Below are 57,671 nucleotides of genomic sequence, written 5' to 3'. Positions count from 1 at the left end.
CGTTACGGCAGTACCGGGCGATTTCACTGTTTTCTTCCCCGAAGACGGGCATGCTCCTTGTATCGGTGAAGGGAAAATAAGAAAAGTTGTCGTAAAAATAAGATTATAAACAAATTATGAGTTATATATTACGAATAATTTGTAACTTATAACTCATAACTCATAATTAAAAGACCATGCTTAAACTGATAAAAAACGATCCGTGGTTAGAGCCTTATGCGGAAGCAATAGAAGGACGATACGACTATGTGTTGAAAAGAGAAGCGGCTATAACCAATAATGGGAAAATAACCCTTTCCGATTTTGCATCGGGACATCTTTATTTCGGTTTGCATAAAACTGCCCGTATGTGGATATTCAGGGAATGGGCCCCGAATGCTACGGCCATATATATGGTAGGTGATTTCAACAACTGGCAGAAACAGGATGATTATAAACTCAACCGTAAAGATGGCGGTGAATGGGAACTGAAACTGCCTTTGAGTAAAATAAAGCATGGCGACCTGTTCAAACTCATCATGTGTTGGGATGGCGGCGAAGCCGAAAGAATCCCGGCTTGGGCTACACGGGTTGTACAGGACGATCACACCAAAATATTCAGCGCACAGGTCTGGTTCCCCGAAATCCCGTATGAGTTCAGTAAAAAAACATTTAAACCAAAAACCGATCCGCTGCTGATCTACGAATGCCACATAGGCATGGCGGCCGAATCGGAAAAGGTCGGCACATACGAAGAGTTCAGGCTGAATATCCTCCCCCGCATAAAAGAGGACGGTTATAATACCATCCAGATAATGGCTATCCAGGAGCATCCATACTACGGTTCGTTCGGGTACCATGTCTCCAGCTTTTTCGCGGCATCCTCGCGCTTCGGTACTCCGGACGAATTGAAACATCTGATAGATGATGCGCACGGGATGGGCATCGCCGTCATTATGGACATCGTACATTCCCATGCCGTAAAAAATGAAGTGGAAGGTCTCGGGCGTTTCGACGGATCATACTCCCAATACTTCCACGAAGGGAACAGGAGGGAGCATCCGGCCTGGGATTCGCTGAATTTCAATTACAATAAAGATGAAGTCATGCACTTCCTGCTTTCGAACTGTAAATACTGGCTGGAGGAATACAAGTTCGACGGATTCCGATTCGACGGAGTAACCTCGATGCTATATTACAGCCACGGGCTAGGCGATAATTTCACCGGTTATCAGGATTACTTCAATGGTAATGAGGACGGGGATGCTATCTGCTATCTCACTCTGGCCAACAAACTGATACATGAAGTAAATCCCAAAGCGATTACTATAGCCGAAGAAGTTAGCGGAATGCCCGGACTAGCAGCCAAAATCAAAGACGGCGGCTACGGATTCGACTACCGTATGGCGATGAACATACCCGACTACTGGATTAAAATAATCAAAGAAAGGAAAGACGAAGACTGGCATCCGACAAGCATCTTCTGGGAATTGACCAACAGGCGGGAAGACGAAAAGACAATCTCATACGCCGAAAGCCACGACCAGGCCCTGGTAGGAGACAAAACGATAATTTTCAGGCTAATAGACTCGGACATGTACTGGTATATGTCTAAGCATTATGGCAGCTCGCACATGACTGACAGAGGCATTGCCCTGCACAAGATAATCCGGCTTGTTACGGCATCGACTATCAACGGCGGGTATCTCAATTTCATGGGAAACGAATTTGGGCATCCCGAGTGGATAGATTTCCCCCGTGAAGGGAACGGCTGGTCTTATAAGTATGCACGCAGGCAATGGTGGCTGGCAGATAATCACGACCTCAAATATCATTTTCTTGGCGACTTCGACAAGGCAATGCTTACCCTGATCAGCAGTATTAAAGGATTCCAGAAAACACCTGTTATAAGATTGTGGGACAAGGACGAAGACCAGATATTAGCCTTTATGCGCGAAGATTACATATTTGTATTCAACTTCAATCCGGGCCAATCGTTTGTCGATTACGGATTTCTTGCACCTGAAGGAAAATACAAGGTAGTACTGGATACGGATTCGCCCGCTTTCGGAGGTAATGGGCTGACTGATGACTCCATCGAACATTTCACTGTTTCCGACGAATTGTATCACAAGGATGGTAAAGGCTGGCTGAAACTATATATTCCGGCACGGACGGCATTTGTGTTAAAGAAAATAAATTAACGGATAAATAACAGACGGACCGGATAACGAAGATTACCGGTCCGTTTTTACTTGATACAGAGCAATTTTAACCTTTTATAAACATTCAGGGCCGTTCGCTGTTCAATAGAGGAAACGAAACGCAGCGAAATAGACAAAGTTTGATTACTTTTGTATAAGAATTTTAATATAACGTGTAATAAGATGAATTTATATCCATTAAAGTTTAAACCCATCCTTAAATCCATTATCTGGGGTGGAGATGAAATATGTAAGTTTAAAGGTGTAACGCCCGGCCAGGACGGCATCGGCGAAAGTTGGGAAATATCCAGTGTAAAAGGCAATGTTTCTGTAGTTGCCAACGGAGAACTGGAGAATAAAGACCTGGGCGAAATAATAGATACTTACAAAGCTCAGTTGGTAGGGAAAAAGAATTTCGAGACTTTCGGCAACACATTCCCTTTGCTTATCAAATTTATTGATGCCCGCGACAATCTTTCCATACAAGTGCATCCCGACGATGAACTGGCAAAGAAAAGGCACGATTCGTTCGGCAAAACGGAAATGTGGTATGTTATAAACGCGACACCGTCGGCATTCCTGTATTCAGGTTTCGAAAAGCAAATGACTCCGGAATCATACGTTAAGAGCATTGAGGATAATACATTCGTAGACTCATTAGCAAAACACGATGTAAAAGCCGGAGATGTGTTCTTTCTCCCCGCAGGACGCGTACATGCTATCGGTGCCGGAACATTTATCGCCGAAATACAGCAAACATCGAACATCACATACCGTATCTACGACTATAACCGTAAAGACGCGAACGGTAACGGACGCGAACTTCATACCGAACTGGCGAAGGATGCGATAGATTTTAAACTGTACGATAATTATAAAAATTCATATACAAGAGCGGAGAATCAGCCTGTAAGGCTGGAATCGTGCCGATACTTTACCACGAATCTGCTGGAGGTGACCAAAGATATTACCAGAGATTACAGTGATACCGACTCGTTTGTTGCTTATATTTGCATGGGGGGAGTTTGCAGTATCAGGGACGATAAAGGAAACGACCTGCCTGTAAAGCAAGGCGAAACGATCCTCATTCCGGCCGATACCAAAAACATCGCAATCAGTCCGGAAGGGAATGTATTGCTTCTCGAAACATATGTCTAAAGGCAATTGAAAATATAAAACAATAGGAATACCACATATTTTCAGGCAAAACGGGAATCTGTGGTATTTGTATTTAAGGAAATTATGAAGGGAGTATTATTAGTAAACACAGGTAGTCCTAAAACATGTACACGACCGGATGTGAAGTTCTTTATAAGGGCTATGCTTTCCGATCCGTACGTAATGACCGTACCCGACTGGTTCCGCCCTATCCTGGTCAACGGACTTATAATACCTTTGAGGCAATTCAGTTCTACAGCCCATTACAGGATGATCTGGGATCATACAAAGGAAGATTCGCCTCTGCTCGATCATGCTAAATCCCTGGCAAAAAAACTTGAAACCCTAACGGATATGCCTGTCGAGGTAGCGATGAGATACGGACAACCTGATGTGCAATTGGCTCTGGAAAGACTGATGGCTAAAAACAACAGATTACATGAGGTCATCGTATTGCCATTATTCCCGCAGTATGCAGAATCTTCTTACAAAACGGTAGTTGATGAAGTTGGTAAAATCTTTTTCAAACGGCCATACCCTTTCCGGTTGAAAGTGATAGAACCTTATTTCCGGCATCCGGCATATATATCATCTCTGGCAAAAAGTATCAGGCCATACATAACCGAAGATTTCGACAAATTGATATTCACTTTCCACAGCCTGCCCCTTTCCCATGTAGAAGAAGGCTGGAAAAAAGGGAAAGAATTCGATTACGTTTATCAGACAAAGGAAACTGTCCGTCTTGTATTGAAAGAGCTGGATATGGAAATGAAAAGGACCAGACAGGTATATCATTCGGCAATGGGAAAAAAATGGCTCGGACCCAGCCTGGACGAAGTCATAGAAGAACAGGCCGAAGAACAGGCGAAGAAACTGCTGGTAATAGCACCGGGATTTGCTGCCGACAATCTGGAAACACTATACGATATCAACATAAAAGCAAAGGAACTCTTTATTGATAAAGGAGGGGCACAATTAACTTTTATCCCCTGCCTCAACAGTGAAGACTACTGGGTAGAAAGCGTCGCCAAAATAATTTCTTAGAATGAGTAACCCGGAAGGCTAATGAAACGTATATTATTTTTCAATGACAGTCTTGTGATGGGCGGTACGGAGATACTGCTGGTCGACCTCCTCAATCATCTGGCGGCTAAAGCGCAAATCACCCTTCTTTTGCCGGAACCGTCCGATAAGGATGTACTGTTACGTAAAGTATCACCGGCTGTTTCTATAAAATATTTATACCCGGACAACCTTCCTCATTTTCAAAAAAAGATATGGGAGAATATAATGATCTTCTTCCCCCGCATGTTTGCCAGGCAAAAGGGCATTTCCGAAAGTGAGTATGATGAAATTGTTTGTTTCAAGGAAACATTTTTCGCCCGTATTTTTGCAAAAATGAATATTCCCAAGATTCTCTGGATACATAATATTATTTATAAAAGAAAATATGAAACCCGTTCTTTCAGGGAAAAAATCTCAGTATGGCTGAATAAGAGACAATTAAAACTCGTAGAAAGGTCCTACGACAGTTTCGACAAAGTAATATGTGTATCCGATGCCGCGAAAAATGCTTATCTGTCCGTCTTGTATGATGGGAAAACCCCGAAGCAGGATGTCAGCGTATTATACAATGCCATAAACCTGGCCAAAGTAAAAGAAAAGGCGAAAGAACCAATTATTGATTTACCTCAAAGCGAGACTAACTTCATACTTATCACAAGAGCTTCACCCGAAAAACGGACAGACAGGCTTTTCAATGCCGTTATACGCCTCAAAGATGAAGGCTATAACTTCCATGTCTATATAATAGGAGACGGGATGGACAACCGGACAATGAGAGAAGAACTGATACAAAAGGAAATAAGCGGGATGATCACGCTAAAGGGGAGAATAGACAACCCTTTTCCATATATATTGCAGAACAAATGGTCCTTATGCGTATCGGAACGGGAAAGTTTCTCCCTCGCCCTGCTGGAATCGATGGCTTTAAATACCCCGGTAATAACCACAGACTGCGGAGGCCCGCGTGACATTGTAGGCAGAGGCAAATACGGCATACTTGTCAACAATAGCGCCGAAGGGGTTTACCGGGGGATGAAATCCGTATTGGATGATCCGGAACTCTCCGTTAAATACAGTGCGCACCTGGACGAAGCGGTGTCGAGGTTCGATTATCAGGGATGGCTGAAAAGCGTAGAAAAATTACTGGCCATTTAAAATATGATAACCTCTGAATTCCAATATAATTTTGTAAACTTGCAGCAGATTATTCGCTCTTATTTATTAACAATCAGGCAGACTTTTCAACAAGATATACATTGTTACACAAATTTAACATCCACTTCCTGTTTTTTATTATTTAATTTGTCATCAAAAAATATTAATAGCTTTTTATGGGAAAAATAATCGCATTAGCCAACCAAAAAGGCGGCGTAGGAAAAACAACAACTACAATCAATCTGGCGGCGTCACTGGCTGCACTCGAAAAAAAAGTATTGGTAGTCGATGCCGATCCGCAAGCCAATGCCTCCTCGGGTTTGGGCATTGATATCAAAAAAGTGAACAAGACCATCTACGAATGCCTGATTGGCACTGCCACTCCGGAAGAAGCAATCGTACCCACAGAGATAGAACGGCTTTATGTATTACCATCCCATATCAATCTGGTAGGGGCAGAACTGGAAATGCTGAATGTGGAAAACAGGGAAAAACAGCTGCGGGAAGTCCTCGTACCGCTTAAGCCCCATTACGATTATATACTGATAGATTGCTCTCCGTCGCTTGGATTGATTACAGTAAATGCTCTTACAGCCGCAGACTCAATAATTATACCTGTACAATGTGAATATTTTGCGCTGGAAGGAATAAGCAAATTACTCAATACTATAAAGATAATCAAAAATAAGCTGAATCCGGCCCTCGAAATAGAAGGCTTTCTTCTCACTATGTATGATGCACGCCTGCGTCTGGCCAACCAGATATATGAAGAAGTGAAAAGCCATTTCCAGGAACTGGTTTTCACCACTGTAATACAGCGGAATGTGAAGCTTAGCGAATCGCAAAGCTTTGCTCAACCGGTGCTTGTTTATGATGCAGCATCGAAAGGTTCTGTAAATCATATGCAGCTGGCACAAGAACTTATTGAGAAAAATTCTTAACTTTGCTTTCCTGATTAAATATTTAATAAATTGTTATGGCTAAGAAAATGGTGCTAGGAAGAGGGTTGGACGCCCTTATTACCATTGATGATGTAAAAACCGAGGGCTCCTCTTCGATCAACGAAATAGAGTTATCCAAAATACAGGTAAACCCTGATCAGCCCCGGCGTGTATTCGATGAAGAAGCATTGCAGGAACTGGCCGCATCTATTCGTCAGATAGGAGTTATCCAACCCATAACATTGCGTAAGATAGACGACGATCTATATCAGATCATCGCAGGAGAACGGCGTTACAGGGCCTCTTCAATTGCCGGATTAAGTTCAATTCCTGCCTATATCCGTACGGCCGAAGATGAAGCTGTGATGGAGATGGCACTGATAGAAAACATCCAGCGTGAAGACCTGAACTCCATAGAAATTGCACTGGCATACCAGAACCTTATCGAAGCATACAATCTTACCCAGGAACGTCTAAGCGAACGCATCGGCAAAAAAAGAACTACCATAGCCAACTATCTCCGCCTGCTGAAGTTACCTGCAGAAATACAGATGGGAATCAGGGATAAAAAAGTAGATATGGCACATGCGCGTACTCTTGTTACACTGGAAGATGCAGCTGCCCAACTCGAAGTTTACGAACTTATTCTGGAAGAAGGATTATCGGTAAGAAAGGTAGAAGAGTATGTAAGAGCAATAGCCAAAGGTGAAAAACTGGAAGACCTGCTCAAAGAAGAAAAAGTAGTAGAAACAGTAAAAAAATCAGGAGTAAAAAAAGCTACTCCCGAAGAATTTGAGATACTAAAAACTCACTTATCGAAATTCTTCTCCACCAAGGTACAGCTTACCTGTAACGAGAAGGGTAAAGGCAAAATAAGTATTCCGTTTAAAACAGAAGAAGAGTTGGAGAGAATAATTTCGATATTTGACCAATTGAAAAAATAAAACGAGGTATTTTCCGTAATATTATATATGAGGAGAGGTTTATTTATTTGTTTATGGTGCATGCTGGGTGGAATACTTCTTCCGTTGAATGCACAAGAACCTCAAGTTCAGGATTCCGTGCTTCGTTCAGATGGCAAACGTTTACCTGCCGATACTATAAAACCATTAATAAGCGAAAAAGCTGTGGTTTCAGTGGATTCGGTAATTACAATAAGTAAACATGAATTTAAACCCGATTCGAAAAAAGCAGTCATATATTCTGCTATTTTCCCGGGATTAGGACAATTTTACAATCGTAAGTACTGGAAACTGCCGATTGTATATGGAGGAGTACTCGGACTCACATATGCCATTACATGGAACGGGCGGGTATATAATGATTACAATCAGGCTTTCCGGGATTTGGTAACAGGTTCCGGTACCAGTTATACGAATTATTTAAGACCAGGACAAACTGTCGACGACTATGGCCGCGACAGGCTCCAATCAGCTCTGAAGAGCAAAAAGGATTTCTATAGAAGAAACAGGGACTTGGCCATTATTGCGGCCGTGGGGGTGTATGCGCTATGCATGATCGATGCTTATGTAGACGCGCAATTGTATGATTTTGATATGTCACCGGATCTCTCCATGAGAGTTACACCGGTATTCTGGCCACCGACATCTTATTCTAAAGCCTCGGTAGGGCTTCAATGTAGTATAAATTTTTAAACCGTGCAGAAACCTTACTCTATGTGAAACCTCTGCAAATACCATAAAGGAATACTTATGCTGAAAAAACTATTAATCACAGGGCTCTTCCTATCCGGCACACTTATCGTGTTAGGACAGTCCGGTCGTAGAGAATTGTCGGCACGTGACACATTAACTGACAGGTCGATAGTATATCCGGCAGACATGGAGCGCAATTACGACGAATTGCTGAAAAGCTGGAGTAATAATGTAAAATATGGTGATGATTGCCGTTCGAATGACGACAGTGCCGTATCTTTCAATGATTCTGTTTATATACAGAGATTATATTCTTTGCCGACCAAGATGGAACTGGTATTTAACCCCGTTGTGCGCGACTACATAGAAATGTATGCAGGCCGCCGGCGCAATCAGGTCAGCTATATGCTGGGGCAGGGCAAATACTACTTCCCTCTGTTCGAAGAAGCATTGGATAAAGAAGGCTTACCACTGGAACTCAAATACCTTCCGGTAATAGAATCGGCTCTGAACCCGATAGCACGCTCCAGAGTCGGTGCAACAGGTCTATGGCAATTCATGGCTCCTACCGGCAAGATGTATGATCTTGAAATAAACAGCCTCGTGGACGAACGCCGCGACCCGCTTAAATCGACAGACGCAGCTGCCAGATACCTGAAAGACTTATACGGAATCTATGGAGACTGGAATCTGGTAATCGCCGCTTACAACTGCGGGCCGGGTAATGTAAACAAAGCTATCCGCCGTAGTGGCGGGCAAACCGATTACTGGGCCATTTATCCCTATCTGCCACGGGAAACAAGAGGATACGTTCCGGCCTTTATAGCCGCCACATATATAATGAATTATTACAACGATCATAATATCTGTCCTGCCGAATGCAAAAATCCGGCTTCAATAGACTCTTTAATGATTGACAAAAATATTCATTTCCAACAAATTGCAGACAATCTGAACGTCTCGCTTGATGACCTGCGCCAGTTCAATCCTCAATTCAAGAGTGATATAATACCGGGTGATTATAAACACTATTCACTGAATCTCCCTATCGACAAGCTCTCTTTATTTCTGGATAAAAAAGACGACATCTATGCATATAAAGCAGACCAGTACCTGACTCACCGTAAAGTGGCGGGTGTTGATGCAGTGGGAGGCAACAGATCTGCCGGCGATGCTATCACATACAGGGTGAAAAGAGGAGATACATTATCCCGCCTGGCCAGCCGGTACGGCGTGACATCCAGCCAGATAAAACAATGGAATAATCTTGCTTCAAATAAATTAACAGTAGGAAGACGTCTGAAGATCTACAAGACAGAAGAACAACCGGCAGAAGAGATACTGGCATCTGACAATACATCGGCCGACACCACAGTCGTATCTGTTTCAGGGCTGACCAGAACCGTCTCCGTCCCTAAAGAAACCATCTCCTACTACAAAATCCGTAAAGGAGACACATGGGCAGGTATCGCAAAAAAGAACGGAGTCTCAGTCTCCGAACTAAAAGAATGGAACCGTTCGAATAAATTAATTGCAGGAAAACAACTAAAAATACAGAAGATAGAATATGTACAGATTCAGGAAGCGGTTAAACTCCCTGAACCCGAACTACCAACAGTAATTATAGATTCGACTTATACCGCCGACCTGATCGACGGATACCTGAAGAAAATTGTACGGGACGAATCCACATTGCCACGTGTTCGAATATCTACGACAGACTCTGAAGATCCGGACCGGAAAAATGCCGATGATTCAAAAATAATATATCACAAAGTAAAAATCGGGGAAACCATTACTCAGATAGCTGCCCGCTATAATGTTACAAAAAAGGACATTATAACGTGGAACAAGTTGTCATCCAATATGGCAAAAGTTGGTCAACGCCTGCTGATACTTCTTCCCGAACAGAACGACAGTGGCCAAACCAGTGATGGTACTCAAGCCAACAAAGGAAATAAATCGCTTACAGCCACAAATATGTAAGCAATTATAGAATAATTTAATCGTTAAATCAATTTTTATTATGATGCGAATAGCTCCTAATTAAAATTGATTTTACTATTTTTGTTCCTTACTCAAAACTTATGGCAAAAGAGGATACGCATACTCAGGATGATATTTTAATCGAGCAGGAATTTAATGCTCTTATCGACGATTACCTAAAAACGAATCACAGGCGCAAAGTCGAAATTATAACAAAAGCCTTTCTTTTTGCAAAGGAAGCGCATAAAGGCGCGCGCCGCCGTTCCGGGGAACCATATATATTACATCCTATTTCGGTTGCCCGTATCGTCTGCGGCGAAATCGGACTTGGATCGACCTCTATCTGTGCCGCGTTGCTGCACGACGTAGTGGAGGATACCGAATACACGGTCGAAGACATGAAAGTGCTGTTTGGAGATAAGATAGCACAGATAGTGGACGGACTCACAAAAATATCGAGCGGAATGTTCGGGGAGAATGTCTCGGCACAAGCCGAAAACTTCCGCAAGCTATTGCTCACCATGTCGGACGATATACGTGTGATACTGGTCAAAATAGCCGACCGACTGCATAATATGCGTACATTGGGCTCTATGGCTCCCGCCAAACAGTATAAGATAGCCGGGGAAACAATGTATATATATGCCCCACTGGCCCACCGTTTAGGCCTGTTCGCGATAAAGACAGAACTGGAAGAACTTAGCTTTAAATGGGAAAATCCCGAAGTATATAAAGATATACAGTACAAGTTACAGGCAACCTATAAAATCAGGTCCGATGTCTATCAGCATTTTGCCAAGCCTGTAGTTGAAAAGCTCAACGAACTCGGCTTCAAATACGAAATAAGGGCGCGGGAAAAATCGGTCTATTCCATCTGGAATAAAATGCAGGCAAAAGGTGTTCCCTTCGAAGAGATATATGACATTTTCGCCGTCCGTATCATCTTTGAAAACGAGCCGGGCATAGATGAGAAAAAGCGATGTTGGGATATATATTCAGTCATAACGGATATTTACAAACTTCGTCCCGACAGAATCAGGGATTGGGTGAGCCGCCCAAAAGCAAACGGTTATCAGGCACTACACCTCACCGTCATGGGACCCGACGGGCAATGGATCGAAATACAGATACGCAGCCGGCGCATGGATGACATAGCAGAAAAAGGATTCGCCGCGCACTGGAAATACAAAGAAGGAAAAATAGAAGAAGATACGGAACTGGACAAATGGCTGAAAACAATTAAAGAAATATTGGAAAGCCCCAGCCCCAACGCAATGGACTTCCTCGACACTATAAAATTAAACCTATACTCACAGGAAATCTTCGTTTTCACACCCAAGGGCGAGATAAGGACTCTGGCACAGGGAGCAACGGCCCTGGATTTTGCCTACGACCTGCATTCCGACATCGGAGACCATTGTATAGGAGCCAAAGTCAATCACAAACTGGTTCCTCTCAGCGAGAAACTGAATAGCGGGGATCAGGTGGAAATCCTGACTTCCAAATCCCAAATACCCAAATACGAGTGGCTCGGACTGGTAACAACAGCCAAAGCCCGCACCAAAATAGAATATGCCCTCAGGAAACATAAAAGAGAAGTAGCCAAACAGGGAGAAGAACTATTACTGAAAACCCTGGAAGGAACAACCGTTGAACTGACACCTGCGATCATAGACCAGATGCTGGACTATTATCAGAAACAGACCAAAGAAGATTTATATTACGCTATCGGCAACAATGATATATCCCTCCCTCAAAAAATAGAGAAATTATTGACCCTGAAGAAACAAAACTCCGACAATGTTTTGCTCAAATACATGAAGCAGGCTTTCCACGCTGTAAAGAAAACGGATAAGGACAAAGCCGAAAAACCGCAGGAATACGAACAAATAGATACTAAAAAAACATATATCCTCGAAGAAGACTCTTTTAACAAGAATTTCAGGATGCCTACCTGCTGCAACCCGATACCTGGTGATAAAGTATTCGGTTATCTGAATGACGATAATGAGGTAGATGTCCACAGCATACATTGCCCGATAGGACTAAAACTGAAGGCGAGCCACGGGGATAAGATCGTAAATCTGGAATGGGGAAGTTACACCCAGTTCCCTTTTCTTACCTCCATCATTGTTACAGGCATAGACCGGATGGGGATGCTGAACGATATCACAAAGGTAATTACAGCCGGTTCGTTGAATATCAAAGGAATGAACATAGAGTCGAATGACGGGGTATTCGAAGGAAGGATTATTGTTTATGTACATGACGTGAACGATCTGCAAACGTTATGCTCGCGCATAGCTAAAATAAAAGGCGTAAAAGCAGTAAACAGAAAACAAAGTGGAGCCTGAAAATCACATTGAGTATAAGAAAAGTAAACATATTGAGTTATTTATTATCAAAATTTGGTATAAAAAATTATTTTCACTACTTTTGTATTCGAAATAGAGGGAGAGGAGGCCGTGGCTTCCTCTTTGTTGTTCATAAAACAAATGATAGATAAAGATTTTATAAAAGATATAGCGGACAAGTTCTTACAGGAGACGCCAATGTTTCTTGTGGACGTGATTGTCAGGCCAGGCAATATCATTGTCGTAGAAATAGACAGCGACGATAGTATCGGGATCGACGATTGTATTGCGCTCAGCCGTGGTATAGAATCCCGTTTGGATAGAGATGCCGAAGATTTCGAACTGGAGGTAGGCTCTGCCGGCGTTACATCCCCCTTCAAAATACCCCGTCAGTATAAAAAAAATGAGGGTAACGAAGTCGAAGTACTTACAAAAGCAGGACAAAAGCTTTCCGGGATACTTAAAACTTCCGATAACAACGGATTTGTAATCACTGTTACAAAAATGGTAAAGCCGGAAGGTGCAAAAAAGAAAACGGCATTGGAAGAAGATCTTTCATTTGCCTATGACGAAGTGAAATATACAAAATACTTAATACGATTTAAATAACTGTTATGGCTAAAAAGGAAGTTATTAGTATGATCGATACTTTTTCAGAATTCAAAGAACTGAAAAATATTGACAGGATGACAATGATAAGCGTTCTCGAAGATTCGTTCCGCAATGTGATAGCGAAACTCTTCGGATCGAATGACAATTATGATGTAATTATCAATCCTGATAAAGGAGACCTTGAAATATGGCGCAACCGTACCATTGTGGAAGATGATGAACTTGAGGATGAGAATACCCAGATCTCACTTACGGCCGCAAGAAAAATAGATGAAGATTTTGAGGTAGGCGAAGACGTAACCGACGAAGTTTTCTTCGAAGACTTTGGCCGCCGTGCTATCCTGAACCTACGCCAGACCCTGACTTCAAAAATACTGGAACTCCAGAAGGAAGGACTTTATAACCGTTACAAAGAAAAAATCGGGGAAATCGTATCCGGAGAAGTATATCAGATATGGAAAAAGGAAATATTGCTTCTCGATGACGAAAAAGAAGAACTTCTTTTGCCTAAAACAGAACAAATCCCCAGCGATTTCTTCCGCAAGGGCGAGCATGTGCGCGCGGTGGTGGAAAGAGTAGAAAATAAGAATAACAATCCTAAAATTATACTGTCACGTACCTCTCCCGTATTACTCGAAAGACTGCTGGAGATTGAAGTTCCGGAAATAAACGACGGATTGATAACAATAAAGAACATAGCCCGCATACCGGGAGAAAGAGCGAAGGTAGCCGTAGAATCATATGACGACCGCATCGACCCTGTAGGCGCCTGTGTGGGTATGAAAGGATCGCGTATACATGGTATCGTTCGGGAGTTGCGTAACGAGAACATCGATATTATCAACTATACGCCTAACATGAGCCTGTTCATTCAGCGCGCCCTTAGTCCGGCAAAAATAACTTCGGTTAAACTGAATGAAGAAGAGAAACGCGCGGAAGTACTGCTTCGCCCCGAAGAAGTTTCCCTGGCTATCGGAAAAGGAGGTTTCAACATCAAGTTGGCGAGTATGCTCACAGGTTACACCATCGATGTATATCGCGACATTGACGACTTTGATGAAGAAGATATCTATCTGGATGAGTTCCGCGATGAAATCGACGGATGGGTTATCGACCAATTGAAGAAAATCGGTTGTGTTACAGCCAAGAATGTACTGGCCGCTGACAGAGATAAGCTTATACAAGAAGCAGACCTTGAAGAGGATACAGTGGATGAAATATTAAATATTCTGCGTGCGGAATTTGACGATGAAAGTAAGTCCTGATTTGGTTATTCGCTGATTTCTTAATACTTTTGTATTCGGAGCATCTTGGCAGAACTTACCATTCGTGCATATAACAAGAATATTTACGGGTTCACTGTCCATTTTTTTGATTTAAAAAGAGAATATGTCTATAAGATTAATAAAAATATCCAAAGATTTGAATGTAGGGATCAACAGTCTGGTTGAATTCCTACATAAAAAAGGATTTGATGTAGAATCGAATCCTAATGCAAAAGTTGACGGTGAACAACATGAATTACTTGTGAAAGAATTCGGCAATAATGCTGATTTTGAAGCTCTTCTCAGAAACCGCAAGGAAAGAGAAAAAGAAAGAGAAGAAGTTCAAGCCCCTAAAGAAGCAGAGGATGTTGCTCCTAAAAAACAAGAACCTGAAGAAATCAGAACTGAAGTACCCGAATCTTTTAAACCACATGTACAAGTAGTGGATAAAATAGATCTGGAAGCACTGAATAAACCTAAAAAGGCAGAGGTAAAAGAAGTGGTGGAAGAAGAACCGGAGATAACCGCTGTTGAGCCTGTTATTGAAACAAAGGTAGAAACGCCTCTCCCCGAACCCACACCTGAGCCCGAACCGGAACCTGTCGTTAAAAAAGAAGAAGTAAAAGAAGAACCTGTGTTGATAGTAGAAGAAAAAGAACAAGAGCCGAAAATTCCCACTCCGGTTGTAGCACCGGTAGTCGAAGAAGAAAAAGAAGAGGACGATATTTTCAGACTCAACAAAACCACAATCAAGTCGAACATTGTGGTCAAAGGTTCCATAGACCTTAGTTCGATCAATGACAAGACGCGTCCTGCCAAGAAAACGAAAGCAGAAAAGAAAAAAGAGCGTCTTGAAAAAGAACAGCAGGATCAGAGAAAGGTAAAAGAAAATACCGTTCGTCTCCTGAAAAAAGAAACCGACGAAGAAGCAAAAAAACGGAAAGCAAGCAGCGATGAAGCAGAAGACGCCGCTAAGAAAAAACGCAACCGTATAAAACGAGGTAAAGTAGATATTGAAAAAGGTGTTCCCCCTCAAGGCGGAGGAGGCGGAGGCGGAGGAGGCCAGCATCATGCCGGCAGTGGCGGTGACCGCACCAAACATAATCTGCGCAAACCTATTATTAAGCAGGCTGTGAACGAAGAAGACGTTCAGAAGCAAATAAAGGAAACATTAGCCCGTCTGACCGGAAAAGGAGGTAAGAACAAAGGTGCTAAATACAGAAAAGAAAAACGTGATGCCTTCTCCCAAAAATACCAGGAAGAACTGGAAATGCAGGAGCAGGAAAGCAAAACACTCAAAATCACAGAATTTGTAACAGCCAACGATCTGGCAAACATGATGAATGTTCCGGTAGTAAAAGTTATTTCTACCTGTATGAGCATCGGCATCATGGTGTCCATCAATCAGCGTCTGGATGCGGAAACGATCAATATCGTCGCTGAAGAGTTCGGATTCAAAACAGAATATGTAAGCGCGGAAGTAGTTGAAGCCATCAACGAAGAAGAAGACAATGCAGACGACCTGGAACCCCGTGCACCAATCGTTACGGTAATGGGACACGTAGACCACGGTAAGACTTCACTGCTCGACAATATACGCCAAACCAACGTTATCGCCGGCGAAGCAGGGGGAATCACCCAGCATATCGGGGCATACAACGTCAAACTGAAGTCGGGACGCCGTATCACATTCCTGGATACTCCCGGACACGAGGCCTTTACGGCGATGCGTGCACGTGGTGCGAAAGTAACGGATATCGCGATCATCATTGTGGCTGCCGACGACAATGTCATGCCACAGACGGTAGAGGCGATCAACCATGCTTCTGCGGCAGGCGTACCTATCGTTTTTGCGATAAACAAAATAGATAAGCCGGGTGCAAACCCCGAAAAGATAAAAGAAACCCTTGCCGGAATGAATTACCTGGTAGAAGACTGGGGAGGAAAATACCAGTCTCAGGATATTTCAGCTAAACAAGGTTTAGGGGTAGATGAATTATTGGAAAAAGTTCTTCTCGAAGCAGAATTACTTGACCTGAAAGCAAATCCTAACAGAAGAGCGACAGGTTCGGTTATAGAATCCTCCCTCGATAAAGGCAGAGGATACCTGTCCACCGTACTTGTTGAGAACGGTACCCTCAAGAAAGGAGACATCGTTCTTGCAGGAACATACTTCGGCCGTGTAAAAGCAATGTTCAATGAACGTAATGCCAGCATAGACGCGGCAGCTCCGGCAGCTCCGGCACTCGTCTTAGGACTAAACGGCGCTCCGCAGGCAGGAGATATATTCCATGTGCTGGAAACAGAGCAGGAAGCTCGTGAAATTGCGACAAAACGTGAGCAGTTGCAGCGCGAACAAGGTCTCCGCACACAGAAGATACTTACACTCGACGACATAGGACGCCGTATCGCTATCGGAAACTTCCAGCAGCTGAACGTAATCGTCAAAGGTGATGTGGACGGTTCGGTAGAAGCCCTTTCCGATTCCCTTATCAGGCTGTCGACTGAAGAAATACAGGTAAATGTGATCCATAAAGCTGTAGGTCAGATATCCGAATCGGATATTGTACTGGCCGCAGCCTCCGATGCCATTATTATCGGATTCCAGGTGCGTCCGTCACAGGCAGCCCGCAGGGCAGCAGAAAAAGACGGCGTTGAAATCCGCTTGTATTCTATTATATACGATGCCATCGAAGAGGTTAAATCCGCTATGGAAGGTATGCTTTCTCCTGAAATAAAAGAAGTATTGACCGGATATGTGGAAGTACGCGAAGTGTTCAAGATTACAAAAGTCGGCACAGTTGCAGGATGTATGGTTAAAGAAGGTAAACTTAAGAGAGCCAACAAAATACGACTTATACGCGATGGTATTGTGATTTACTCCGGAGAGCTGGGTTCACTGAAACGTTTCAAAGACGATGTGAAAGAAGTTGCCGCCGGATATGAGTGCGGACTGAATATCCATAATTATAATGATATAAAAATAGGTGACGTAATTGAACCTTTTGAAGAAATAGAGGTAAAGAAAACATTGTAATTAAAAAATATTACATATCTTTGTACTCATTATGAAATAACCTAAGAAAAACCAATTGATAGTTGTTGACAAGCAATCTTGCCTTGAAAGTCGGTGGTACTAACCATGCCACCGAAACACACAACTATCAACAGGTTTAAAGGTTAATCCGTTTCTTCGTCAGATTATATAAGTTGTGTTACTACAAAACAGCAATTATCGTGATGAAAAAAATCATTTTAATATCAATCATTGCCCTTTCGCTCCTCTTTGTGGAGAATACTGTTGCCCAGACTGTGCAGCAAATAGCCTTTGTTAATTCAAATGAACTTCTCGAAGCAATACCTGACAAGGTAACTGCGACAAATACAATCAATGATTTGAATAAAAAGTACAAAGACGAACTGCAAGTGATGCAGAATGATTATAATAAAAAATATTCCGATTTTATTTCATATCAGAACTCGATGGCAGACAATGTACGTCTTCGCCGTATGCAGGAGTTGTATGAGCTCGAACGCCAGATAAACAACTTTATGAAAGTGGCGCAGGATGACATCCTGAATCAGGAACAGATACTGATAGCACCTCTGCGCAAGAAAGTGAAAGATGCCATCTATCAGGTAGGAATAGAACAAGGCTTCGTCTGCATTTATGACCTGGCTAATCCGGCCATAGCATTTGTTACTCCGGATGCTACGAATGCAACGGATCTTGTAAAGCAAAAGCTGGGTGTAAGGTAGAAACAACAGGACACAAAATAACGATAGTAAAATGCTTCTGTACACAGGAGCATTTTTTTTGCACCTGGTGGTTGTATGACTGATAATATAGGATTTCAAAGTATCGGGAGCACAGAATTAATATTTTCGAAGAAGTTTATCTATAGAATAAGAGCCGGTAGCCTTTAGCTGTTAGCTGATAGCTCTTTGAAATATTGATTAAAGCAGTTACGAGTTACGAGTAGACAAGATACGAGATACAAGTTGTTAACTGATGACTGTTTACTGTTCACTGTTCACTGATATATCTGTTACCTTTGTTACCTTTTGCGCCTTAGCGTCTCTGCATGAAATACTGTTTACTGATGACTGTTTACTGTTTACTGATATATCTGTTACTTTTGTTACCTTTTAACAGTTACGAGTTTGACTCGCCTTCGCTTCGGCGAATGTTATTTCTGCGCCCTTTGGGCAGTTACAACTTACAGGTTGGCTAGCGCCCTATTTTGTTTCACGCAAAGACGCAAAGGCGCAATTTTTTTTACATCTTACGGGTTAATGACTGTTTACTGCTAACTGTTTACTGTTAACTGATATGTGTTACCTTTTTTTTACTATCGGGGACAGTCTCTTCCTGATAACAGGATGATAATAAGTGGCGGGAAAAAGGATTCCTGATTATTCATTATTCATTCTTAATTATTTTCTATCTTTGAATCATTAAATCACTATATATATGCTTAAAGCTGGACCTATCGGCGTATTTGATTCAGGCTACGGAGGATTGACCATCCTTTCCGAAATACAATCGCTGATGCCTGAATACGACTATTGTTATCTCGGAGATAATTCCCGTGCACCATACGGTTCACGTTCTTTCGATGTTGTATATGAGTTCACGAAACAAGCCGTATTAAGTCTGTTCGACATGGGTTGCAACCTCGTAATACTGGCATGCAACACAGCATCAGCAAAGGCTCTGCGTACAATCCAGCAAAAAGACCTGCCATATATAAATCCGGATAAAAGAGTATTGGGCGTTATCCGACCTACAGCCGAAATTATAGGACCTATAACCAAAAGCAGGCATGTCGGTATTTTAGGTACGACAGGAACTATACAATCCGAATCGTATCCTATCGAAATCAATAAGCTTTTCCCGGATATTAAAGTATCAGGCGAAGCGTGCCCCATGTGGGTACCTTTGGTCGAAAACAGAGAATATGAAAATGAAGGGGCGGATTACTTCATCAAAAAGAATCTCTCCAATATCCTTTCCAAAGACCCGCAAATAGATACACTTATACTTGGGTGCACTCACTATCCCTTGCTTTTGGATAAAATAAAGTCGTTCCTGCCGGATGGTATAATAGCCATACCCCAAGGCGAATACATTGCCCGTAGTCTGCAAGATTATCTGCATCGCCATCCCGAAATGGACAAAGTATGCACAAAGGGCGGTGTAACAAAGTATTTCACGACAGAATCGCCGCAAAAATTTTCAGAGGCCGCGACAATATTCTTGAATAAAGATATTGAGGTGAACCGGATCACCCTCGAATAGAAAAACTTTCTACCTTTAAGCATGCGTAAGATAATCCATATCGACATGGATGCCTTCTATGCTTCAATCGAACAACGCGATAATAAAGAGTATAGAGGAAAACCTTTGGCTGTAGGATATTCAGGGCCGAGGGGAGTTGTTGCTGCGGCAAGTTACGAAGCAAGGAGGTACGGAGTGCGTTCGGCGATGGCCTCCAAAACCGCATTAAGGAAGTGCCCTCAGTTGATATTCGTGCCCGCCCGTTTCGACGTCTATAAATCTGTATCCCGGCAGATAATGGGAATATTTCACGAATATACCGATCTGGTCGAACCCCTGTCTCTCGATGAGGCCTTTCTGGATGTAACCGAAAATCATAAGAATATTCCATCTGCGACACAGATAGCACAGGAGATCAAACAAAAGATATTGAAAGCCACCCGTCTAACCGCTTCAGCCGGAGTATCGTTCAATAAGTTCCTTGCAAAGATAGCTTCAGACCAAAATAAGCCGGACGGATTATTTGTTGTCAAACCAAAAAATGCAGAGCAGTTTGTTGAAACATTAGCTATCGAACAATTTTTCGGAGTAGGTAAAGTCACAGCTAAGCGGATGCACCAATTAGGTATAAAAAACGGATGGGATCTGAAGCAATGTTCCGAAAATGAATTAGTAGGCGCCTTCGGCAAAGCCGGACATATTTATTACCAGAATGCACGGGCTGTGGACGACCGCCCGGTAGAATCGCAACGGATAAGAAAATCTATAAGCTCTGAAACTACCTTTGAGCACGACATTGACAATGTGGAAGAACTGGCTGTAATCCTGGATGAAGTTGCCCGTGATGCGTTTCACGACATTGAAAAAAAGAAATTCAAAGCACGGACAGTAACCTTAAAGATAAAGTACGCCAACTTTAAGACTATCACGAGGAGCAAGACCTTTCCCGCATCCGTTGCAGATTATGAATCCTTTTACCAAGCCGGCTTCGAACTCCTGCAAAATGTGGATTTGTCACCTAAAGTAAGATTGATAGGTCTTGGACTGAAGAACAATGAAGACGAGATGGGATGGGGTGAGGCCATCCAGCTACGCATCAATTTCGAAGATCAAAGTTAAACTACATCGCCAAAACAAAATATTCTCTCGAAAATCCTTTCACATATTGGGATAAGTCCTTATTTTTGCGGTAATGAAACTAAAAAAGAAAGGGGCACATAGCAACAGGACAAAACATCTTCTTTTTTCACTCAACGAAGAAGAATATGCTCTCATCTCCTCTTATATAAAAAAGTATAAGATTGCCAACCGTTCCCGCTGGTGCAGGGAGACTCTTATTGCTCACGTCCTGAAAAGTCTGGATCAGGATTACCCTACGCTTTTCGGTGAAAATGAGATGCGCCGATGACTTCTATCCTCAACGACGAACACTATATGAAGCAAGCCTTGAATGAGGCTCAAATTGCTTTCGAAAAGAACGAAGTGCCCATCGGTGCTGTTATTGTATGCCAAAACAGAATTATTGCACGTGCCCACAACCTGACAGAAACTCTCAATGACGTCACCGCACATGCCGAAATGCAGGCGATCACTGCCGCAGCAAATTTCCTTGGAGGCAAATACCTGACAAATTGTACGTTGTATGTCACATTAGAACCTTGCCCGATGTGTGCCGGAGGGCTCCTATGGTCGCAAATACCTAAAATAGTCTACGGGGCTAAAGATGAAAAGAAAGGATACACACTTTTTTCACCGAATATACTACATTCCAAAACAACCATAATATCAGGAATACTGGAAAAAGAATGCGCTTCGCTGCTAAAAGAATTCTTCAGGCAGAAAAGATAACCTGTCTTCTTCTCATAATAAAAAGAAATTCTTAACATTTATTTTGACATGCCGATGCAACATGGCATACTAATTGCGCATCTAATATATGTGAGCAAAATTATTAAATTAATCAACCAAATTTATTAAGTAAAAAAATGAGAAAGTATATGAAACTATTTTCAGCACTGATTCTATCTACTGTCTTAGCCTTAGGATTCCCTTCATGCCTTGATGATGACGGTTATTCCCTTGGTAATTTCTGGGAAGACATAGTGACAGTTCAAAAGATAGATGACAATACTTATTCCTTCGTACGGGATAATGGTGACAAATTGTGGGTTGCTGCTCCTGTAGGTCTTAACCTGAAACCTAAGTACGACAGAGCGATAATAAACTATACCATCCTGTCTGATGAGAAAGATGGTTACGACCATTATATCAGACTAAATGATTTTTATGACGTACTGACCAAAGGCGTTATTTATATAGCACCCGACGATCAGGCAAAACAGGACAGTATAGGAAATGACCCGATCAAAGTATATTCTGTTTGGGAAGGAGGCGGATATCTTAATTTCAACTTCGGATACAACACCGGGGAAAAAGAACCGCATATGATTAACTTGATATCGGCAGAACCGGACTTATCGGTAGACAAAGATGTTGTAAAACTGGAGTTCAGGCATAACATAAACGGGGATGAACCATCACGATATCCGGTAAAAGGCTATGTAAGTTTCGATCTTACACCTTACAAAATCGCAGGACGTGACAAAGTTACATTTGAGATAACATCCAAAGATTTTGGTGGAGAAACAAAAACATTCAAAATAGAATACAAATACACAGTGGACGAACCACTGGATGAATAAGCAAATACATACTAACCTGAATATTTATTATAATATTCTTTTTGATTTCCTTTCTAAAAAGAGAGCTCGTGAGAGTTCTCTTTTTAATTTTATACAAGGCTCCCGTTTATTTGGAATGAATCCAAATATCCGGGTCCATACAACGGGCAAAAGATTTTCTTTCCTTACAAAATACAAATTCTGAATAGTTAATAACTTTTTCTCCCTCATACTACCTGATATTCTATTAAAAAGATGTATTTTTGTTCATATCAGATTTTTCTATAAATGGACAATTCAAAAGTGAAGGAACAAGTCAAAAGCGAGTTTACAGACTATCTCGGTCTGCACAAACATCGTAAAACCCCTGAAAGATATGCCATACTTGAGCATATCTATTCTACGAAAGGACACTTTGACATGGATTCTTTATATAATGCCATGAAACAATCCAGCTTCAGAGTCAGCCGTGCTACATTGTATAACACTATAGAATTGCTTCTGGACTGTGGCCTGGTCGTAAAACATCAGTTTGGGGCTAATGTATCCCAATATGAGCGGGCATATGGCAATGAGAATCACGATCATCTGATCTGCCTGAATTGCGGGGAAGTGAAAGAACATAAAAACGGGAATCTCTTCACACCCACCCAGCAAAAAAAGCTGCAACGATTCAAGATCAGCTACTACAGCATGTATATATATGGCATATGCAATAAATGTATACGGGCAAAAAAAGCAGAAGAGAAAAAGAATAAACTAACAGAAAATAAAAATACACGTATTAAAAAGAAATGAAAGTAGATGTATTGCTAGGTTTGCAATGGGGCGACGAAGGAAAAGGTAAGATCGTGGATGTGCTCACACCCGACTATGAGATTGTAGCCCGTTTTCAGGGTGGGCCAAATGCAGGGCACACACTGGAATTCGAAGGAAAGAAATATGTCCTTCGCTCTGTGCCTTCAGGTATTTTCCAGGGAAACAAAATCAATATCATAGGAAATGGTGTTGTACTTGACCCCGCTTTGTTCAAAGGAGAGATCGAGTCATTGGAATCATCCGGCCATGATTTAACAAAGCGCCTTCTTATCTCCAAGAAAGCACACCTTATACTTCCGACCCACCGCTTGCTCGACGCCTGCTACGAAGCAGCCAAAGGAGATTCCAAAATAGGCACTACCGGTAAAGGTATAGGACCTGCATATACGGATAAAATCAGCAGGAATGGCCTGCGTGTAGGTGATATACTCCACAATTTCGAAGAGAAATACAATACCGCCAAATCTAAACATCTGAGAATATTACAGCAATACGGGCACGATACCAGTGCGCTGGCTGAAATAGAAAAAGAATGGTTTGCAGGTGTGGCGAAGCTGAAAGAGTTTACATTCATTGATAGTGAGCACTATATCAACAATGCAGTAAAACAAGGAAAGAAAATACTGGCCGAAGGCGCTCAGGGAACAATGCTCGATATAGATTTCGGGTCATATCCTTTTGTGACATCGTCCAATACCATATCGGCAGGAGCATGTACAGGACTGGGGATAGCACCACAGTCGGTAGGTGAAGTGTACGGGATATTCAAGGCATACTGTACCCGTGTGGGCAGCGGCCCGTTCCCGACCGAATTATTCGATGCCACAGGAGATAAACTGCGTGAATTGGGATTTGAATTCGGCTCCGTAACAGGGCGTCCACGCCGTTGCGGATGGATAGACCTGGTAGCTTTGCGCTATGCCATTATGATAGATGGTGTTAGCCAGCTGATAATGATGAAAAGCGATGTACTGGATACATTCGAAACCATCAGGGCGTGCATCGGCTACGAAATAAACGGAGAAAAAGTAACGGATTTTCCGTTCGAGGCAGATGACAGAATCAAGCCGGTCTATGTAGATATGAAAGGATGGCAAGCAGATATGACAAAAATGCAAAAGGAGGATGAATTTCCTGCCGAATTCAAGCATTATATTTCCTTTCTGGAAAAAGAACTGGAAGTACCTATCAGAATAGTATCGTTAGGGCCTGACAGGGAACAAACTATTATAAGGTAATTAAACCCTTTTTAAGGATATAAAGTGTGCCAACAAACATTATTGGCACATTTTTTGTTTCATATATCATAAAAAGAATATTCACAAAAAGATATAAATATGTATATAGGTTGGATTATATTGATATTAGTAGGGATAGCCAGTTTTGCCGTTTCGCAAATGCTGAAAAGTAAATTTAATAAATACTCTAAAATCCCTTTGACCAACGGGATGACCGGACGGGATGTAGCCGAAAAGATGCTTCACGACAACGGCATATATGATGTCAAAGTAGTTTCTACCCAAGGAATGCTTACCGACCACTATAACCCTGCCAATAAGACTGTAAACCTGAGCGAAGGCGTTTACGCCAGCAACAGTGTAGCCGCGGCCGCGGTAGCCGCTCATGAGTGTGGACATGCCGTACAGCACGCACATGCCTACGGACCGTTGAAAATGCGTTCGGCTCTGGTACCTGTTGTCAGTTTCGCTTCATCATGGGTGACATGGATAATTCTTGCGGGAATTATCTTTATACAAACATTCCCTACCCTCATCTGGATAGGCATTGGCCTTTTCGCCCTGACTACCATATTCAGTTTTGTTACATTACCTGTAGAGATCAATGCCAGCCAGAGAGCTTTGGTATGGCTCAATACAGCCGGCGTAACCAACATAAACAATCATGACATGGCTAAAGACGCCTTGAAATGGGCGGCTTATACATATGTTATTGCAGCAATAGGATCTTTGGCTACGTTACTTTATTACATTATGATAGCCTTAGGTGGCAGACGTAATTAACTGAAGGGAACAATTTATAAATTACAAAAGAGTGGTCTTTTTCCGGCTACTCTTTTTTTATCATAAATATTCCGTAATAAACAGGATTATATATCTTTGTACATTTCGAAACTATTCTATAAAGTCTGAATGAAACCGATCATGTTTATAATAATTTTCATCATATACCTTTTAGCAAACTTTTATGTTTTCCACCATATATGGATGGCAATGCCCCCGAATACTATCGGACGCATTACACTTCTTTCATTCGGGGTGATAGCAGTTTCCTCCTTTTTCATATCTTTCCTGGCCGGAGACGCATTGCCTGTATGGATGACATCTTTTTTATACAAGGTAGGTACTGCCTGGTTTTTCATTCTCTTGTATTTTCTCATCGTAATGGCAGTAAAGGATTTATTCGGTCTTACCAACCGGCTGCTTCATTTTATGCCAAGCGATGCGATCACCCGCTATACAAAAGAAAATTGGGTAGGGCTGGGCTTTATGGTAGGCTTCATCACCTTGCTGATGATTTGCGGATATCTGAAATACCAATGGAAAGTCCGTGTTGAACTGCCTGTACAGATATATAAAACTCTGGGAGATTCTACATCCGTTAAACCTTTACGAATAGTTGCCATTAGCGACCTGCATCTGGGGTACGGTATAGGGAAAAAGGAATTCGAGGAATGGGTAAATACGATAAATGCCGAGAAGCCGGACATTGTACTCATTGCCGGAGATATTATAGATAATAGTGTGCGCCCACTAAACGAAGGCAACTTTGCCGAAAGTTTTCATAAAATAAAAGCTCCGCTGGGAATTTACGCATGCCTGGGAAATCATGAATTTATCAGTGGCCTCAAAAACAGTCTCGACTTTTATGAGAAAGCAGGTATCCATCTGCTGCGCGATACCGCCGAATTGGTCGACAACAGTTTTTACGTCATAGGGCGCGACGACAGGTCGAACAAATGGCGCAAACCATTGAATGCATTAGTAGACAGCCTCGACAAGTCAAAGCCGCTTATCCTGCTCGACCATCAGCCTTATAATCTCGAAGAAACTGAGGCATACGGCATTGATCTGCAAATATCAGGGCATACCCATCAGGGACAAGTATGGCCTATTTCGGCAATCACCAATGCGATATACGAAAAAGACCATGGCTTTGTAAAAAAAGGGAATGCCAATATATATGTCAGCTCGGGTATCGGTATCTGGGGAGGTAAATTCCGTATCGGAACACAATCGGAATATGTGGTCATCGATTTAAAAACAAAGGAATGAGAGTATTTTTTAATGCGATAATTGTACAGATATTTCTCAGCGCCTATATTTATTGGCGTGGCTGGCAGGGACTGCCAGATAAGAAATATATTAAGATCCCCTATGCATCCATCTATATTGCCGAACTGGCAATTTATTTCATGGGATTCTTTACCTCCGGGACAGGTTTGTTACCTTTCGATGCCTTGCACAGTTTTGCATGGATAGGGACTACATGGATGCTTTTCACCATATATATGACTATTTTGCTGTTATTATACGATTTGGTAAAATATATCAATGGCAGGAAAAAAATATTCGCTCTAGATCTGAAAGCAAAAAAGCCCCGGTTGATTTACTTTTGTGCCTCCCTCCTATGGGTTTGCTGTGTGATGGGTTATGGCAGCTATCGCTTCCACAATCCGGTCGTAACAGAGATGAACCTGACCGTTGACAAACATTCGCCGAATGTAAAAGACCTACGCATTGTAGTTGCCACAGATATTCATGCCGGATACCTCATCGATAAGAATATCATATCCATGTATGTGGATAAGATTATGGAGCAGAAACCGGACATTATCCTGCTGGTAGGCGATATCATCGACTATGATGTAAAATCACTGTACGAACAACGGATGGAAACCGAATTTCTGCGTCTGAAAGCCCCATATGGAGTTTACGCTTCTACAGGAAACCACGAATATATCGACTTGGGCGAGGAAAAAGATGAAAAAATACTTTGGCTGAGTAAATACGCAGGACTTACAGTCTTACGGGATACAACAATACTGATTGCAGATTCGTTCTATCTGGTCGGCCGTGAAGACGATAAGTGCACGACCAGAAAAGATTTACCCGAACTCATGCAGGGCGTAAACAAAGATCTGCCAATCATTGTAATGAACCACGAACCCCACCGCCTGTACGAAGAATCCGACGCCGGAGCGGATATAGCTGTATTCGGACATACGCATAACGGACAGTTCTTTCCTGTAAATACGATTATGTCCATATCCTCAGCGATATATAACACCGGCATTATACCCGAACACCTGAAATACAGGTCGATGTACGAGATACCATACGGATATAAGAAAAAAGACAATACGCATATCTACGTATCGTCAGGGCTCGGCCTTGCGGGACCTCAGTTCCGGATAGGCACTATATCCGAGATTGTGGTTTTGAATGTGAAATTTGAAAAATGATATCTAAGGTCTCAGACCTATTTATCAATTTCTTAAAATTAAATATAATAAGCAGTCAGATTGAAATAATATATCCTAAATACTATCTTTTACTTATCTTTAGCTATGCTAAAATCGCTTTATATTAAAAATTATGCACTGATTGACAGTCTCGAGATAGATTTCGAGCCGGGCTTCTCTGTCATTACGGGAGAAACGGGTGCAGGAAAATCAATCATACTGGGAGCCTTGTCACTTATTCTGGGACAAAGAGCCGACATTAAAGCCATCAAACAAGGCGAAAGTAAATGTATTATCGAAGGGGCTTTCGATGTATCGGCCTATGACCTCAAAGATTTTTGTGAGGAGAAAGGCATCGAGTACGACCCGCACAGCTATATCCTGCGAAGGGAAATACTTTCCACAGGAAAATCACGCGCTTTTATAAACGATTCACCCGTAGGACTGAACGACCTGAAAGAACTGGGTAGCCAACTGATAGATATACATTCGCAGCATCAGAACCTGTTATTATCAGACAGCCGTTTCCAGATGCAGGTAGTGGACGCATTAGCCGGTAATAAAGCCTTATTGAAAGAATACCAGCAGGCTTTTCATCAATATAAACAGGCTGAAAAAGCTTTGGCTGAATTACGAGATGCTATCAGAAAGAATAAAGAGGAAGAAGATTACCTCCGCTTCCAGTATCAGGCGCTACACGAAGCTGCCCTCACCGAAGGAGAACAGGAAGAACTGGAAGCCGAACAGGAGACTCTAAACCATGCCGAGGATATAAAATCGGCGTTGTACAAGATACATACATTGCTGTCGGAAGACGAAAGAGGCATTGTGGCAGCTTTGAAAGAAAGCCTGAATACATCATACTCGCTGGCTAAAGTATATCCTAAAACGGAAGAAATTTCCCAACGACTGGAGACTTCTTATTTAGACCTCAAAGACCTGTCTTCGGAACTGGAACGTTCTGCCAACGATATAGAGTTCAACCCGGAACGACTGGCCTATATCGAATCGCGGCTCGATTTGATTTATTCATTACAAAAAAAGCATCATGTGTCTCTGATATCGGGCTTACTGGAATTGTATGATGAACTGGCGCAGAAACTGGAGGAAATAGAATCTTCCGACCAGCAGGTTGAAACTTTGGAAAAGGAAGTTTCTGAAAAATATGATAAGATGCTCACCCTGGCGAAAAAACTGAGTGACCATCGTAAGGCAATTACAACAGAGCTGGAAAAAGGACTGGTAGAGAAAGTTGCGAACCTGGGCATGCCGAATATCCGTTTCAAATGCGAGGTCACAGCAGAAGAACATCCTAACATATACGGAACCGACAAGATACTATTCCTGTTCTCGGCAAACAAAAATGCACCATTACAACCGGTTGCCGATGTGGCTTCGGGTGGTGAAATTTCCCGCCTGATGCTTTGCCTCAAGTCTATGATTGCAGGAGCAACAGCCCTGCCGACTATCATATTCGATGAAATAGACACAGGTGTATCAGGCGAAATAGCCGATAAGATGGGACAGATCATGCTCGATTTCGGAAAAAGCATGCAGGTAATCGCCATCAGCCACCTGCCACAGATAGCTGCGAAAGGTAAAACACATTATAAAGTATATAAATCGGATAATGAACTATATACCTCGACCCATCTCGACAGGCTGGATAATGCGGAGAGGCTGGAAGAGATAGCTCGGATGTTGAGCGGTTCTACCGTAACGGACGCGGCAATACAAAACGCTAAGGTAATGTTGGGGTTTTAGCCCCCTAAATCCCCCAAGGGGGACTTACAGAGAGTAAAAGATAAGTAGAGTAGGCGAAAAGTAACAACGTAAAAGAGTAAAAAAAAGTGTTACTTTTGTTACCTTTTTTAATAGTTACAAGTTACTTCGCCCTGCGGGCAGTTACGAGTTACAAGTTAGTTAACTGTTCACTGATATGTGTTACCTTTGTTACCTTTTAAAGCCCCTGATTGAGGTAACATTATTCCCCTTATGGGGGTCGGGGGTTGTTGACAAATATGGAAATTCCTTTTCTCAACCTAAAACGGGAAAACGAGCGCTACACATCCGAAATACGGGAAGCTGTGTCGCGCGTCATAAACTCAGGCTGGTATATTCTGGGAGAGGAAAAAAACAGCTTTGAAAATGAGTACGCCACCTATTGCGGAGTAAAGCACTGTATAGGGGCAGGCAATGGGCTCGATGCTATCCGCCTGATACTGATGGCCTATATGGAGCAAGGTGTGATGCAGAAAGGGGATGAAGTAATTCTCCCTGCCAATACGTTCATTGCAACGGCTCTGGCCGTATCTCAGTGCGGGCTTATACCGGTTTTTGCCGATTGTGACATTACAACTTACAATATTGCTCCTGAATCTGTAATAGAAAAGATTACATCCAGGACAAAAGCAATTATAGCCGTCCACTTATACGGGCAAATTGCAGCGATGGATCAACTAAAGCAAATAGCAAGGCAACACAATCTGAAACTGATAGAAGACGCGGCACAGGCACAGGGGGCAATATACAATGGCAAGAAAGCCGGAAACCTCTCCGACGCGGCGGCATTCAGTTTTTATCCTGTGAAAAATCTTGGCGCTCTAGGTGATGCAGGGGCTGTGACGACTGACAATGAAGACCTGGCGCGAATCGTCCGCAGCCTGTCCAATTATGGCTCCGACAGGAAATATATGCATGAATACAAGGGGCTGAACTCCCGCCTCGATGAGATGCAGGCAGCAATATTGTCAGTCAAGCTAAAACATCTGGATAGAGATAATCAAAGGCGGAAAGAGATTGCAGCCTATTATTCCGAAAATATCAAGAATGTAAATATTATATTACCGGACAATAAAGATGGTAAAAGCCACGTTTTTCATTTATATGTGATCCGGACAGACAACAGGGAGCAGCTTCAGCTATTTTTAAGCGACAAAGGCATCCAGACGCAGATACATTATCCTATAGCAATACATAAACAGCCTGCATATTCCGTATCGGCAGGATTAAATTTACCTGTAGCGGAACAGTTGCAGGATGAAGTATTGAGTTTGCCGCTATATGCATCATTGACTGATGACGAACTGCACCGGATAGTAGAAGCTCTGAACAATTATTAAAGGGAATGAAAGAGAAATTCGTTTTTTTGCGAAAAGCCTGTATCCAACACTTTTTCACCTCTGATTTAGTGGAAGAAATGAATAAATATCCTGATTTTTAACAATGGTTTTCCATGATGGATCAGAAACTAATTAAAAAAGATGAAAAAATCAACATTTTCCTTTTGTAAAAACACTTGCGCATATATATTTGTTATATATTTGTATACTAATTATAAGTAAATAGTGATATCGAAAATAAATTTCTAAGTTGATTAAAAACACAAAATTTCTGGCAGCGTAATGACACTAACACCCCTAACCTCCATTTCACCGATAGATGGACGTTATCGTAATAAAACAGAAGAACTAGCTAATTATTTTTCAGAATATGCATTGATTAAATATCGTGTATTAGTAGAGATAGAGTATTTTATCGCACTATGTGAATTACCTCTCCCTCAATTGAAAAATATAGACAAGGCTATTTTTGGAAAACTGAAGAATATTGTAACCGGTTTTTCAGAAAGTGATGCGATGCGTATCAAGGATACTGAAAAAATTACCAATCATGATGTAAAGGCAGTCGAATATTTTATCAAGGAAGAATTTGATAAATTAGGTTTGCAGGAATACAAAGAATTTATACACTTTGGCCTCACATCCCAGGATATAAACAATACCTCTATCCCGCTTTCGATAAAGGACGCATTGAACGACACCTATTATCCGATGCTTGAGGAGCTTATCGCCAAACTAAAAAAACAGGCAAACGAATGGGCAGATGTGGCCATGCTGGCTAAAACGCATGGACAACCAGCCTCTCCTACCCGCCTGGGCAAAGAAATAATGGTATTTGTGAGCAGGCTCGAAGGCCAGCTGCAACTACTTAAAAGTATCCCTTTATCCGCTAAATTCGGTGGAGCAACAGGGAATTACAATGCGCATAATGTAGCTTACCCGTCGTATGACTGGAAAGCGTTCGGAAATAAATTCGTATCGGAAAAACTGGGACTTGTCAGAGAGGAATGGACGACGCAAATATCGAACTATGACAATCTGGCTGCGGTCTTCGATGCCCTGAAACGAATTGATACTATAATGATCGACTTGAACAGGGATTTCTGGCAGTATATCTCGATGGAATATTTCAAACAAAAAATTAAAGAGGGGGAAATAGGCTCATCGGCTATGCCGCATAAGGTAAATCCAATCGATTTTGAAAATGCGGAAGGAAATCTGGGAATCGCAAATGCCATTTTAGAGCATTTGTCTTCTAAGTTACCCATATCCCGCCTGCAACGCGACCTGACTGATTCCACAGTCCTGCGAAACGTAGGTGTGCCTGTGGGGCATATCATAATAGCTATACAGAGTACACAGAAAGGTTTGGATAAATTGTTATTGAATAAAGATGCCTTATATAACGATTTGGAAAACTGCTGGGCTGTTGTAGCTGAAGGAATTCAAACAATCTTGCGCCGTGAGGGATATCCAAAACCATACGAAGCGCTGAAAGCCCTTACCCGTACCAATAATACAATTACGGCCGAATCGATCGCCGAATTTATTAACGGCCTCGATGTAAGTGAAACCGTGAAAAATGAATTGAGAAAAATTACACCGCATTCATACACTGGTGTATAAAATGAACTTAACCGTGAGGTTATAAAACTAGTATTTGTATATTATTTAAACAAAAAGGAAAAAATGGTGACAGACAATGGAAATGACAGAGAAAGCCGGGATGGCTACTCATCATCAGAAAACAATGCAAACGGGTCAGAACCTGTGAAAAAGAAGCGCGCGCGCGTAGGTGATCTTCGCAAACAAGCTTATGATGTGAATACAGACCGCGACTCCAGGGATCGGAATCCTTATAAAACCGGTGGTGACAGACAAGACCGCCAGGGTAACTCTTATAATTCAGAAAGACCATCCAGGCCTTCTTATGATAGGAATGAAGGCGGAGAACGCCGTTCGTACGGAAACAGTTCGTATGGGAATCAGAACCGTCAATCCGGGGACAGAGGTGGATATTCCGACAACAGGGGTGGTGGAAATTACTCCGACAACCGAGGCGGTGGAAACTACTCTGGAAACAGAGGTGGTGGAAATTACTCCAATAACCGAAACGGAGGAGGTGGTTATTCTAATAACAGAGGCGGATACTCGGGCGGAGACAACCGCTCATCATACGGCAACCGTGACAACAGAGGTGGCGGTGGTTATGACCGTCGTCCTGCCGGAAATCGCGACAGCAGAGGTGGCGGTGGAGGTTACGGCTCATCTTCAGATGGTATAAAGAAACTGGTGAAACCGGTTAAGTATAAAGAAAATATCGACCCGAATACACCGCTGCGGTTAAATAAATATCTGGCTAACGCCGGAGTTTGTTCCCGTCGCGAAGCCGATGCTTATATTACATCAGGTGTAGTCAAGGTAAACGGTGAAGTCGTAGACCAACTGGGAGCCAAAGTTACCCGTGGAGACCTGGTAACATTTCAGGATAAGCCGGTACGCCTCGAAAGTAAGGTATATGTTCTTTTGAACAAACCGAAAAATTGTGTAACAACATCAGATGACCCTCAAAACCGTTTGACTGTTATGGACCTGGTAAAAAATGCCTGTCCGGAACGGATCTATCCGGTTGGCCGTCTCGACAGAAACACTACAGGTGTACTGTTACTTACCAATGACGGAGACCTGGCATCTAAGTTGATGCATCCGAAATTTAAGAAGAAAAAAATATATCAGGTGACACTCGACCGCGATGTAGCTATCGAAGACATGCAGGCTATTGCCGATGGCGTAGAACTTGATGATGGTGAAATACATGCCGACTCAATCGCATATCAGGCAGAAGATGTGCTGAACGTCGTAGGTATTGAAATACACTCGGGACGTAACCGCATCGTACGCCGCATATTCGAAAAACTTGGCTATCAGGTAATGAAACTGGACCGTGTATATTTTGCCGGCCTTACCAAGAAAAATGTATTACGCGGAAAATGGCGCTACCTGTCGGAAAAAGAAGTGAACATGCTTCGTATGGGAGCATTCGAATAAATTATAAATTATAAGTTATGAGTTACTTCGTCCTTCGGGCAGTTATAAGCTACAAGTTTTTCTTTGCTTTGCGCCGTTTATGCGTTAGCCAGCTTGTAACCCGTAATTTGTAACTCGTAACTCGTAACTAATTGATAAAAATGGAGAGTATTCGCAGAACAAAGATTGTAGATTTGTTTAAAGACCCTCAATTTGGGTCTGTAATTGATGTAAAAGGTTGGGTGCGTACCATCCGTGGTAATAAATATGTAAACTTCATCCACCTGAATGATGGATCGACAATCCATAATCTGCAGATTGTAGCCGATGTACAAAAGTTTGGAGAAGATTTCTTCAAGCCGGTAACTACCGGATCCTGTATACATGTTACAGGTACATTGGTAGAATCGCAAGGTAAAGGGCAAAGCGCAGAAATACAAGCTGATTCGATAGAGATATATGGAACAGCCGACCCTGAAACATACCCTTTGCAAAAGAAAGGGCATTCTCTGGAGTTCTTACGGGAAATAGCATATCTACGTCCACGGACAAATACATTCGGTGCAATATTCCGTATCCGTCACCATATGGCCTATGCCATACATAAGTATTTCAACGACAAGGGGTTCTTCTATTTTCACACGCCGATAGTAACAGCCTCTGATGCTGAAGGCGCGGGATCAATGTTTCAGGTGACGACCCTGGACTTCAATAATGTTCCCCGTACAGAAGGCGGACAGGTAGACTATTCGCAAGATTTCTTCGGTCGCCAGACAAACCTGACTGTATCCGGACAGCTTGAAGGCGAACTTGGAGCGATGGCCCTGGGTGCTATATATACATTCGGTCCTACGTTCCGTGCCGAAAACTCCAATACTCCCCGCCATCTGGCTGAGTTTTGGATGATAGAACCGGAAGTTGCATTCTATGATATCCATGACAATATGGATTTGGCGGAAGACTTCCTGAAATATCTGATCCGCTACGCTCTTGAGCATTGTAAGGATGACATCGCATTCCTCAACGAGATGTTCGACAGGGAACTTATCGAACGTCTAAACTTTGTCACAGCCAATGACTTCGTCCGCCTTACTTATACTGAAGGCGTGGAGATATTGGAAAAAAGCGGGCACAAATTCGAGTTCCCAGTATATTGGGGGGCAGACCTCCAGTCGGAACACGAACGGTATCTGGTAGAGAAGCATTTCAAACGTCCTGTTATCCTGACCGATTATCCAAAGGAAATCAAATCGTTCTATATGAAGCAGAATGAGGATGGAAAAACAGTGCGTGGTATGGATGTCCTGTTCCCTAAGATCGGGGAAATCATCGGAGGATCAGAACGTGAGGCTGATTATGAAAAACTCATCAACCGTACTAAGGAATTGAATATGCACACAGATCCTATCTGGTGGTATCTGGAAACCCGTAAATTCGGGACGGCTCCTCATGCCGGATTCGGACTGGGATTTGAACGCCTTATACTGTTTATTACAGGTATGGCTAACATCCGAGATGTAATACCTTTCCCACGGACACCGAATAACGCTGAGTTTTGATATTCAGAATAATAAAATAGAAGAGCAGCCGGATTAATCCGGCTGCTCTTCTATTTTAGCCTTATATCACCTCATACAGGTACACGGTCCAGTGAGAGGTTTCATAGTTGTCAAATATTTTGAGAAGTTTTAGCCTGGGATTATTCACGGTATTTATCTTTACTGCCGAAAGGATATATTGCCCCCCCAGTTCTTTTATAACATCATAATTGAATTTCAGATGCTGTATTTCGGGTAGGTTATTATCGTATGACAAATCATTCGAACCAAATTCCGATGTATATGCATAACACCGTGACCCCCATGCATCAAAGAATACATTCCAAGTCTTATCCAGTTCCTTTTCTATGATCTTTCTGAATTGTATTTTATAAGACAATGGGTAACTAGCGGAAAACCCGTCTAATGTATAGAATCCATTATAAAGAGAGACTGCCGGATTCAACCAAACGCTTAATACCCTATACGATGACGGATCTTTCCCTATAAATGTACTGATATCATTAAACTGTTCTTCAGCATAGAATTTCTGATAAGTAGGATCAGACTGATTTTGTAAATATGGTTGTTCTTTAATGACATAGCCTAATTGTATCAATAACATGGCAAAGACAAACCATTTCCCCCATTTAATCTTCTCATTTATATAATATAAAGACATGGCAAAAACAATAGACCATGCTATCGGATGCAGCCAATAGAACCGGCGCATATCGATAGGGAAAATCCGGTTCATGGCGTTTATCAGCCTTGCTATTTTATCCGATTCATATACCCCATAGAAAATGCCTGTAAGTAAAAGAAAGATAAGAACACCTATGAACAATTTATTTACATCTTTCTTTTTTAGCATTATAACCAATGCCAGTAATATAGGAATCAGCATAAATAGATGTAGGCTAATGGCGTGTCCATATTGATCACTATTCATAAATATGTGCCTTATTAACCTTATAACTTCTTTCATATTCACCCCATAGGTGTGGAACTGAGAGCGATGTGAAACATAATCGGGATCATAGAAAAACGAATAAAACAATGGTAAGTGGCTTACCACATACATCAAACTAAGAAAAGCCATAGACAAGAAAAAGTAAGTATTGAACTTCTTATTCTTTATCCAATCGAACAGAAACAGGCAAGCCATAATCAATAATAGAAAGAAACCTGTCAATACAGCAGATGAATAGAACCCGTAAATAAGCAGCATTAACCAATTTCCGGGACGGATATCACCTTTTTTTATATTGAGGAAAGCCAGCAAAGCCATAGGGACTCCCGACACGGTAGCCATATATGACCAAAAAGGCAATAAACCGAAAAGGACAGATACTATTACGGGTATATACGGAGAGGTACCCTGGGGTAGAAAATGCTTCTTGAGAAGAAAATACATTCCTAAAAATCCAACTAACGCCATCAGATATTTGTTGAACACATATCCCCAAAACATGCCAAATAGTTGAAACCACACAAGGCTTATATCATATGTCCCATAGACCGAAGAATGCGGAATTCCATTCATCATCTGGTGAACTGTAGCACCGGGAGGGAGAAATATACCTCCTTGTTCCAATACCATTTTTGCCCAAACGACATTCGAATCCAGATTATCAAAAATAGGCACCTGGATATTTTCCCCACAGAAAACATAGGGCAGAAAGAACATTGTTATTATCAGGACTCCGGCAACAAGTAATATTCTCTCATTGGAAAACAGAATAAGAAGACGTTCTTTTTTCATTATGCCAAAGACTGTTTTATTTCATTTATTATTGTCTGCATATCTGTATCTGTCAGTTCATAATAGAAAGGTAAACGCACAAGAGTATCTGTATATCTATCAGATTGAGACAGAGAGCGGCCATCGTGCTTATTCTTATAATATGGACTGGAATGTAAACTCAAATAGTGAAAAACACTGAGTATATCTTTTGATTTAAGATATGCAATCAGTTTAGATCGTTGCTCCACATCTTTACAAACCAGATAAAACATATGGGCATTATTTGTTGAATAATGCGGTTTTACAGGCAGGGCTATTTCATTAGCTACAGCAAAATCTTTCAGTCTCTCATAATATGTCTGCCATATCTTGATTCGTTTTTTCTGTATATCCTCCAGGTTTTCTAACTGTGCCCATAAAAATGCAGCAATAACTTCCGATGGCAGAAAAGAACTACCGACATCCACCCAGCCGTATTTGTCAGTCTCTCCTCTGAAAAAAGCAGAGCGGTTTGTTCCTTTTTCCCATATTATTTCGGCTCTTTGTTCAAATTGTCGGTCGTTAACAACCAGCATTCCTCCTTCTCCTGATATGATATTCTTTGTCTCATGAAACGAGAAAGCGCCTAAATGCCCGATTGATCCGAGTGCTCTCTTTGTCCCGTCTTTTCCGATATAATAATTATCGACAGCCTGCGCAGCATCTTCTACAACAAATAGGTTGTATTTTTCTGCCATCCCCATTATTTTATCCATATCGCAGGCAAATCCTGCATAATGAACCGGCACTATCGCTTTAGTTTTAGGTGTTATAAGTGCTTCTATTTTTTCGGCATCTATATTAGGATGGTTCTCCATAGAGTCGCAAAATATAATCTTTGCCCCCCTCAAGACAAATGCATTTGCCGTACTTACAAATGTGTATGATGGCATTATGATTTCATCGCCCGGCTGTGTATCTATAAGTATAGCAGCCATCTCCAAAGCATCGGTACACGAAGTCGTGAGAAGGCATTTATTAAAACCATAATGCTGTTCAAAAAAAGAATGACACTTTTTTGTAAATACTCCATTCCCGGAGATCTTTCCGGTAAATACAGCCTGATATATATAATGGGCTTCTTTGCCGGTTAAGTACGGTTTGTTGAAAGGTATCATAAATTGATATTATTTAAGCCAAAAATGGTATATATTGCTTATCCTATTTACAGATAATCCACACCGTTCGTAAAAATGACAAGCTCCCTTATTATCAAACTGTGTGGCAACCTCTAATACAGGTAATCCTTCATTACCCAGATATTTCTTTACTGCGTCGATTAATAATTTGCCATAACCTTTGCCTTGTACCGGTTCATCTGTCGCTATAAGACCTATTTGACCATATTCAGGATATTTTTTCACTGTTATAAATCCAATAATGCAATCATTCTCATACGCAACGAAAGTCTTATCTGCAATACGTTTTGTAAGAGAATTCCTAATCCAAGTCTGATAAAAATACTGAAAGTCTGCTTCCGTAAAATGCGAATCCAGCTTATACCGTGAATACGCCCCACTCAGATAGCCTAAATGAATTAATACCGGGTCAGGCTCTATATCTGTATACTCCTTTACTGAAAGCGGAACATCTTGCTCAATCTGTGTAGAACCTGAAAAAACGACTTTCCGGTCAACAAGAGTACCTTGGAACTCATTCAATAATACACGTTCTACATAAAAAGATTCGTTTCCAAAACAGTATATCAGATCGTAGCCATCCTGTGTCGCCTGCTCTAATAATATAGGTAAACTACCAGTATCTTCATCCTCCGGACAATTTATTCTACCTATTTTTTTCCGGAAAAAATTAGAATCCCATTCCAGATATTCAATTTTCATTATCTTTCCCTGTTGAATTCTCAACATTCACCTCTTTTGCAATAACATATATAGGCCTGTTCTTTACTCCTTCGAATATTTTCCCTATGTAAAGCCCTACAATACCTAATGTTATAATTATAATACCTGACAAAAACCAAACAGATATAATCAAACTTGTATAACCCAACACAGTTATACTTCCTGATATCCATAATATCAATGTATATATGGCTGCTATGATAGATAAAAAAGAGATAAAGACTCCTGCCTTTACCGTCAGTCTGACAGGCTTGTCGGAATATGCAAGAATTATATCTAAAGATAAATTCAGTAGTTTCCTGAGGTTATATGACGTTTTCCCTTCATACCGGGAACTATGTTCTACCTTAACTTTAGTCTTTTTGAATCCGACCCAGTTGACCATCGTCGGAAAATATCTGATGGATTCACGCATTGAGCAAACAGCATCAATAGCCTTTTTGCTGTAAATACCAAAGTTTGCCACACTTCTATCCTGTTTCACACCTGTGAGATACGACAATACTTTGTAAAATAAGGATGATGAAAGGCGTTTCAGGAAAGTATCCTGCCGTTCATGACGTTCTGCAAGAACGACATCATATCCTTCTTTTGCCTTATTATATAAGCCAGGGATCTCTTCGGGCTGATCCTGCAAATCACAGTCCATAACAACGATCCAATTCCCGGAGACATGGTCCAATCCCGCCGTAATGGCATAATGCTGGCCGAAATTCCGGCTTAACTTTATACCAATAACTCTTTTATTGTCCTTTGCTATTTGTTCTATTACTTCCCATGAATTGTCCGGCCCGCAATCTTCGACTAATATGATCTCATAATCGGAAGTTATTTTAGTCACGGATTTTTCTATCCGCTCCACTAATAGAGGAATGATTTTCTCTGCGCGATAAACAGGGCTGACAATTGATATCTTCATTTAAACCTTAATGTTAAAGTTTTAGTTAAGTAATTCAAGCTGCGATTTAAATCTTAGAAAAATTATCAAAAGAACATAACCGGGAGCGCTCTATTATCCGTTTGTCTCTAATATATCTATATAATAATATAGATCAATTTTGTAGAATTTTTGAATTCTCAATCAAATCCGTTAACCCGGTAGATTTTAACGGGAGGTACAAAAAATCGATTATTCATTCTAATTCTGCCCCATCATACCCACAACTCTCTTTAGGAATATATACATGAAGTACACAATCTATAGATAGCATATTAAATTAAGTACTATTTCATATGAAACAGAATGCAAATTTAGTTTTTTATTTTAAAACTTAAAGCTTAATCCTCCCAAAACATTAAATCCCTGCAAAGCGTAACCATACTGCAACTCATATTTCTGAAACAAAATATTGTTTACTCGCGCATTCACAGATAACCAATCTGTCACCTGATATTCACCCCTGAAATTAAGTTCGTTGATATCCTTCATTTTTATGCCTTCCTGTACCGGTATCATGTAGCTGCTATATACTGTTTTACGGCCACCGGCATACAGATAGTTCAATGAAAATGTCAGTTTATCAATCGGTTTAATGTCAGCATTCAGTTCGGCTGTAAATGTAGGACGTCCCCATGCTTTCTTTTCCGAATACAGGTCTTTATCTATCAATGTCACATTTCCGTTTACATATTTCACATCGTAAAAATAAGCTGTAATCTTAGCGGATAAATCGGTATAAGGAATAAGCTTAGTCTTCAGCAATCCACCCACATGTCCTGTACCTATATTGGCATATAAAGGCGTTCCTACATTGCCCCACGTAAGTGCATCCGGAAAATAAGTACTTGATGATGGGTCATATAATGATTGGGCCAAATACAGATGGTCTTTATCTGTCTTTTTATATCCCGCAAATATATCGAATTCGAAACCGCTAATAACTCCCGATCTAAAACCAAAGCGGGCATCGAATAAAGTTTTTGAATATTCTACCCGTGCAATAGGATTTACATATCTGTTCTCTTGCAAAATATCAAGGTAAGTATTGTTATTCACTCCTCCGGTCACCTCTCCGTAGAATGTATTCACATCATTAATATGGATAGCCGCCTTTACATTCGGACTTGCCATAAATTTTGTCTTGGTATCAAACATTCCGCTCACATTTACCCCCAGATCAGCATCCCAGTTACCTCCTTGGAATTTGATGTAAGGAGTAGCCGTAATGTTGGTAAAGCCGTGGAAAGCATTCTCTAAAATTTCATTCTTACTGCTGAACGATTGATTCATAATGAATCCTTTTACTCCGATACTCCTGTCAGAGCCAAATTCAGTATAAAAGTCCGCATCTAAATCCAGCTGACCTCCCTTAGGTCCGTCTTGGGAGGTATATACACCATACTTACTTTTAAAATTCTGATAACGCACGCCTCCCTTATACTTCAATATCCCTTGGTTCTTATCGCTGGATTTAAGTCCCGCTCCTATACTAAATACATCCACATTCTGGCGTGAATCCATATCAAATGGATAGGCTACGGATGACATACTAGGTATAAAGGGATTGCCATAGTAATTATATGAAGTATTATAAAACGATGCATCGAACCACAATACTGAAGGATCGAACATATGCTGATACTTCAGGTTTACTTTACTTGCCGAATATTTCGCTTTCGCTTTATCCATCGTATACGGGTCGGCATTGATATAGTCTACATTCGCGCTGGTAGAACTGTGGGTAGCGAATACGTCTAAACGATCCCTGTTCCCATTGACGAGCCTGTATCCGAAGGCCCCTTCCAGATTCGAATTATTTCCGGCTCCCAATACCAGGTAACCACGTTTCTTACTAAAATCCACTCCTGTATTTATATCGCTGGGTGCCGCACTGCCCAATTTATTATTAGTCAGACTTATCTGCGGCACTGTGCTCACAAACTTCAGCTCTTTTGCTTTTATTACGGGTGAATATATAGAAGGTTGGGTATTTACCTTCGATGCATCCTGCAATGTAGGATTATAATCACGTTCGAGCAATACCTGACGGATCAGAGTCGAATCTTTCTGGGCTGTTGCGGTCAGGCTTACAATACCTAATGCTGTGACAAAAACAGATTTATATAATGTTTTCATTGTTCTTCGTTTTTCAATTTTGTACATTTTCATATTTAGTAACAGAAGATATTTAATGATATATTTTCGGACGTTAACTTACATTAGTTGTTATACTTACCAAAGTAACAAACAGGTCTGAGACCTTATTTCAAAGCTGCCAGACGTGATGAAATCATTTCTGTCAAATCAGTCTCCTGTCCCTTATAGTTTGCCTGCAAACTTTCGAGATACTGACGAGCCTGAAATTTATCGCCTTTAGCCGCATATACATCCGATAATACCACAATAGCACGGGCCATCCAGTATTCGTGCGGAGTACCTTCTTTCATAAAAGACTGTATCTGCTTTTCGGCTTTGTCGTACGATTTGGCCTGATAGTATATATCAGCTAACAGATATTGGGATTCTGCACCAAATGCGCTACGGGTATCTTTTGCCACTTCCTGTAAATCCGCAATAGCCTTTTCGGACTGCCCCAGATTCTTCAACGACTGACCTCTGTAGAAGCGGGCTTCGTTAGCTACATTTCCGGACGCTTTATTCTGTAACAACTTATCGGCAGCAGCGACAACATCCTTGTCCTTCTTCATCAGGTAAGCACAACGCAACATACCCAGTTGGGCAACATCCTTATTTTCACTCTTCGAGGCTACCATGTTCAGGTGTTCGTATGCGCCATATGCCGCTTCGTAATTTTTTCTGTCAAACTCGATCCCTGAAGCATATATCAACGCGTCATCGATATATTTCGGATTATTACTGTTTATCACTTCTTTAAAATGGCCTAATGCCGAAGTAAAGTCTTTAGCTTCGAATGCCATACTTCCCAGATAGAAATGCGCATCACTCGAAAACACGCCATTAGGATATGTCTGGAGATATTTGTTCAATGCAGTCTTAGACTCGTCTTTACGTCCTTTCATATATACGTTTTCCGCGGCAAGATAGGTTAGTGAATCCTGACGGCTGGCCGATAGGATAGTGCCTTGACCCAGAGAGTTTACATAAGAAGCGTAAGAACTTATATCGTTTATATCTTTATATACGCCTTCCATACTTTCTATAGCAGTGCGGGCCTCCTCCGAATTAGGATAATTATTAACCACCTCTTTATAGGCAGCGATTGACTTCTGCGGATTATTTGTATTGAAATACAACTGTCCTAATTGCACACCTGCTTTTTGTGCCAGATTTGATTTAGGATATTCTTTCAGTAGCTTTTCAAGCACGGAGATTGCTTCCGGTTCTTTATTCAGCATAACCAATGCACGGCTTTTCTCAAATAAAGCATTATCGTAATATTGAGAGTCAGGATATTTTGCCATCATACTATTCAAAGCTGATACCTTCCCGTTATAGTTTCGCTGCAAACCAAGCACGAATGCCTTCTGAAATTCGGAATAATCCGCATTTGCCGGATTTACATTTGCTGCCTGCGAATAATAGCTTTCCGCGTCCGGGAAGTTACGGTTATACAAGTAACAGTCTCCTATACGGTTCAGAGCATCCGGATAGTTCGGCGACTGGCGGTTGGTTTCCGCAGATATATATTTCTTGAAATTAGTCAATGCCTTGCTGTAATTCTTTTGCTGAAAATCAGTGTATGCCAGATTATACAAAGCAAGCGGATAGTTCTGTTGCTTAGTGGATGCCTGAGCGATATAAGAAGAGTAATCGCGGGCAGCAGCCGGATAATTACCTTTACGGTAAGCCAGATCGCCACGCCAGAAGTAAGCTTCGTTTCGTGCCTCTGCATTATAATTACCCATATTGATCGCAGCGTTCAGGTCGCGCTCGGCGGCATCATATTGTCCGTCGATAGATTCCTGCACACCCAATTGGAAAAGAATCAATTGTTTTGCATCCAGAATCTGCCTGCCCGGAGTCTGTATACTATTGATTGCAGAAAGCGCCGTATTGTAATTCTTTGTAGACAGCAACGTGCTTGCCAATGCTTCGTTCACCTCATCTGTATATTTCGATGACGGATATTCCGTAAGGAAGCGTTGTGACGCGGTTATAGCCTGTCCGAAAGCCGAGCCTCCTCCACGATTCATCAACATTACATAATTATATAAGGCTTCTTCACTTATTGTTTTATCAAACCGGGTACGAGCAGCTGCATCGAATGCCATAATAGCATTCGGCGTATCATTTACTTTCAGGTATGATTGTCCCAAAAGCATATACCCCGCTTGTCCGAGCAGGTCATCCGTCGAAGCCACATCGCGTTTCAACGCATTTATGGCATTACCATGAGCGCTTGTCTGATAGTAGGCTTCTGCCAGTTGGTACATATCATCCCGGAATGTAGAAGTCGCACTTTCCAGATATTTCTCATAACTAACAATCGAGTTACGGGCGTCTCCCTGGCGGTAATAACTGTTTCCCAACAGACGGTATACCTCCGCAGTATTCGTATTACCGGGATAAGTCGCGATATAATCACGTCCTTCGGCAATGGTTTCACTCATATTTCCTTGCAAATATGAAGTCTGAACCAAGAAGAAAGTAGCGCTTTCTTTATATTCTCCCTTATTTTTCAATTTACGGAAAATCGGGATAGCCTGCTCGTACTCTCCATCCTGAAAATTAGCGTATGCCAGATAATAGGATGCAGGTTCGGCATACTTACTACTATTGCGGGTAAGTAATCCGAAAAGACGTTTTGCCTCATTCCTGTTCCCGGCCTGTAAGTTGGCATAAGCTGTCCTGTAACTATAGTCTTCCTGCTCTTTTACATCCAGGTAATCCATATCTGCCTGCGAAAGCCAGTACAAGGCTTTTTGCCAGTCTTTTTCCGCAAAGTGAGTAGATCCTATGAAAAAACATATTTGGTTGCGGTGATATGTAGACGGGTATTTTTCAAGATAATCTTTCAATAGTGTTGCATCTCCGGCTTTTCCCTGATAGTATATGGAGCTGACAATCATATACTCGGCCTCAGGCAGAAGTTTGGCATCTTTCGATTGCTTCATGAACCCCTCCAATGAATTAATACAACCTACATAATTATTATCCAGAAACATCTCTTTACCCTGAGTAAAGAGCCTGCCGGGCAACTCCGTATATACGGATTTCTGCGCATAAGCAAATTGCATACTTAATGCAAGACCTAAAGCTACTAGTAGTTTTTTCATATATTCATTTTTTGTATTTCCTTTATTACTTCCTTTACTGATAACAACCCAAACAATTCAGGGTTTAATTCCGATATCTTTATAAATTCGAGTTTAGCTACATCGTCCTCGGCTTTCAGATTCTCCGCATTCTTCACAAAGCATCTATATACCAGGTCTAAAGTCTGCACCTCGAAACCCGAATATACATATTTATTGGGGATGGAAAACAAATAGCTTACCGTTTCCACACCGAGCCCCGTCTCTTCTTTTACTTCACGCGCCACGGCCTCTTCCCCTGTTTCCTCCATGTCCACAAAACCGCCCGGCAAATCCAACATACCTTTTGCCGGCTCATGCGCCCTTGTGGCCACGAGTAATTCTTTATTATCATTTATTATAATGGCAATAGTAGACGAACAAGAGTTGAAATAATAGATAAAGCCACAATCTTCGCATCGCTTCGACTTGAAGTTATTTTCTACAAAATGATTTGAACCGCATTTGGGACAATATTTAAATTGAGATAGAGGATGCATTGTGATTAATTAAGAATTAAGAATGAATAATTAAGAGTTATACACTGTTTACTGCTTACTGTTTACTGACTTCTTATATTCTTCCGCAACCAGAGTAAGTTCATTATACCAGTCTTCACCAAACCGCCGGATAAGAGGCTCTTTCAGAAACTGATAGATCTTCAGACCTTCTTTATTGCCAAGCAGAACGGCTGCCTTACATACCCGCCAGCGATGATAATTCACCGCCGTAAAATCTCTGTATTTATCTAAACGGATAGGATATAAATGGCAGGAGATCGGTTTGTAAAAGTCTACCCGTCCTTCGCGATGAGCCTTTTCTATAGCACATTTACAAATTCCTTTCTCGTCATAATAGGTAAACACACAGTCTTTCCCGTTGACGATGGAAGTTACCATATCGCCATCGGTGTCTTTATATGCTACACCCTGTTTCTTGATTACTTCCCGGGCTGCGGGGGACAAGTCGTCCCAGACCTGAGGCAACAGGTCTTCGATAATCTTTACTTCTTCATCTTCAAGAGGCGCACCGGAATCCCCTTCTACACAACATTCTCCCTTACATACCGATAAATCGCACAAAAAATTCTCTTCTATTATATCCGATGCGACTATCGTATCATTAATTTGAAACATTTATCTTTATTTTAAGGTCACAGACCTATTTACTATTTTGTTAAGTTTATAAACAACAAGCAAGTAGATTGGGACAATGCATTAACAAACATTTACTTCTACTTATGCATTTTGTTATAGTTTTTTTTGATATCTGGCTATAAAGATACGTTTTTGTATCCAATTGCCATATATTCACACCTGTTAATAAAGCTTTATCGTTAAATCCATCTTCAATTATTACGGCTTCACACAATACGTTTTCATTTTAAGAACGTGAATTTATAGAATCTATTTGCCATATGTCGGAAAATCTCTTATTTTTGCATCTGATTTGCAAATAGCAAATGTGCCGGCGCAGTAGTTCAATGGATAGAATAGAAGTTTCCTAAACTTTAGATTCGGGTTCGATTCCCGGCTGTGCTACAAGAAAAAAACCAAAATACCGGCTGATTATCACGCAGATAGTCAGCCGGTTTTATTTCAGGGGTTATAATGAAAGGCGTAAATATTTCGTATTATTCTTATTTAGCATTTCATATCCATCGCCCGGATAAGACCGTACTTACATAATAAAGCAAAACCGTCCTGCCTCCCAAGGTAAACACGGCTCTATGAAACGAGAACTGTTTTCGTCATGCGATACAACCAGACTGAGTGATATTATTGAACCGAAGCGATCCTATTTCGATTCATTTTTGCCAGTCCATTTCCCGATATAGAAAATAATGAATCCGATCGCTGATATTACTGCGATTGCGCCAATAACATATAAAAGTATGGCCGAAACAACCTTAACACCTATAATCAACAAGGTAAGAAACACCAATATCGATATAACACCAACTGATATAAAGAAATATTTTAATATATCCATGATATTTAGTCTATTAAATTACTCTTCTGAGTCCTTATTTTCCCGGCTATTTTTGTCTTTATCCACATCTTCTCTAAAAGCATGAAGATGCTCCGACTCAGCCCTCTTCTTATCACTGCTCAGTCCGTCAATTTTCTTCATCGGTGCTCCCAGCCTTTTATCCAAATAGGAGTTGTCGTTTAAGTTTTCATCATGATTGGACATAATAGAGTTTTTTAGGGTTAGCAATATATTCTACATAGAATTAGAACAACACAAAAAATAAAATTGTTTTCATAAATGCTTTGGAGTAATTTTCAACTTATTCCAATATAACATATCACGAGATATAAATTAATTCAATATCCATATCATTCGCAAATAAGGAGGAAATCAAAATCTCTATCTTTTTCCTATATTTGTGCCACAATAAAACTATATATATTCCGATTTGTTATAGTATATAGATAATTAAAAATGAAGCTCATTATGAAAACTAAGTATTTTTTGCCTTTAGGCCTGTTATTACTCTTATTTATAACTAGCATCAATCCATCTTCTGCCCAAATAATCAGATATGGACTAAAAGGGGGAATAGATGTTGCAGATCATAAAGTAAACTCTAGTATACTGAACGTAAAAAACCGCGTCGGGTTCCAAGTAGGAGGAATACTTGAACTAAACGTACCACTAACAGGTTTTGGCGTAGAAACGGGATTGGCCTATGGCAACAAAGGTTATAATGTAGACAGCAACGAAAAACAAGGTGATATATCAAACCTTAGTTATCTGACAGTACCTGTCAGCCTGAAGAAAAGATTCTCTATTTTCGGCGTTGCCGGCATATATTTCTCGGCTGGTGTATATGGTAATCTGAAAGTAGGCGGCGGCGAACTGAAAATTGAAGATCAGACATACGACCAAAAAGGATTCCAGACAGGATTTATTGCAGGTGCAGGTGTTAGTTTATTGAGCCACCTCGATCTGGGTATGAACTACCGTTATAAATTCACCGATACTTACGATCAGGAAGCTGCTAAAGATTTCAAAAAGGTAGACAGACAAACCTGGACAGTCAGTCTTGCATACTTATTCTAACGAATGACATTATACGCCGACGTAATATTACCGCTTCCTTTACAAGGACTATACACATACATTATTCCGCCGGAACTGGCCGATACGGTCTACGGAGGCAGCAGGGTGATTGTACAGTTCGGGAAGAAAAAATTTTACACGGCGATAGTTTTCCGTTCATACGAATCGGAAGAAAAACAAACACCGGTCAAAGATATAGTCTCCACTTTGGAGGACTACCCTATAGTAACCCCCTTCCAGCTGAAATTCTGGGAGTGGGTTTCATTTTATTACATGTGTTCGCTGGGTGATGTGTACCGTGCAGCCTTACCGTCAGCCCTGAAACTGGAGAGTGAGACTCACGTCTTTCTCAATCCGGACTTTGAAGCGGCAGAACCTTTGACTCTCAACGAGCAAAAGGTCTTTTACCTGTTGTCGCCGGAAAAGGCATCCACAATTGCCGAAATAGAAAAACGGGCCGGATTGACAAACGCCATTCCCGCCATCAAATCTCTGGCTGATAAAGGGGCGGCATATATAAATGAGAACATCCAAGATGCTTATTCCGCGAAAACTCTTTCAGCAGTAAGGCTTACAAGGGCATATACCGATGACGAGCTCAATGATATGCTCAGCGGGTTGGGAAGAGCAAAAAAACAACAGCATCTATTGACTGCTTTTCTCCATCTGAACGAAAATAACCCGATTGTCACAAAGAAGCAGCTTTTGGAAGATGCCGACACATCACCCGCCGTACTATCCGAGTTGGTAAAGAAAAAAACACTTGAAGTGTACGATATTGAAATCAGCCGCTTCGATTACGGAGAAACCAACATAGAATCCGCCTGCGAACTGAACACTTATCAGCAGCAGGCCTACGGGGAAATTATAAAGTCATTCGAAGAACAAGACACCACCTTATTGTATGGAGTAACTTCCAGCGGTAAGACCGAAATATATATCCGGCTTATCAGCGATGCTATAAGCAAAGGCAAACAGGTATTATACCTGCTACCCGAAATAGCGCTGACAACGCAGATCACCAACCGCCTGAAAACCGTCTTCGGCAATAAGCTGGCCGTCTATCATTCCCGATTCAATGACAACGAACGGGCCGAAACATGGAACAGGCTACTGAAAGACGGAGAAACGCAGGTTATACTGGGCGCACGTTCCGCCATATTCCTGCCGTTCACCAGCCTCGGACTTATCATCGTAGATGAAGAACACGAAGGCTCTTACAAGCAACAAGACCCTGCTCCGCGCTACCATGCCCGCAATGCCGCCATCGTATTGGCAAATATGTATAAAGCCAAAGTATTACTGGGTACCGCCACACCTTCCATAGAGACATACCATAATGCCCTTTCGGGTAGGTATGGCCTGGTAAGGCTCACCAAAAGGCATGAGGATATCGAACTCCCTCAGATAGCTGTTGTCAACACCAAGGAACTGAGACGCAAGAAGCAGATGAAATCGGTTCTCTCCCCTCCCCTGATAGAAAAAGTAAAGGAAGCCCTGGAAAAGAAAGAACAGATTATCCTGTTCCAGAACAGGCGCGGCTTCGCTTCCTTGCTTGAATGTAAAAACTGTTCATGGACGCCGCGTTGCTCTCATTGCGATGTATGCCTTACTTACCACAAGGGACAACGTATGCTTGTCTGTCACTATTGCGGTTCTACATACCGGGTTCCGGATGTCTGCGAGGAATGCAAGACACCCACGCTTGAGTTTCTGGGCTATGGTACGGAACGTATCGAAGAGGAAGTGAACACTCTTTTCCCGGAAGCGGCTGTCGCACGTATGGATCTGGATACGACACGGGGAAAAAAATCTTACGAACATATTATTTCCCGATTCGAAGATAACAGGACAAATATCCTGATCGGTACACAGATGGTATCGAAAGGACTGGATTTTGGCTATGTATCTGTTGTCGGAATACTGAATGCCGACAACCTGCTGAATTATCCGGACTTCCGAGCTTATGAAAAAGCTTTCCAACTCATTACTCAGGTCAGCGGACGCGCGGGGCGCAAGAATAAGCAGGGGCTTGTCATGCTGCAAACAGCACATCCCTCCCATCCTGTTATCAACTTTGTAAAGCACAACGACTACGAATCGTTCTATCAGACACAGACAGAAGAACGCAAGCTGTTTCGCTACCCCCCTTTTTTCAGGCTTATATCTATCGTTGTAAGGGGACGGGACGAAAAACTCACGGAAAATGCTGCCTCCCAATTTACCCACGCGTTAAGGCAATCGTTCGGCGGACGGATACTCGGCCCCGGAAAACCGCCGGTATCCCGCATTCAGTCGTTATATATCCGGAATATTCTGCTGAAGATAGAAAACAACGCGTCTATACAGAAAGTAAGGGAAACAATCCTCTTTCACCAATCGACTGTATTCACCAATACCGACTTTAAAGCGATCCTGCTGCACTACGATGTAGATCCGGTATAGCAGAGAACTGTCAGCTATTGACACCTCCCTCTCATCAATAATACTTTTCGGGCCTGCGGGTAATAATCAACTCAACAACTCTGTTTCTTGTAATAAGATTCAAGTGTTGTTTTATTCATATAATTTTATCTATATAATAAGCCAATAGCCTTTAGCTGTTAGCTGATAGTTCTTTGAAAGGTTGATTAAAGCAGTTACGAGTTACAAGTTGGCTGGCGTTTTGTTTCACGCAAAGGCGCAAAGTTCTACATCTTACGAGTTGTTGACTGATGACTGTTAACTGATGACTGTAAATACTGTTACCTTTGTTACCTTTTTTAATAGTTACAAGTTACTTCGCCCTAGGGCAGTTACGAGTTACAAGTTAGTTCACTGTTTACTGTTTACTATATATAACCATTTAAGGATTTTTATCTGCAATATTAAAAACGTTTTACTTAAATTTGCAAACTGATTAGATTTAGACCTTTTATATGGATAAGAAAGCAAAATCGAAGAAAAAGAAATTTCTTAGCAAATACACACCTCAACAAATAGTAAAAAAACTATGGGTAGCTTTCGGCTGCATCATTGCGCTGATTATTATCCTGTTCACCTGTATCGCGACAGGTATTGTCGGTTACATGCCCGATGTAGAAGAATTGGAGAATCCGATAGACAAATACGCTTCCCAGATTTATTCTTCGGACGCCGTATTGCTGGGAACATATTCACAAGCTAAAAACAATCGTATCTATTCAAACTATAGCGACCTCTCTCCATATTTGGTGCAAGCGCTTGTTGCCACTGAAGACGCGCGATTCTATTCGCATTCGGGAATCGATGCCTATGCATTGACCCGTGCAGTAGTAAAAACGGTTATACTTCAGCAATCGAGCGGAGGTGGCGGTAGCACCATCACACAGCAATTGGCAAAACAATTATATTCTCCTCCGGCCGAGAACTGGATGGTGCGTGTATTTTTGCGCAAACCAATCGAATGGGTAATCGCAGCCAAGCTCGAACGCTATTATACAAAAGACGAGATCATAAATCTTTATCTTAATCAGTTCGACTTTCTGAATAATGCCGTGGGTATCCAATCGGCAGCTCAGGTATATTTCAACAAGACACCGAAAGACCTGAAAATAGAGGAGGCTGCCACCCTTATCGGCATGTGTAAAAATCCGTCTTACTTCAATCCGAAAAGGCAACCCGAGCGCACAAGAGGAAGAAGGGATGTCGTACTGGATCAGATGCGCAAAAACGACTACATAACACAACAACAATACGATTCACTGAAACAGATACCATTAAAACTGGATTTCAGACGGGTAGATCACAAAGACGGATTGGCCCCTTATTTCAGGGAATATCTGCGTCTGACACTAAATGCAAAAAAGCCCGACAGATCCAATTACGCCTCATGGCAACAGGATCAGTTTACAATAGACTCACTTAGCTGGGAGACAAACCCTTTGTACGGCTGGTGCAGCAAAAACAGGAAGCCTGATGGCAGTAGTTACAATCTGGCAACTGACGGACTTAAAATATATGCTACAATAGACTCCCGGATGCAACAATATGCAGAGGAAGCAATGACCGAGCATATGAGCAAAGAACTGCAACCTGATTTCGATAAAGAAAAGAAAGGACGTTCTTACGCCCCATATTCCTACTCGGTGTCCAAGCAAGTAGACTCTCTGCTCTATAAAGCGATGAAACAAACCGACCGCTACCGGAATATGAAGAAGGCCGGAGCTTCGGAGAAAGAGATACTAGCCGAGTTTAAGAAGCCGGTAGATATGAAAGTCTTCTCATGGAGGGGTGAAATAGACACCATCATGACTCCGTGGGATTCGGTCCGTTATCATAAAGGATTTATGCGTGCCGGATTCATGGCTATGGATACACATACCGGCTATGTAAAAGCATATGTGGGCGGCATCGACTATCGCTTCTTCCAGTATGATATGGTAAATATGGGTCGCCGGCAGGTCGGTTCCACAATCAAACCATACCTGTACGCATTATCCATGCAAGAAGGTGTGACACCTTGCGACGAGATGCAATATGAGCAACAAGTTCTGATTGACGAGATGGGACGGCAGCATCCGCCACGGGGAATAAGGGCATCTAAGGTGGGAGAAATGGTTACTATAAAATGGGGACTGCAAAACTCCGACAATATGGTAACCGCATACCTGATGAACAGGACTTCACCCTATGCATTTGCACGCTTCCTGCGCTCATTCGGACTGACAGGACATATCGATCCTGTACCAGCCATGTGTCTCGGAACACCGGAGGTTACAGTAGCCGAAATGGTAGCTGCCTATTCGGCCTTTGCCAACAAAGGAGTAAGAGCTAACCCTGTTTATGTGACGCATATAGAAGACCGCTCAGGGAATGTAGTGGCAAACTTCTCGGCCAAGCTCGACGAAGTGTTCAGTGAGGGCACCTATGTGAAGATGCTGGATATGCTCCGTGGTGTAATCGATGGGGGAACAGGCGGCCGCGTAAGACGCAACTATGGCATTACCGCTCCATTGGGTGGTAAAACCGGGACAACACAGAACAACTCCGACGGCTGGTTTATGGGCTTCAGTCCTAAGCTTTCTGCCGGATGCTGGGTAGGTGGAGAAGACCGTTCCATACACTTCGACCGCACAAGTGACGGGCAGGGGGCCGCAATGGCACTTCCTATATTCGGCTTGTTTATGAAGAAAGTGTATGCCGACCCTAAACTGGGATATAAACAAACCGACCAATTTGCTCCTGCTCCGGGATACGGGGTATGCGACAAAGGTATGGACGAAGAAGTTCCCGATGCAGCACCAACAGTCGGAATCGATAAGATATTCAAATAGGCTCTGCAAACCCAGACTCACTACTTACTACTCAATACCGGATTTAGTCATTATGGTAAAATACTATTATATCGATGGTATATCGAAGCAGCAATGCGGACCATTTCCGCTGAACGATTTACTCTCAAAAAAAATCCGCCCCGAAACAATGGTGTGGCGTTCGGGCATGCCCGATTGGGTAAATGCCGGAAGCGTTCCCGAATTATCTTTCCTCTTCGATACCGAGATACCTGTCCCCGAAGCTGGGAAACCGGAAACTGTAACCACCGAACCTAAGCCTCAACCTATCGCTTCTCCTCAACCTGCGACCAGCTACCAGCAGGCAAACTACACTCAGGACAATAACGCCCGCAGATGGGATGACATACTTCCCATGCCTAAGAATTGGTTAGTGGAATCGATACTATTATCCATATTCTGCTGCTCTCCTATCAGTATGGCAGGCATTTTTTACGCTGCCAAAGTGGAATCCCTCTATTATGCCAAAGAATACGACCGAGCTACACAGGCTGCCCAGAATGCTAAGAAATGGGCTTTGGCCGGGATCTTATTCCTGCCCGCCTGCTATGTATTACTCGTGATATTCGGTGTTATAGCAGCGTCGGTATTTTCTTCGATCTGAATCCCTCCTAATTATGGACAGGAAAACGGCATCTGGCGGAAACCACACATATATCCGGCGCTTGCTCGGGATAGCGATACTACTGGTTGCAGGCGGTATCATTTACTATCTGTTCAGTCCCGGAGAATCATCCCTTTTCCCCCGATGTCCGTTCCATACGTTTACAGGGTTAGATTGTCCGGGATGCGGTTCACAAAGGGCTGTACATCATTTGCTGCACCTGCGAATCAAAGACGCATTCACCAGCAATCCCTTACTTGTCATTGCAATCCCCTATATTCTGATATGTATCTATCTGGAATATTTCGGGGGCAAAGAAAAGTATCCCCGTGTCAGACAATGGCTTTATAGCAAGAAGGCTATATATACGGTACTACTTGTCATTATCCTGTTTTGGATAGGGCGCAATCTCATCTGATATTATTTTACAGGCTCTACTGTATAACCTTTTGTTGCCAACTGGTTCAGTATCCCCTCTTCTCCGGCAAGATGCAAAGCGCCCACAGCGATCAGGTTAGAGTTATCTTCCATTATCGCGGGTAATTTCTCCACCCATTTATCATTCCGATCTCTATTAATGGCATTTTGCTGCGCCTGTGACACTTTACATGGCTCATCCGGATTATTGAAAGCCATGTTGTACATTCCGGTCAAATCCCCGGCTTTGTAATAAGCATTCAATTTATCCAGTTGATCTTTCGCCAAATCGCGGGTTTTGATGCTGCAAACCAGAGACTCCGCCTGATCTTTTAGCGGCTCGGCTTCAAATAAAGCATAAATCTGATCATCCACCGATTCCAATCCTAAGACCGATTTTCCATTCTCCTTTGCTATGCGTTGCACATAAGAGTCGATAGCTTCATGTGACATAGGATTGAACTCAGGATAAAGTTTTGTGTAAAGCGTGATGGTATATATCATCGAGATCATTCCCGGCTTGAATTGCCCGAATTGATCCAGACCCGCGCCTACTAAAGATTTCAGCCCTTCATCCAACGCCCGGGCATCTTCAGCCGAAAGCAGTTTGGAATAAGATTCTCCTGCGGGCATCATTGCTGCCGCCTGTACTTTTTGCTGCATACCGGCCTCATCCGACAACAATAGCTCACCCACAGTCTGTTGCGTATTCGCCATAACATCCCTCAAGCCCGGAATGTTATCGACAAAACTCACATGTGTAAGATGATGCGTACCCAGGATATAAGACGGCTTGGAGAGCCCGTTCCCGGACACTTTCCAAAGGAGAGCCCCGGTATATTTTCCTCCTGTCTGCGAAGAAACAGTTAAAGACACTGAAAGAAGCAGTATAACTGCGAGAATGGCCGATGTGATAGTTTTCATCCGTAATATATTTATGATCAATTAAGGCCAGAGGCCTATTTAACTTATAATCAGACTATCGTTTATAAAAGGTAACAGATATATCAGTAAACAGTTAGCAGTAAACAGTGAACTAACTTGTAACTCGTAACTGCCCTAGGGCGAAGAAATAACATTCGCCGAAGCGAAGGCGAGGCAAACTTGTAACTATTAAAAAAGGTAACAAAGGTAACAGTATTTACAGTCATCAGTTAACAGTCATCAGTCAACAACTCGTAAGATGTAGAACTTTGCGCCTTTGCGTGAAACAAAACGCCAGCCAACTTGTAACTCGCAACTGCCCTAGGATGAAGAAATAACATTTACCGAAACGAAGGCGAGGCAAACCCATAACTATTCCTGAAAAGTTAAATCTTTTTGCTTCCGATCTGTACTATTTATTTGTTATCCTTCTCAAAATCCTGTATTTCCCCGATAGAGTTTTCCATTTTCTTTATATTATTCCAATAAATCATCTTATATATTATTATGGCAACAAACAATCCTATTAATACTGAGATAACTAATATAATAAGGTGTCTGTAGAGATAATCCGGATCATCAGGTAATTCGAAATAGCCAAACAAAATAAAGAAAAACATAATCCAGACCAAACCTGTGACGAACTCCTTTAGTATCGCCTTCCTATACCAATAGAAATGACTCGAAATTTCCGTGATGCCCATTTCCGACAGATTAATCCTCCGCAACTTTCTGAACTTATAAACCTGCCACACTAAAAACATAGCGACACTTAATAAATAAAAGACAATGACAGGAGTGTGACGAAGCGAGAGTGCAAATATCATCGGAATACATATAATAAGCAATATAATACCCAATTTTTCATATCTGAGCAGGCTATTGAATGCACTCCGGCCTTCATTAGAAATCATCTTTTGTATTTTTTCATTATCTATGGTAGGTTTCATCTCCGTTTCCTGCCATGTTTTCTTTATATTATCCAAATCCATAATGATTCGTTTTATTCATTCGACATATCCCTCAGCTTATCCTTTATCCGGCTTATCTTTGTAGCCACATTGGTTACCGTAAGCCCCGTTATTTCAGCAATCTCTTTATAAGATTTATCATCGAGATAAAGCAATACCAAAGCCCGTTCTATTTTCCCCAGGCGGTTTATAAGTTTATATAACTCCTGTATTTCCTCATTATTATCCACTACATCGGGTATATCCATCGATATATCCACATAGCTGATATTCTTTTTACTCCTCCGGTAAAAGGAGACGCATGTATTCAGGGCAATCCGGTATATCCATGTAGAGCATTTACTGTCGCCCCTGAAAGACGGAAAAGCTTTCCATAAGTTAAGTACCACCTCCTGATATAAATCTCCCAGAGGATGTTCCATATCGGTATAGAAAGAAGAAACTTTGTAAATGATACCCTCATTCTGGCGTATCATTTCCAAAAACTGCACATCCACATTTGCCGTTTGTTCCATCTATCAGAGATTCGTTTCTATTTATATGTCGCCATTTAGCCTGTATCGTCACAAAATAATATATATTTTTCTTATTTCAAGATATATTGTTTTGTAAATCAGCTAATAGTTAGCAGTAAACAAAAATACAGTTTTTTTCCACTTATTACTTCTTATCTTCAATGTAAGTCCCTTTCCGGGGCAGGGTTGTTAAGTTCTCCGCTTTTATTCTGTTATTCTCTGCTGTCATCCTGAGTGGAACGAAGGATCTCCTTCGATTTAAGAGATGTTTGCCTCGCCTTCGCTTCGGTGATTTTGACTCCGTCGATTTTCAATTCAATTCACTTCGTTCAACATGACAAAGAGGATATAAGGATTCAGAACTTGACAACCCTGCCATTGAGGGACTAATCCGTCCTCAATCCGTTCTCGATGTATATCCCGGCGGCAGAAACGGATAGAGATTCTTTGGCTTGGGCTTCTCTACAGGAGCGGCAGATGGTTGAGCGACAGGCTGCTGCTCCATAACTTGCCCCTGCTCATTTTTCACTTTTAGTTCTTCACTTTTCACTTCCGGTTCTTCACTTTTCATTTTGCCTTCCTCTTCCAGTTCCTTGTCCACGGCCGCCACTACTTCCGGATTGAGCGAGCCGCCCGAACGGAAGCCGTTCCCTTTCAATATCATCAACTG

At 41.8% G+C, this 57,671-nt stretch carries 47 protein-coding genes, 1 tRNA gene and 2 pseudogenes (1 of these 50 running past the window's edge); 35 read left to right on the top strand and 15 right to left on the bottom strand.

The window, feature by feature from the left end:
* From ACFO6W_RS11165 to ACFO6W_RS11055, 22 genes and pseudogenes are all read left to right on the top strand, one after another.
* Positions 1 to 109, top strand: the 3' portion of a protein-coding gene (locus ACFO6W_RS11165) for a NanQ anomerase/TabA/YiaL family protein (protein WP_379996382.1). 338 nt of this gene lie to the left of the window's left edge; only the last 109 of its 447 coding nucleotides appear in the window; its start codon lies beyond the left edge, outside the window; its stop codon occupies positions 107 to 109.
* A gap of 67 nt (positions 110 to 176) precedes the next feature.
* Positions 177 to 2,183, top strand: a complete 2,007-nt coding sequence (locus tag ACFO6W_RS11160) for an alpha amylase C-terminal domain-containing protein (protein ID WP_379996380.1) — start codon at positions 177 to 179, stop codon at positions 2,181 to 2,183.
* 183 nt (positions 2,184 to 2,366) lie between these two features.
* A complete protein-coding gene (locus ACFO6W_RS11155) occupies positions 2,367 to 3,341 on the top strand; it encodes a type I phosphomannose isomerase catalytic subunit (RefSeq protein ID WP_379996378.1) in 975 nt (324 codons plus the stop codon).
* Between the two features lie 84 nt (positions 3,342 to 3,425).
* Positions 3,426 to 4,385: a ferrochelatase gene (hemH, locus tag ACFO6W_RS11150; protein WP_379996376.1), complete on the top strand. Its 960-nt coding sequence runs from the start codon at positions 3,426 to 3,428 to the stop codon at positions 4,383 to 4,385.
* 21 nt (positions 4,386 to 4,406) lie between these two features.
* Positions 4,407 to 5,561, top strand: coding sequence for a glycosyltransferase (locus ACFO6W_RS11145; RefSeq protein WP_379996374.1), 1,155 nt, complete (start codon positions 4,407 to 4,409; stop codon positions 5,559 to 5,561).
* A 176-nt stretch (positions 5,562 to 5,737) separates the two neighbouring features.
* On the top strand, positions 5,738 to 6,502 hold the full coding sequence (locus tag ACFO6W_RS11140; protein ID WP_379996371.1) for a ParA family protein: 765 nt from the start codon (positions 5,738 to 5,740) through the stop codon (positions 6,500 to 6,502).
* Between the two features lie 35 nt (positions 6,503 to 6,537).
* Positions 6,538 to 7,446 carry a ParB/RepB/Spo0J family partition protein gene (locus tag ACFO6W_RS11135; RefSeq protein WP_379996369.1) on the top strand — a complete coding sequence of 303 codons (909 nt, stop codon included), beginning with the start codon at positions 6,538 to 6,540 and terminating at the stop codon, positions 7,444 to 7,446.
* Positions 7,447 to 7,473: 27 nt separating this feature from the next.
* Entirely contained in the window at positions 7,474 to 8,157 is a 684-nt protein-coding gene (locus tag ACFO6W_RS11130) for a DUF5683 domain-containing protein (RefSeq protein ID WP_379996367.1), read from the top strand.
* Positions 8,158 to 8,217: 60 nt separating this feature from the next.
* Positions 8,218 to 9,471 (top strand): annotated as a pseudogene (locus ACFO6W_RS11125) (lytic transglycosylase domain-containing protein); the annotation flags it as partial.
* A 773-nt stretch (positions 9,472 to 10,244) separates the two neighbouring features.
* Positions 10,245 to 12,497, top strand: a complete 2,253-nt coding sequence (locus ACFO6W_RS11115; RefSeq protein WP_379996365.1) for a RelA/SpoT family protein — start codon at positions 10,245 to 10,247, stop codon at positions 12,495 to 12,497.
* 141 nt (positions 12,498 to 12,638) lie between these two features.
* Positions 12,639 to 13,106, top strand: coding sequence for a ribosome assembly cofactor RimP (rimP, locus tag ACFO6W_RS11110; RefSeq protein WP_379996363.1), 468 nt, complete (start codon positions 12,639 to 12,641; stop codon positions 13,104 to 13,106).
* A 5-nt stretch (positions 13,107 to 13,111) separates the two neighbouring features.
* Positions 13,112 to 14,374, top strand: a complete 1,263-nt coding sequence (gene nusA, locus ACFO6W_RS11105) for a transcription termination factor NusA (protein ID WP_379996361.1) — start codon at positions 13,112 to 13,114, stop codon at positions 14,372 to 14,374.
* Positions 14,375 to 14,498: 124 nt separating this feature from the next.
* On the top strand, positions 14,499 to 17,411 hold the full coding sequence (gene infB / locus ACFO6W_RS11100) for a translation initiation factor IF-2 (RefSeq protein WP_379996359.1): 2,913 nt from the start codon (positions 14,499 to 14,501) through the stop codon (positions 17,409 to 17,411).
* Positions 17,412 to 17,614: 203 nt separating this feature from the next.
* Positions 17,615 to 18,133 (top strand): OmpH/Skp family outer membrane protein, encoded by a 519-nt coding sequence (locus tag ACFO6W_RS11095; RefSeq protein ID WP_379996357.1) that lies wholly within the window; start codon positions 17,615 to 17,617, stop codon positions 18,131 to 18,133.
* Positions 18,134 to 18,848: 715 nt separating this feature from the next.
* Positions 18,849 to 19,676: a glutamate racemase gene (murI, locus tag ACFO6W_RS11090; protein ID WP_379996355.1), complete on the top strand. Its 828-nt coding sequence runs from the start codon at positions 18,849 to 18,851 to the stop codon at positions 19,674 to 19,676.
* A 21-nt stretch (positions 19,677 to 19,697) separates the two neighbouring features.
* The gene (gene dinB / locus ACFO6W_RS11085) at positions 19,698 to 20,774 is read left to right on the top strand and encodes a DNA polymerase IV (RefSeq protein ID WP_379996353.1); all 1,077 of its coding nucleotides are present in this window, start codon (positions 19,698 to 19,700) and stop codon (positions 20,772 to 20,774) included.
* 73 nt (positions 20,775 to 20,847) lie between these two features.
* Positions 20,848 to 21,063 (top strand): hypothetical protein, encoded by a 216-nt coding sequence (locus tag ACFO6W_RS11080; protein WP_379996351.1) that lies wholly within the window; start codon positions 20,848 to 20,850, stop codon positions 21,061 to 21,063.
* Complete coding sequence (locus tag ACFO6W_RS11075; RefSeq protein WP_379996349.1) at positions 21,060 to 21,503, top strand: nucleoside deaminase; 444 nt, start codon at positions 21,060 to 21,062, stop codon at positions 21,501 to 21,503. Before ACFO6W_RS11080 ends, ACFO6W_RS11075 begins: the two co-directional genes overlap by 4 nt.
* A 149-nt stretch (positions 21,504 to 21,652) precedes the next feature.
* The gene (locus ACFO6W_RS11070) at positions 21,653 to 22,357 is read left to right on the top strand and encodes a NigD1/NigD2 family lipoprotein (protein WP_379996347.1); all 705 of its coding nucleotides are present in this window, start codon (positions 21,653 to 21,655) and stop codon (positions 22,355 to 22,357) included.
* A gap of 267 nt (positions 22,358 to 22,624) precedes the next feature.
* On the top strand, positions 22,625 to 23,134 hold the full coding sequence (locus tag ACFO6W_RS11065; protein WP_379996345.1) for a Fur family transcriptional regulator: 510 nt from the start codon (positions 22,625 to 22,627) through the stop codon (positions 23,132 to 23,134).
* Positions 23,131 to 24,393, top strand: coding sequence for an adenylosuccinate synthase (locus tag ACFO6W_RS11060; RefSeq protein ID WP_379996342.1), 1,263 nt, complete (start codon positions 23,131 to 23,133; stop codon positions 24,391 to 24,393). Before ACFO6W_RS11065 ends, ACFO6W_RS11060 begins: the two co-directional genes overlap by 4 nt.
* A gap of 99 nt (positions 24,394 to 24,492) precedes the next feature.
* A complete protein-coding gene (locus ACFO6W_RS11055; RefSeq protein WP_379996340.1) occupies positions 24,493 to 25,176 on the top strand; it encodes a zinc metallopeptidase in 684 nt (227 codons plus the stop codon).
* Between the two features lie 182 nt (positions 25,177 to 25,358).
* Here ACFO6W_RS11055 and ACFO6W_RS11050 read toward each other — a convergent pair whose 3' ends face one another.
* Complete coding sequence (locus tag ACFO6W_RS11050) at positions 25,359 to 25,535, bottom strand: hypothetical protein (protein ID WP_379996338.1); 177 nt, start codon at positions 25,533 to 25,535, stop codon at positions 25,359 to 25,361.
* Between the two features lie 22 nt (positions 25,536 to 25,557).
* On the opposite strand from ACFO6W_RS11050, the gene ACFO6W_RS11045 reads away from it, so the two are divergent.
* The 7 genes from ACFO6W_RS11045 to asnS all read left to right on the top strand — a co-directional run bounded on the left by ACFO6W_RS11045 (position 25,558) and on the right by asnS (position 35,346).
* Positions 25,558 to 26,448, top strand: coding sequence for a metallophosphoesterase (locus ACFO6W_RS11045; protein WP_379996336.1), 891 nt, complete (start codon positions 25,558 to 25,560; stop codon positions 26,446 to 26,448).
* The gene (locus ACFO6W_RS11040) at positions 26,445 to 27,638 is read left to right on the top strand and encodes a metallophosphoesterase (protein ID WP_379996334.1); all 1,194 of its coding nucleotides are present in this window, start codon (positions 26,445 to 26,447) and stop codon (positions 27,636 to 27,638) included. Before ACFO6W_RS11045 ends, ACFO6W_RS11040 begins: the two co-directional genes overlap by 4 nt.
* A gap of 105 nt (positions 27,639 to 27,743) precedes the next feature.
* Positions 27,744 to 29,402 (top strand): DNA repair protein RecN, encoded by a 1,659-nt coding sequence (gene recN / locus ACFO6W_RS11035; protein WP_379996332.1) that lies wholly within the window; start codon positions 27,744 to 27,746, stop codon positions 29,400 to 29,402.
* 257 nt (positions 29,403 to 29,659) lie between these two features.
* Complete coding sequence (locus ACFO6W_RS11030; RefSeq protein ID WP_379996330.1) at positions 29,660 to 30,760, top strand: DegT/DnrJ/EryC1/StrS family aminotransferase; 1,101 nt, start codon at positions 29,660 to 29,662, stop codon at positions 30,758 to 30,760.
* A 282-nt stretch (positions 30,761 to 31,042) separates the two neighbouring features.
* Positions 31,043 to 32,386 carry an adenylosuccinate lyase gene (purB, locus tag ACFO6W_RS11025; RefSeq protein ID WP_379996328.1) on the top strand — a complete coding sequence of 448 codons (1,344 nt, stop codon included), beginning with the start codon at positions 31,043 to 31,045 and terminating at the stop codon, positions 32,384 to 32,386.
* A gap of 63 nt (positions 32,387 to 32,449) precedes the next feature.
* On the top strand, positions 32,450 to 33,808 hold the full coding sequence (locus tag ACFO6W_RS11020; RefSeq protein WP_379996326.1) for a pseudouridine synthase: 1,359 nt from the start codon (positions 32,450 to 32,452) through the stop codon (positions 33,806 to 33,808).
* A gap of 140 nt (positions 33,809 to 33,948) precedes the next feature.
* Complete coding sequence (asnS, locus tag ACFO6W_RS11015) at positions 33,949 to 35,346, top strand: asparagine--tRNA ligase (protein ID WP_379996324.1); 1,398 nt, start codon at positions 33,949 to 33,951, stop codon at positions 35,344 to 35,346.
* 61 nt (positions 35,347 to 35,407) lie between these two features.
* On the opposite strand, the gene ACFO6W_RS11010 is transcribed toward asnS, so the two are convergent.
* The 8 genes from ACFO6W_RS11010 to ACFO6W_RS10975 form a co-directional block, all read right to left on the bottom strand.
* A complete protein-coding gene (locus ACFO6W_RS11010; RefSeq protein ID WP_379996322.1) occupies positions 35,408 to 37,090 on the bottom strand; it encodes a DUF6044 family protein in 1,683 nt (560 codons plus the stop codon).
* Complete coding sequence (gene rffA / locus ACFO6W_RS11005) at positions 37,090 to 38,229, bottom strand: dTDP-4-amino-4,6-dideoxygalactose transaminase (RefSeq protein ID WP_379996320.1); 1,140 nt, start codon at positions 38,227 to 38,229, stop codon at positions 37,090 to 37,092. The genes ACFO6W_RS11010 and rffA overlap by 1 nt, the downstream gene beginning before the upstream one ends.
* 9 nt (positions 38,230 to 38,238) lie before the next feature.
* Positions 38,239 to 38,952 carry a GNAT family N-acetyltransferase gene (locus ACFO6W_RS11000; RefSeq protein ID WP_379996318.1) on the bottom strand — a complete coding sequence of 238 codons (714 nt, stop codon included), beginning with the start codon at positions 38,950 to 38,952 and terminating at the stop codon, positions 38,239 to 38,241.
* Entirely contained in the window at positions 38,942 to 39,892 is a 951-nt protein-coding gene (locus tag ACFO6W_RS10995) for a glycosyltransferase family 2 protein (RefSeq protein ID WP_379996316.1), read from the bottom strand. Before ACFO6W_RS10995 ends, ACFO6W_RS11000 begins: the two co-directional genes overlap by 11 nt.
* Before the next feature lie 345 nt (positions 39,893 to 40,237).
* Positions 40,238 to 42,049 (bottom strand): TonB-dependent receptor, encoded by a 1,812-nt coding sequence (locus ACFO6W_RS10990; RefSeq protein ID WP_379996314.1) that lies wholly within the window; start codon positions 42,047 to 42,049, stop codon positions 40,238 to 40,240.
* A 125-nt stretch (positions 42,050 to 42,174) separates the two neighbouring features.
* On the bottom strand, positions 42,175 to 45,171 hold the full coding sequence (locus tag ACFO6W_RS10985) for a tetratricopeptide repeat protein (protein WP_379996312.1): 2,997 nt from the start codon (positions 45,169 to 45,171) through the stop codon (positions 42,175 to 42,177).
* The gene (locus ACFO6W_RS10980) at positions 45,168 to 45,689 is read right to left on the bottom strand and encodes an NUDIX hydrolase (RefSeq protein ID WP_379996309.1); all 522 of its coding nucleotides are present in this window, start codon (positions 45,687 to 45,689) and stop codon (positions 45,168 to 45,170) included. Before ACFO6W_RS10980 ends, ACFO6W_RS10985 begins: the two co-directional genes overlap by 4 nt.
* Positions 45,690 to 45,737: 48 nt before the next feature.
* A complete protein-coding gene (locus tag ACFO6W_RS10975; RefSeq protein ID WP_379996306.1) occupies positions 45,738 to 46,325 on the bottom strand; it encodes a DUF3109 family protein in 588 nt (195 codons plus the stop codon).
* Between the two features lie 333 nt (positions 46,326 to 46,658).
* Here ACFO6W_RS10975 and ACFO6W_RS10970 point away from each other — a divergent pair.
* A tRNA-Arg gene (locus ACFO6W_RS10970) sits at positions 46,659 to 46,730 on the top strand.
* Positions 46,731 to 46,986: 256 nt separating this feature from the next.
* On the opposite strand, the gene ACFO6W_RS10965 is transcribed toward ACFO6W_RS10970, so the two are convergent.
* Both ACFO6W_RS10965 and ACFO6W_RS10960 read right to left on the bottom strand, forming a co-directional pair.
* On the bottom strand, positions 46,987 to 47,181 hold the full coding sequence (locus tag ACFO6W_RS10965; protein ID WP_379996304.1) for a hypothetical protein: 195 nt from the start codon (positions 47,179 to 47,181) through the stop codon (positions 46,987 to 46,989).
* 18 nt (positions 47,182 to 47,199) lie between these two features.
* Entirely contained in the window at positions 47,200 to 47,385 is a 186-nt protein-coding gene (locus ACFO6W_RS10960; RefSeq protein WP_379996301.1) for a hypothetical protein, read from the bottom strand.
* 264 nt (positions 47,386 to 47,649) lie between these two features.
* On the opposite strand from ACFO6W_RS10960, the gene ACFO6W_RS10955 reads away from it, so the two are divergent.
* The 5 genes from ACFO6W_RS10955 (at position 47,650) to ACFO6W_RS10935 (ending at position 54,592) form a co-directional block, all read left to right on the top strand.
* Complete coding sequence (locus tag ACFO6W_RS10955) at positions 47,650 to 48,258, top strand: porin family protein (RefSeq protein WP_379996299.1); 609 nt, start codon at positions 47,650 to 47,652, stop codon at positions 48,256 to 48,258.
* A 3-nt stretch (positions 48,259 to 48,261) separates the two neighbouring features.
* Complete coding sequence (priA, locus tag ACFO6W_RS10950; RefSeq protein ID WP_379996297.1) at positions 48,262 to 50,703, top strand: replication restart helicase PriA; 2,442 nt, start codon at positions 48,262 to 48,264, stop codon at positions 50,701 to 50,703.
* 473 nt (positions 50,704 to 51,176) lie between these two features.
* Positions 51,177 to 53,552 (top strand): transglycosylase domain-containing protein, encoded by a 2,376-nt coding sequence (locus ACFO6W_RS10945; protein ID WP_379996294.1) that lies wholly within the window; start codon positions 51,177 to 51,179, stop codon positions 53,550 to 53,552.
* 52 nt (positions 53,553 to 53,604) lie between these two features.
* Positions 53,605 to 54,174, top strand: a complete 570-nt coding sequence (locus ACFO6W_RS10940; protein ID WP_379996292.1) for a GYF domain-containing protein — start codon at positions 53,605 to 53,607, stop codon at positions 54,172 to 54,174.
* Positions 54,175 to 54,187: 13 nt separating this feature from the next.
* Entirely contained in the window at positions 54,188 to 54,592 is a 405-nt protein-coding gene (locus tag ACFO6W_RS10935; RefSeq protein WP_379996289.1) for a DUF2752 domain-containing protein, read from the top strand.
* A gap of 2 nt (positions 54,593 to 54,594) precedes the next feature.
* On the opposite strand, the gene ACFO6W_RS10930 is transcribed toward ACFO6W_RS10935, so the two are convergent.
* The 4 genes and pseudogenes from ACFO6W_RS10930 to ACFO6W_RS10915 all read right to left on the bottom strand — a co-directional run.
* Entirely contained in the window at positions 54,595 to 55,515 is a 921-nt protein-coding gene (locus ACFO6W_RS10930) for a TraB/GumN family protein (RefSeq protein WP_379996286.1), read from the bottom strand.
* 416 nt (positions 55,516 to 55,931) lie between these two features.
* Positions 55,932 to 56,507 (bottom strand): hypothetical protein, encoded by a 576-nt coding sequence (locus tag ACFO6W_RS10925; protein ID WP_379996284.1) that lies wholly within the window; start codon positions 56,505 to 56,507, stop codon positions 55,932 to 55,934.
* Between the two features lie 11 nt (positions 56,508 to 56,518).
* Positions 56,519 to 57,001, bottom strand: a complete 483-nt coding sequence (locus ACFO6W_RS10920; RefSeq protein ID WP_379996282.1) for an RNA polymerase sigma factor — start codon at positions 56,999 to 57,001, stop codon at positions 56,519 to 56,521.
* A gap of 397 nt (positions 57,002 to 57,398) precedes the next feature.
* A pseudogene (locus ACFO6W_RS10915) lies at positions 57,399 to 57,671 on the bottom strand (hypothetical protein); the annotation flags it as partial.

The sequence above is a fragment of the Dysgonomonas termitidis genome (assembly GCF_042654545.1).
GTDB lineage: Bacteria > Bacteroidota > Bacteroidia > Bacteroidales > Dysgonomonadaceae > Dysgonomonas > Dysgonomonas termitidis.
Note: the sequence above shows the minus strand (reverse complement) of the source record. Positions and strands in the feature narration are given on the sequence as shown.

Bases quoted from the DNA above. Each gene is read 5' to 3' on its own strand.
- asnS (WP_379996324.1), top strand. From the start codon at position 33,949: ATGGAGAGTATTCGCAGAACAAAGATTGTAGATTTGTTTAAAGACCCT.
- ACFO6W_RS10965 (WP_379996304.1), bottom strand. From the start codon at position 47,181: ATGGATATATTAAAATATTTCTTTATATCAGTTGGTGTTATATCGATA.
- ACFO6W_RS11155 (WP_379996378.1), top strand. From the start codon at position 2,367: ATGAATTTATATCCATTAAAGTTTAAACCCATCCTTAAATCCATTATC.
- ACFO6W_RS11045 (WP_379996336.1), top strand. From the start codon at position 25,558: ATGGCAGTAAAGGATTTATTCGGTCTTACCAACCGGCTGCTTCATTTT.
- ACFO6W_RS11130 (WP_379996367.1), top strand. From the start codon at position 7,474: ATGAGGAGAGGTTTATTTATTTGTTTATGGTGCATGCTGGGTGGAATA.
- ACFO6W_RS11140 (WP_379996371.1), top strand. From the start codon at position 5,738: ATGGGAAAAATAATCGCATTAGCCAACCAAAAAGGCGGCGTAGGAAAA.
- purB (WP_379996328.1), top strand. From the start codon at position 31,043: ATGACACTAACACCCCTAACCTCCATTTCACCGATAGATGGACGTTAT.
- rffA (WP_379996320.1), bottom strand. From the start codon at position 38,229: ATGATACCTTTCAACAAACCGTACTTAACCGGCAAAGAAGCCCATTAT.
- ACFO6W_RS11135 (WP_379996369.1), top strand. From the start codon at position 6,538: ATGGCTAAGAAAATGGTGCTAGGAAGAGGGTTGGACGCCCTTATTACC.
- nusA (WP_379996361.1), top strand. From the start codon at position 13,112: ATGGCTAAAAAGGAAGTTATTAGTATGATCGATACTTTTTCAGAATTC.
- ACFO6W_RS10945 (WP_379996294.1), top strand. From the start codon at position 51,177: ATGGATAAGAAAGCAAAATCGAAGAAAAAGAAATTTCTTAGCAAATAC.
- ACFO6W_RS11080 (WP_379996351.1), top strand. From the start codon at position 20,848: ATGAAACTAAAAAAGAAAGGGGCACATAGCAACAGGACAAAACATCTT.
- recN (WP_379996332.1), top strand. From the start codon at position 27,744: ATGCTAAAATCGCTTTATATTAAAAATTATGCACTGATTGACAGTCTC.
- rimP (WP_379996363.1), top strand. From the start codon at position 12,639: ATGATAGATAAAGATTTTATAAAAGATATAGCGGACAAGTTCTTACAG.
- ACFO6W_RS10930 (WP_379996286.1), bottom strand. From the start codon at position 55,515: ATGAAAACTATCACATCGGCCATTCTCGCAGTTATACTGCTTCTTTCA.
- ACFO6W_RS10960 (WP_379996301.1), bottom strand. From the start codon at position 47,385: ATGTCCAATCATGATGAAAACTTAAACGACAACTCCTATTTGGATAAA.
- ACFO6W_RS11065 (WP_379996345.1), top strand. From the start codon at position 22,625: ATGGACAATTCAAAAGTGAAGGAACAAGTCAAAAGCGAGTTTACAGAC.
- ACFO6W_RS11000 (WP_379996318.1), bottom strand. From the start codon at position 38,952: ATGAAAATTGAATATCTGGAATGGGATTCTAATTTTTTCCGGAAAAAA.
- ACFO6W_RS10920 (WP_379996282.1), bottom strand. From the start codon at position 57,001: ATGGAACAAACGGCAAATGTGGATGTGCAGTTTTTGGAAATGATACGC.
- ACFO6W_RS11095 (WP_379996357.1), top strand. From the start codon at position 17,615: ATGAAAAAAATCATTTTAATATCAATCATTGCCCTTTCGCTCCTCTTT.
- dinB (WP_379996353.1), top strand. From the start codon at position 19,698: ATGCGTAAGATAATCCATATCGACATGGATGCCTTCTATGCTTCAATC.
- ACFO6W_RS11115 (WP_379996365.1), top strand. From the start codon at position 10,245: ATGGCAAAAGAGGATACGCATACTCAGGATGATATTTTAATCGAGCAG.
- ACFO6W_RS11050 (WP_379996338.1), bottom strand. From the start codon at position 25,535: ATGAAAAACCAGGCAGTACCTACCTTGTATAAAAAAGATGTCATCCAT.
- ACFO6W_RS11010 (WP_379996322.1), bottom strand. From the start codon at position 37,090: ATGAAAAAAGAACGTCTTCTTATTCTGTTTTCCAATGAGAGAATATTA.
- ACFO6W_RS11055 (WP_379996340.1), top strand. From the start codon at position 24,493: ATGTATATAGGTTGGATTATATTGATATTAGTAGGGATAGCCAGTTTT.
- ACFO6W_RS10925 (WP_379996284.1), bottom strand. From the start codon at position 56,507: ATGGATTTGGATAATATAAAGAAAACATGGCAGGAAACGGAGATGAAA.
- infB (WP_379996359.1), top strand. From the start codon at position 14,499: ATGTCTATAAGATTAATAAAAATATCCAAAGATTTGAATGTAGGGATC.
- ACFO6W_RS11075 (WP_379996349.1), top strand. From the start codon at position 21,060: ATGACTTCTATCCTCAACGACGAACACTATATGAAGCAAGCCTTGAAT.
- ACFO6W_RS10985 (WP_379996312.1), bottom strand. From the start codon at position 45,171: ATGAAAAAACTACTAGTAGCTTTAGGTCTTGCATTAAGTATGCAATTT.
- ACFO6W_RS11160 (WP_379996380.1), top strand. From the start codon at position 177: ATGCTTAAACTGATAAAAAACGATCCGTGGTTAGAGCCTTATGCGGAA.
- ACFO6W_RS11060 (WP_379996342.1), top strand. From the start codon at position 23,131: ATGAAAGTAGATGTATTGCTAGGTTTGCAATGGGGCGACGAAGGAAAA.
- ACFO6W_RS11040 (WP_379996334.1), top strand. From the start codon at position 26,445: ATGAGAGTATTTTTTAATGCGATAATTGTACAGATATTTCTCAGCGCC.
- ACFO6W_RS10935 (WP_379996289.1), top strand. From the start codon at position 54,188: ATGGACAGGAAAACGGCATCTGGCGGAAACCACACATATATCCGGCGC.
- ACFO6W_RS10980 (WP_379996309.1), bottom strand. From the start codon at position 45,689: ATGCATCCTCTATCTCAATTTAAATATTGTCCCAAATGCGGTTCAAAT.
- ACFO6W_RS10975 (WP_379996306.1), bottom strand. From the start codon at position 46,325: ATGTTTCAAATTAATGATACGATAGTCGCATCGGATATAATAGAAGAG.
- ACFO6W_RS10995 (WP_379996316.1), bottom strand. From the start codon at position 39,892: ATGAAGATATCAATTGTCAGCCCTGTTTATCGCGCAGAGAAAATCATT.
- ACFO6W_RS11070 (WP_379996347.1), top strand. From the start codon at position 21,653: ATGAAACTATTTTCAGCACTGATTCTATCTACTGTCTTAGCCTTAGGA.
- ACFO6W_RS11030 (WP_379996330.1), top strand. From the start codon at position 29,660: ATGGAAATTCCTTTTCTCAACCTAAAACGGGAAAACGAGCGCTACACA.
- priA (WP_379996297.1), top strand. From the start codon at position 48,262: ATGACATTATACGCCGACGTAATATTACCGCTTCCTTTACAAGGACTA.
- ACFO6W_RS11145 (WP_379996374.1), top strand. From the start codon at position 4,407: ATGAAACGTATATTATTTTTCAATGACAGTCTTGTGATGGGCGGTACG.
- murI (WP_379996355.1), top strand. From the start codon at position 18,849: ATGCTTAAAGCTGGACCTATCGGCGTATTTGATTCAGGCTACGGAGGA.
- hemH (WP_379996376.1), top strand. From the start codon at position 3,426: ATGAAGGGAGTATTATTAGTAAACACAGGTAGTCCTAAAACATGTACA.
- ACFO6W_RS10990 (WP_379996314.1), bottom strand. From the start codon at position 42,049: ATGAAAACATTATATAAATCTGTTTTTGTCACAGCATTAGGTATTGTA.
- ACFO6W_RS11020 (WP_379996326.1), top strand. From the start codon at position 32,450: ATGGTGACAGACAATGGAAATGACAGAGAAAGCCGGGATGGCTACTCA.
- ACFO6W_RS10955 (WP_379996299.1), top strand. From the start codon at position 47,650: ATGAAAACTAAGTATTTTTTGCCTTTAGGCCTGTTATTACTCTTATTT.
- ACFO6W_RS10940 (WP_379996292.1), top strand. From the start codon at position 53,605: ATGGTAAAATACTATTATATCGATGGTATATCGAAGCAGCAATGCGGA.